We start from the raw sequence: 55,304 nt of genomic DNA on the forward strand, positions 1-55,304 counted from the left end.
CGACCCCGGCGAGCTGGAGGCCGCTCACGTGCGCACCGCGCGGGTGGAGCGCAGGATCCAGACGAACAGCGGCGAGCCGATCAGTGCCGTGACCACGCCGATCGGCAGTTCTGCCGGGGCGACGACGGTGCGGGCCACGGTGTCGGCGAGGACCAGGAAGGCCGCGCCGACCAGCAGGGAGAGCGGCAGCACGTGCCGGTAGGAGGAGCCGGCCAGGCGGCGGACGGCGTGCGGCACGATGATCCCGACGAAGCCGATCAGCCCGCTGACCGCCACGGCGCTCGCGGCGGCCAGCGCGCAGGCCGTCACCACCACCAGCCGGATCCGCCCGGGGTGCAGGCCGAGCGACCGGGCCTCCTCGTCGCCGACCGAGAGCACGTCCAGGTGGCGGCCGTGCAGCAGCACGGCGAGGGCGGAGACCGCGAGGTACGGCAGGATCTGCCAGGTCCGGTCCCAGGTGGCGGTGGAGAGCGAGCCGAGCAGCCAGGTGTAGACCTGCTGGATGGACTCGGTCGAGCGCTGCAGCACGTAGGTCTGCACAGCCGTCAGGAACATCGAGACGGCGAGCCCCGCGAGCAGCAGCGTCGCCGTGCCGGAGCCGCCCGCCGCTCCGGCCAGGTAGGAGACGGCGACCCCGGCGAGCGAGCCGACGAAGGCCGCGACCGGCACCGCCGCCGGGGAGGTGCCGCCGAGCGAGACGATCGCGACGGTCGCGCCCAGCCCGGCCCCGGCCGAGGAGCCGAGCAGCGAGGAGTCGACCAGCGGGTTGCGGAACACGCCCTGGTACCCGGCCCCGGCCAGCGCGAGCGCGCCGCCGACCAGCGCGCCGAGCACCACCCGGGGCAGCCGGATCTGGAACAGCACGGCCTGGTCCAGCTGGTCGAGCCCCGGGTCGAGGTGCACGAACGGCAGCCGGCCGAGCAGGGCGGCGGCCGTGGCGAGCGGGTCGAGGTCCGCCGCCCCGGCCATCGCGCCGACCAGCACCGCGACGGCCAGCGCGGCCACCGCGATGCCGTAGGCCCAGGCCGTGCGGCGCCGGCCGGTCAGCATGACCCGGCGGATGTCACTGGGCGGGAGCCTTCTGGACGGCCTGCGCGATCGCCGCGACCAGCTCGGGCAGGCGCGGCCCCCAGCGCGAGGCGATGTCCTCGTTCAGGGCGATGATCTGCTTGTTCTTCACGGCGGGCACGGTGGCCCAGCCCGGCCGGGCCGCGACCACCTGGGCAGTCTGGCCGCCGCTGGCCGCGCCGCTGTCGGTCAGGAAGACCAGCTGCGGCTGCGCCTGGACGATGTACTCCTGGGCGAGCTGCGGGTACCCGCCGTCGGCGGCCTTGGCGGCGGCGTCGGCGATGTTCTTCAGGCCGAACATCGAGGCGACCTGGCCGACGAAGGTGGTGGAGGTGGCCGAGTAGTACGGGTTGGCGCTGACCTCCCAGAAGTAGCTCAGGTTCGCGTGGCCCGAGCCGGCCTGCTTCACCGTGTCGGCGATCCTGGCCTTCATGTCGGTGACGGTCTTCCCGGCCTCGGCGGTGTGGCCGGTGGCCTGGCCGATCCGCTCGATCTGCTGGTAGGCGTCGTCGAGCTTGGCGGCGGCGGGCTCGATCATGACCGGCACACCGAGCTTGGTGAGGCCGGCGACCAGGCCGTTGGTGTCCTGGGAGGCGATCACCAGGTCCGGGTGGTGGGCGACGATCGCCTCGACGTTGGGGGTGAGGCCGCTCAGGGTGGTGGTCGGCACGCCGGACGGGTAGTTCGACATCGAGTCCACCGCGACGACCTGCTTGCCCGCGCCCACCGCGTACAGGTCCTCGGTCGCCGTCGGCGAGAGCGAGACGATGTGCTGCGGCTGCGCCTTGATGGTGACGGCGCCGTTGGCGGCGGTCACGGTGGCGGGGAAGGACGCGGCGGCGGAGGCCGAGGGGGAGGCGGTGCCACCCGAGCTCCCGGAGCTGCCGCAGCCGACGAGGACGGCCGTGGCCGTGAGGAGCGTGGTCGCGGCCGAGAGGGCGCGGGCGAGCGGGCTGCGCGGCCGGCGCGGGTGGGGCTGGGGCGTCATGCGCCGCTTCCTCCTGTACGGGCGGAAAGCGGCCGATCCCCCGGACGGCATGCCGACTTGGACGGACCGCCCCTTCCCACGAGGGTCGATGTCGTGGCGCGGCAGGAGGCGACCTGGCTCGGCCCCTGGCGGGACCTCACAGTTGCGGGACAGCGCCGGAGTGGCCCCGGACCTTGCGGGCTTCACCGGCTTCGCTGCCTGACACGCGGTCGGACACCTGCACGATCGTGCAGATGTCCGGCAGCGTGACACTAACACGGCGCCCGTCGGACCGCCGGGCACTCGCCGCCTACGGGGTGCGGGTGACGCCCCGGACGGCTGGGAGGGCGAGCATGGCGAGCAGGCAGAGCACGCCGAGGGCGGTGCCGGCGAGCAGGACGTGCGAGGCGCCGAAGGCGTTCGAGACCGGGCCGGAGAGGGCGCGGCCCAGCGGGATGACCAGGATCGACCCGGCCACGTCGTAGGCCGAGACCCGGCCGAGGACCTTCAGCGGGATCTGGGACTGCACGGTGGTCGACCACATGACGCCCCAGAAGGCGTAGGCGCAGCCGGCCACCGCGCCGGTGGCCAGGGTGACCGGGAGCGACCAACCGAGCGCCGGGGCCAGCGGGTTGAGCGAGAAGACCAGCATCGCGCAGGCCCCCGCGACGAGCGGTCGGCGCGGGCGCAGGCGCAGGCCGAGCAGCCCGCCGACGATCGTCCCGGCGCCGTCGGCGGAGGCGATCCAGCCGTAGCCGCTGCTGCCGTGCTGCTGGGTGAGCAGGGTCGCGCACAGGGGGATGGCCGGGCCGAAGACGAACAGGCCGTAGGCCGACCAGGCGGCGATGACGCCCCAGAGCCAGGCCCGGGAGCGGAACTCCTGCCAGCCGGTGGCCAGTCGGTGCCACATCGGGTCGTCGCTGTCGTCCCGGACGGTGGCGAGCCGCCGCAGCGGGAGCAGGCCGAGGGCGCTGACCGCGAAGGCGGCCGCGATCACCAGGAAGGAGCCGGCCACCTGCCAGGTCGCCACCAGCAGCCCGGCCAAGCCGGGGCCGAGCAGGGTGCTGACCGCTTCGGAGATCCGCAGCAGGGCGTTGGCCTGCTGGATGTCCTCGGTGATCTGCGGCACGATCCCGGCCAGGCCGGGCTGGAACATCGCGGTCGCGGCCCCGCTGAGCGCCATCAGCGCCATGATCTCCCACAGCCGCACGTGGGTGAAGGCCAGCAGCGCGGCCAGGGTCAGCATGGCCGCCATCCGCACCACGTCGGCGCCGACCATCATCACCTGGGGGGAGAAGCGGTCCGCGAGGATGCCGCCGAACAGCACGAGGAGCACGACCGGCGCCATCCAGGCGGCCAGTGCGTAGCCCACGCCGGAGGCGCCGAAGCCGGTGCCGAGCACGGCGGTGGTCAGGGAGACCATGAGCATGCCGTCGGCCAGCAGCGAGGCGCTGCGGGCGGTGAAGAACAGCCGGAAGAGGGGGGAGCGCCACGGGCTGGGCAGCGTGGCGGGGGCCGCGGGGGCGGCCGTCTCGTCAATCGTCATGGGATGGTGGCCGTTCCCGGCCGCTTCCTTCCAGGAGAGTCTGCTGTCGGTGCCACGCCTCGCCGGCCGCCGGTGGGTGCCGGACGATGACGTACCGGTGGGGTGCGAGCAGCCCCGGGTGGCCGGGGAGGGCGGCCATCAGGGCGGTGTGGGCCTCGGCGGGGGTGAGCGGTGCGGCGCCGGCGGCGATGTGGGCGGTGAGCTCGCCGTCGGCGGCGCCGACGTGCACGGGCAGCCCGCCGAGCGCCTTGGCCAGGGCCTCGGCCACGGCGGGCGGGGAGACCCAGCACTGGTCCACCGGCTGCCAACTCCCGTCCCGTACGGGCGGTTCGACCCCGGTGACCGCGGTGAGGACGTCCAGCGGGACGTCCCCTTCGGCGGCCGCCTCGAGCAGCCGGACCAGGCCGGCGAGGAAGCCTTCGGCCTCCGCCCGGGTGAACAGCGCCGGGTCGGCCCACATGCTCAGGTGCAGCAGCGGGTCGGTCTGGTAGGCGAAGGCCAGCAGCCTGGTCGGCAGGACCTGCGCCGGGCCCCAGCTCAGCTCGGCCGTCTGCTCGCCCGCCGCCCGGTCGGCCGCCGATGCCAGGGTGGCGGGGAGCTGGCTGACGTCGTTGAAGACCACGTCCCGGGCGAAGTCGCTGCCGCGCTCGAAGGTGACCCGGCCGATCATCTCCCAGAGCCGGACGGAGTCGAACTGGCTGTGCCGGTAGGCGTTCAGGGCCGCGCCCCAGGCCCGGCGGAGCAGCTCGTCGAAGGTGGGTACCCGCAGGTCGAGCTGGAGCAGCGCGTCCTGGGACAGGGCGCCGACCGCGCGGGCCAGCTTGGGGTGGAAGCGGTTGGAGGTCGGTACGGCCGCCACGCAGGAGCTCTGCCCGGCGCGGTGCGCGACCAGGGTGCACCAGGCGCCGAGCAGTACGGTGGAGGGCAGGCTGCCGGTCCGCTCGGCGGTGCGGGCCAGTGCTCGGGCGCCGCGCCCGGAGCGCAGGGTGAGCTGCGGCAGGTGCCAGTCGGTCAGCTCGGCGCGCGGCTCGGCGAACATCGCCTGCGGCCCGGTACGGATGATCCGCTCCCAGTGCCGCAGTGAGGCCGCCGACTTGCGCTGCCCGGCCGAGGTGGCCTCCTCGGCGGCGAGGTCGAGCGGGGTGAGCCCGGTGGGCGCCGGGAGTTCGTCCCCGGCGAGCAGCGCCAGCCACTCCTCGCGCAGCACGGCCAGCGCGCCGCCGTCGGTCACGGCGTGGCTGGCGGCCAGCGCGGCGAAGGCCGGCTCGCCCGCGAGGCAGAGCACCGACACCCGCAGCGGGTAGTCGCGGCCCAGCTCGAACCGCCCGGCGCGGGCCTCGCGGGCCACCGACTCGGCGTACCGCCAGGGCTCTTCGGGGAATGACTCGTGGTCCAGCACAGTGACGGTGAACTCGCCCTCGGCGGAGACGAGTTGCTCGCCCTGGGCGGGGAAGGTGGTGCGCAGCGCCTCGTGGCGCAGGGTGAGGGTGCGCAGCGCGTCGAGCACGGCGGCCAGGGTGGTGACCGGCGGCACCGGCCAGACGTCGTGGATGTTGATCTGCACGGGGTCGTCGCGCAGGATGCAGCGGATCATGTTGGCCTGGCCCATGGTGACCGGGCCCCGGCGCTCGCTGCCGCCCGTGTAGCGGATGGTGGTGATCACGAGGCCGCCGCCGCCCGGGAGTTGCCGCGCAGGGCGGCGGTGAGCGGGCCCCAGGCCTCGGTCAGCAGGGCGAAGTCCAGCTGGTCCGACCGGACTTGGTCGAGGATGCCGGAGCGCCCGGCCTCGAGCGCACGGGCGACCTCGGCGTAGCGCCCGCCGAGCCGGCGGTAGGCCGCGGCCAGCTGGTCGAGCCGGTCGGACTGCGCGGCGGGGGCCAGGCCGGTGCTCTCCCGGGTGTACCCGGCCACCGCCTCGGCGCGGACCGCCCCCTCCCCGTCGAGGAGCTCGGGGCCGGCCTCGGCGAGGCGCGCGTACACCGCCTGCCAGTAGGGCACCGCGAGCAGGTAGCGGGCCAGCCGCAGCTGGTAGGCGAGGAAGCCGGCGTCGCTGCGGCGCTCGCCGGTGTGGAAGTTGACGATGTGCCGGTTGTGCACGACGCCGGGCAGCCCGGCGTGCCGGGCGAGGTGGAGCAGGAAGTAGTCGCTGCCGATGGTGTCGGTGGCGGGCGGCAGCGGCACCCGGCCGTACAGCCGCCGGTCGAAGGCGATGTTGCACAGGTCGACCTGGGTGGGGCTGACGGCGGTGAGCATGGTCCGCTCGGCGGTGTACGGGGTGGTGCCCGCGCCGGTGAAGGCCTGCTCGATCAGGTGGTCCCGCCACAGCGGCGGGCAGTCGGGCGGCAGGGTCAGGCCGACCAGCTCGCGGTGGACGGCCGGGTCGAGCTCCTTGATCTCGGCGACGTCCACCGAGAGTTCGCCGATGAAGGAGCCGCCGACCAGGGCCACCGGCCGCTCGGACGCGGCGGGGTCGAGCTTGCTGCGGGTGACCAGCGGCGCGACCTCGGCGGCCGGGCGGCCGAGCGCCGTCAGCTCGGCGTGGATCGGGTAGACCGGTGCGCCGTCCAGGAGTTGGTAGCGGCTGTCGGAGTCGCGGCGGTGCACCGAGGTGCAGCCCAGGTGCTCGGCGAGCAGGAAGGCCCGGTCGGTGCAGGCGCCGTAGGAGATCCGGGCGGGCAGCAGCAGGTCGAGGATCCGCGGCCCGGCGGCAGCCCGCAGGACGGCGCGCTGCCCGTCCTCGTCCAGGTGGTGGACCACCACGCCGGGGGCGGGCGGCAGGGCGGCGACCGCGCGGCGGTGCTCGGCGAGCGCGGCCGGGGCGGCGGAGTCCAGGATCAGCAGGTGGACCTCGACGCCGAACCCGGCGGCGCCGTAGGCGGCTTCGGCCGCCAGCTCGGCGATGGCCGGGGCGCAGGCGCGGTTGGTGGGCAGGGTCAGGCAGACTCGGCGCACGCGGGCGCTCCGCTCTGCTGGAACGAAGGGGCGTCGTGCCAGGAGCCGAGCCCGAGCAGGCGGCTGCCGAGGGTGTCGAGGACGGCCGTCGGGTAGCGCTTGGACTCGTGCAGCACCGGGTCGCCGACCAGGGTGCGGTTCCAGCGCGGGGTGCGCAGGTGCCGCCAGGAGTCGACCCGGGACTTGCGCAGCCGCTCGTGCTCCTCCAGGGCGGGCATCATCGACAGGTACTGCACGGCCCGGACGCCGTCCTTCGAGGCGTTGCGGGCCACGCCGTGGGCCAGCAGGCCGTTCCAGATCAGCAGGTCGCCGGGGTGCAGCTCGGGGCGGACGACGGGGTACTCGGCCTGGTCCAGCGCGGGGCGCAGCGGGTCGCGGCCGGCCGGCTGGGCGGGCTTCCACTCCTCGAAGCGGCGGAACAGCTCGGGGCAGCACTGGAACCCGCCGGTCTCCGGTGTGGTCTCGTTGAGCGCGATGATGCCCTGCACCCGCTGCGGAGGCACGCCGAGGGTGGTGTCGATGTCCCAGTGCAGCTCGATGTCGAAGCCGCGCTCCTTGGGTTCGATCAGCGCCCGGTCGCGGCTGCCGACGTTGGGCGGGTTGAGGTTGAGCCGGTCGAGGGTGACCCAGAGCTCCTCGCAGTCCCAGACGTCCACGAAGGCGTCGTAGACCCGCTGGGCCTGGCGGTTGTCCCAGAGCAGCTGGTGGTGGTAGGCCTCCACGAAGCCGTAGATGTGCAGTTGCTGGTCCAGTTCGGAGCGCAGCGGGCGCTGCTCGTACCAGCTCTCCGGCCGGCCCGGGTCGAGGCCCTGGAACTCCCAGGTGAAGTCGAGCAGTTCGCGGGCTTTGGCGGCCGGGACCGCCTCGCGCACGATGACGTAGCCGTAGGTCTGCCAGTGCGCGAAGTCCGCCTCGGAGAGCACCCGCAGCGGCCGGGCTTTGGTCAGCTCCCGCAGGGTGGTCGGGGCCAGGTAGGACTCGCCGTCGGCGCTGAAGTACGGGCGGTCGGAGGCCGCCCGGTGCAGGTAGGGGCGGCGTGGGGCAGGGGATTGCATCATGTGCGGGGCTCTCTCCAGGGGGGAGTCAGGTGCGGTGGGCGGCCCGCCAAGCGTCAGGATTGGTCCAGACCAGTGCGGGTGTCAAGTATCGGCCGGGCAGCCGGGGCTGCCCTCGCGGCGGGCGGAACTGCCCGTCCGGCCTTACCGATTGGTATAGGCCATTTGGTCTAGACAATGTTTGAGAGGCTGACCTAGGGTCCGAAGGGCCAAGCGGTACGCCCAGTTCGTCCTCGGAGGGGATCAGTCTCGATGCGCACATCCGCCGCCACGGCGCTGCCACAGCTCGCTCTGCGGAGCCCCGGTGCCGGTCTGGTCCCGCTCGACCCGGCGCACACCGCCCTGCTGCGCGGCCTGGACACGCTGCTCACCGGACTGGCCGAGCAGCTCGCCGCCCCCGAGGTGACCGGCCCGCCGCTGCTGCCGGCCGAGGGGCTGGCGCGGCTGGACTACTTCCGCAACTTCCCCCATCTCGGCGTCAGTGCCGGGCAGTTCACCCCGGAGGGCTTCGACGCCCTGGCGGCCGGTGCGGCCCCTGGCGAGCAGGCCTTGCGGCCCACCGGCTACCTGCTGCCCTCGGCCACCTGCTACGGCCTGCTGCTCTCGCTGGCCGGCCAGGACGTCGGCGAGCAGGGCCTTCGGGTCTCGGCCGCCGGGCGCTGCTTCCGCAACGAGACCCACTACGACGGGCTGCGGCGGCTCTGGGGCTTCACCATGCGCGAGGTGCTCTACCTCGGCAGCAAGGACGGCGCGGTCCAGCACCTGGAGCAGGGCGCGGAGTTCGTCCTGGCACTGGCCGGGCGGCTGGGGCTGGAGCTGACCCGGGCCACGGCCGACGACCCGTTCTACGACAAGGGCGGCTCACGGGCCAGGCTGATGAAGCTCGATCCGGTCAAGCACGAGTTCAGCGCCCCCGACGGCACGGCGATCGCCTCCGTCAACCGGCACCGCAACTTCTTCGGCGAGCGCCTGGACATCCGCGCGGGCGGGCAAGGGCCGGCCTACAGCGCCTGCGTCGCCTTCGGCGTCGAGCGCTGGGTGCACGCGATGATCCTCGCCCACGGCACGGCCGAGCAGGCGCTCGAGCGCCTCAACGCGGCCTGAACACACGTCACTTCCTCTGGAGCAAGAGTCATGGAACCCATCACTGCCTGGCTGCGCGAGAAGAACCCCGGCCTGGACGGCCCGATCCGCGGCGACGAGGACCTGATCGAGGCGCGGCTGATCGACTCGATGGACTTCCTGGAGTTCATCGACCTGCTCGAGGGCCTCTCCGGCGCGGAGATCGACCTGCAGGAGGTCACCATCGACGACTTCCGCACGCTCGACCGGGTGCAGGAGAAGTTCCTCAGCGCGTGAGCACCCTGGCGGTGGTGGCCACCACGGCGGAGGTACTGGCCCGGCCGGAGCTCGGCGAACACCTGCTCGCCCGCTGGGAGCTGGACCGGCTGGCGCTGGTGCGACGGCCGGACCGGCGTGCGGACGTGCTGGCGGCCCGGCTGCTGGTGCGGCTGTGCGCGGCGCGGCTCACCGGGCAGCCGGTGGCGGAGGTGGCGCTGGCCCAGCTCTGCGAGGGGTGCGGCCGATCCGGGCACGGCCGCCCGTACCTGCCCGGCCGGCCCGGGGTGGGCATCAGTCTGAGCCACGCCGACGGAGTGGTCGCGGCCGCCGCCGGGCCCGGCCCGGTGGGCGTGGACGTCGAACCCGCCGGGCGCCGTCCCCCGCCGCCCGCCGTGCTGCGCCGCGTCCTGCCCGCGGCCGGGGCGGCCTCGGGCGCGGAGTGGCTGCGGCGGTGGGTGCGTGCCGAGGCGGAGTACAAGGCGGGCCCGGGGGAGTGGCGGCCGGAGGAGTGGACGGACGCGCCCCGGGCGGCCGTCGCGGCGGTTGCGAGCCGGGGCCCGGTGTCGGTCGTGGAGCTCGGCTCCCTCGGCTCCCTCGACTCCCCCGGCTCGCTCGGCATTTGAGCCCCGGCCCGCCGTGGCCGGTCAGACCTCGGCCACCATGAGCAGGGCCACCAGGGTGCCGTCGGCCGAGCGCCCGGCCAGGCAGGTGGCGCTCTCGGAGGAGACCGGGAAGGCGAGGACGTTGAGGCCGGTGGCCGGCTCGACCAGGAAGTCGGCCCAGGCGCGGCCCCGGCCGTCCGGGCCGGGGACGGCCAGCTCGGCCGTCACGTGGTCCTCGAAGCCCTCGGGGAGGACGTCCATCGCGGCGCTGTCCCACAGGAACGCGAGATCGGGGCCGAGCGGCTGCCAGTCCTCGATGGCGTCCTCGAACTCGGCCTCGGCGATCACCTCGGGCGCGGCCAGGGGGACGAACACCAGGCTGACGTCGGTGACCTCCTCGCCGGTCTCGCGATCCTGGCGGCGGAGGAAGCCGACGTGCACCGGGTGGGAGCCGGGCGGCACGTCGCCACAGGGGGAGAACTCCGGGGGGTTCGGGCAGCTGAACACCACCTCGGAGGTGACCCGCAGGTCACCAGCGCGCTGGTACTCCGTGGGCCGCGCCCAGTCGTACTCGATGTGCTCGTCCGCGAGCTCGCGGAGCAGGGTCTCGATCATCATGCCGCGGATCCTGGCACGGCGTACCGACAGCCGGTGACGGCGGGTCAGGGCCGGCGGCCCTGACCCGCCTGGTCAGAGCGGCAGGCACGCGCACCCCGAGCCGGCTGTGCCAGAGCTCCACCCGGCCGTCGTGCTCGACCGGGGCGGTGGCGTGCGTCCAGCCCCCTCGTCGCTGGGGGGAGAGCAGCAGGCGCTGCGGCAGCTCGATCGCGGTCTCGGTGGGCTCGGGCGGCCGGAGCCCGGAGCCGGCCGGCGAGGGCGCCGCCTCCTCGGTCAGCGCGGCGGGCACCAGGACCGGCTCGAAGCCGACCGCCCCGAGCAGCGTCGACAGGTCGTACGGCAGCTCGCCGAGCTCCGGCGGCAGCCGGAACACCAGCCGGCTGGGCCCGGCCGGCACGGTCGCCGCCGGGCCGCCCGGCCAGGTGTTGTCCCAGCACCGTTCGCGCAGCGACTGCGGCGGGTACTCCAGGACCAGCAGCGCTCCAGCACCGGCGCCGAGGCCGGGTCGGTGCGCAGCCGCAGGCCGTAGCAGGTGAGCGTGAGCGCGAGGAAGTCCTCCCGGCGCCGGACGGTGACCTGGTTTCCGCCGCATCGGCTGCCTCACGCTGACCGACAAGGCGTGACCGCTGTTCACCCGTTCGGGGGTAGCGGTGTCAAGGTGGCGTCAGGGGCGGGGCGATCGGCGTAGGCGGGGTGTCAAGGCGGGGCCGGTCAGGGGCGCGGCGGGGTGGACTGGAGCGGAGCGCGGGCCCGGTGGGGAGCCCGTACCGCGACCGGAAGGACGGCGCACGCCATGACCGACTACCTGGTGATCTCCGGCGACCCCGAGGAACGCGGGGCGCGGCCCGCCGTGGAGGCGGCGGCGCTGCGCCGGCTGCTGCGCGGCACGGTCTTCGAGCCGGCGGCGGAGCCGGAGCGGGAGCCCCAGCCGGAGCGGCCGGGCGGCCACTGCCGGTACGCGGCGTACTACGAGGACTGACCGGCGCGGCAGCCCAGCCAGGAGGACAGAGATGACCGACCTCGGAGAACATCCCGCCCGCTACGTGCCGGTGCGGACCGTCGGTGGCGCACAGGTGCTGCGGCTCTTCCGGGAGCGGGACGGGGCCAGGTGCGCGGTGGAGTTCAGCTCGGTGGCGGCGCTGCGGGCGCTGCTGGGGCCCGATCAGGAGGTGGCCGAGCTGACCGAGCGGGCGCTGCGGGAGCTCACCGTGCCGCTGGGGGTCGAACACATCGTGCTGGACCCGAAGTTGGTGGCCGCCGCGACCAAGGGCCGAAGGCCGGCGATGGCCGCGGCCGAGTAGGGGGTTACTGCGCGGGGGCCTTGACTCTCCAGCAGCGCGAGACGGCAGAGTACCGGCGTGGACAGGACGAATCTGCTGCCGATAGGCCAGTTCTCACAGGCCAGCGGCCTGCCGGTGACCGCGCTGCGGCACTACGACACCGCCGGGGTGCTCACCCCGGCCGTGGTCGACCCCGGCACCGGCTACCGCTACTACCGGCGGGACCAGTTGCGCACCGCCCAGCTCGTCCGGGCGCTGCGCCAGCTGGACATCCCGATCGAGCGGGTGCGGGAGCTGCTGGCCGTGCGGGCGGCCGGCCAGGACATCGCGACGGGCCTGCGGGCGCACCTGGCCGCCGCCGAGCGGCGGCTGGCGGTGCAGCGGAGCGTCCTCCACCAGGTACTGACCGCCGAGGGCCGAGGAGCCGGCATGACCACCCATCGCATCAGCGTGTCCCACCGCGGGCCGGTCCGGGCGCTGGCCTGCCGGGCCACCGTCGACCAGTCCGGCTTCAGCGAGTTCGTCACCCGGGGCTACCAGGAGCTGTACACCGCCGCCGGGCGGGCGCCGCTGACCCTCGCCGGGCCCGCGCTCACCCGGCTGCACGGCCCGGTCTCCGACGAGCAGGCCTCACCGGTGGAGGTCTGCCTGCCGTTCCTGGCCACCGCCGCGCAGCCCCGGGACCTGCCGGCGGGCATCGAGGTCCTCGAGATCCCGGCCGGGCTGTACGCCAGCACGGAGGTCGCGGGGGCCGAGACCACCTACCCCGAGATCCTCCCCGCCTACGACGCCCTGGCGGCCTGGATCGCCGAGCACTCCTTCACCTTCGCCGGGCCGGTGCAGGAGATCTACCGCCGCTGGTGCGGCGAGGCGGCCCACCCGGACAACCGCTTCGAACTGGCCTGGCCGATCTCCGAGGGTGCTCCCGCAGCGGAGTGATCGCCGGTACGATGACCACCCTCGCCGGGCCTGCCGTGCGGGCCACGGCGAGCGGAGGCTGAAGTGCCGCAGAGGTCAAGGTTGTTGCGGGCCCTGGGTTTTGGCGCGCGGGAGCGGCCCGTGCAGCCGAGGTCGCGGCCGCTGCGGAGTCTGGGCTTCCTGACGGAGGGTCAGCCTACCGAGGCCGCGCTGCGGCTGGTCGAGCTGGGGGAGCGGCTCGGCCTCGACACCGCCTGGGTCGGCGGCGGGGACCTCACCGTGCTGACCGAGGCCGCCCGGCGGACCGGCCGGATCACGCTCGGGGTGGCCGGCCTGCCGTCGGGGAGCCACGACGAGCTGGCCGCGCTCGACCGGCGCTGCGGGGCCCGGTTCCACCTCGGGGTCGCGGTGTCCGAGGCGGCGGTGGCGGGCCTGGACCGGCGGGTCTGGTGCGTGGCCGACGGGCCGCGCTCGGCCGGCCGGGCGGGCGAGCGCGGGCTCAACCTGCTGGCCGAAGCGGGCGACGGCCGGCTCGAGCAGATCCGGGCCTTCCGGGAACGGCACCCGGACGGCGCCTGGGCCCGGGTCTGCCAGCGGCTCGCCCTGCTCCCCACCGACTCGGCCACCGCCGCCCAGCGGGCCAGGTACGCCGCACTGTCCGGCCTGGCCGGGCCCGCGGCCGAACTGGCCGAGCGGCTACGGGCGGACGCGGCCTTCCGGGAGGTGGAGGAGATGGCCGTGGTGCTGCCGGACGGCCTGCCGGCCGAGGACCACGCCCAGCTGCTGGCAGACCTGGCCGGACGGCTCGGCCCGGCGCTCGGCTGGACGCCGGCGGTGTGACAAGGCGCCGCAGGTGTACGGTCTCGGCCTGGCGGGGGGAGAGCAGTAGCGGCAAGACCTCGCTGGGGCGGCTGCTGGCCCGGCCGGCCCGTACGGCCTCGGGCGGGTGCCTCCGGGCGGGTGCTGCGGCTGGTCCGGCGCGAGCTGCGGCTGGTCTTCCAGGGCCCGATCTCCTTGCTCAACTCCCGCTGTAGGGTGGGCGATTCAGGTGAGCGATTCGGGTGAGCGGGAGGTGCTGCGCGAGGCCGGTTCGCTGCTGGAGCGGGTCGGCCTGCCGACCGCCGCCCTGGTGCCGGCCTCGGCGGTCGCCGCCGAGCAGCGGCTATGCCGGGGTGAGCTCCTTCTCGAAGGGCAGCAGGCCGATGGTCAGCGGATCGGCCTCGATGTCGAACAGGGGGGTGTAACCGGCCGCCAAGTACAGTGACTTGGCCTCGGGCTGGCGCGGCCCGGTGGTCAGGTAGACCCGGTCGTAGCCGGCCTCGGCGGCGGCCCGCTCCAGCTCGGCGACGGTGCGGCGGGCCAGACCGCGGCGGCGGTGCGCGGAGTGGGTCCACACCCGCTTCAGCTCCGCCGTCCGCTCGTCGTAGCGGCGGAACGCGCCGCCCGCGACGGCCGCGCCGTCCTCGACCAGGAGCAGCAGCAGCCCGTCGGGCGGCGTGAGTTCATCACTCAGATCGCGCTGCATCTCCCGGCGGCCGCCCTCGCCGTACCGGTTGCCGTAGTCCTCCGTCAGCTCGCGCAGCAGCGGCTCGACCAGCGGGTCGTCGAAGTGGACGGGGCGTACGTCGAGAGGCATGGAGCTGGGCCTTTCCGAGTCGTTCCCGGGTCGCTCCCGGGTCGCTTCCGGGTCGTTCCCGGGTCAGTGGACGAGCGCGGTGGCGGGGCTGTTCAGGGCCTGGGTGAAGCCGCCGAGGGCCTCGAGCAGGCGCAGCTCGGCGGCGGGCTCGAACTCGGCGCCGCCGTCGGGCGTGCGGAGGATGTCCTGGTCGAGCAGGAAGCAGCCGGCGACCACGTGGCGGGCGCCGAGCGCCGAGAGCACCGGGCGCAGCGCGTAGTCGATCGCCAGCACGTGGGCCAGCGAGCCGCCGGTCGCCACCGGCAGCACGGCCTTCCCGGCCAGCCCGCCCTGCGGCAGCAGGTCGAGGAAGGCCTTGAGCAGCCCGGTGTAGGAGGCCTGGTAGACGGGAGTCGCGACGATGATCCCGTCCGCGGCGGCCACCTCGGCGGTGGCGGCGGCGATCTCGGGGCTGTCGAACCTCGCCCCGAGCAGGTCGGCGGCGGGCAGCTCGCGTATCGGGAGCTGCCGGGCGGTCGCACCGCTGTCGGCCAGCAGCCGCACCAGGTGGGCGGCGACCAGGCCGGTACGGGAGTTCGCGGAGGGGCTGCCGGAAAGGGCCAGGACGGAGGTCATGGAACGGCTCCTGGGGAGGAAGGAGAGCGGGCGCTGGGGGCGTGGGCCACTCACCCGAGCTCGAAGGGCTCAGGGAAGGCGACTACCGACCGGCGCGACAGCGCGCACTCGCGTGCCGTCCCAGATCGACGTGCAGGCGAGCCACCAGAATCCGAGCTCCACTCACCCCAGGAGCATGCAGCAAGCCACCCCGCCGGGTCAACGCGCCGCAGGTCACGGTGCGGGTGCCGTGGGTGCGGCGGTTGCCGGAGGCGTCGGGCGCCTCGTGCTCGTCGGCCACGGGCCGGGCCTGGTGGGAGCAGACCGCCAGGATGCCCGGAAAACCCCGTGGTCCGGGGCGGGTGGCGTTGGCAGGATGCTGGTTGATGACTGACCACACCGATCCCCTGACCCGAGCTCTCGACTCTCTCGCCGGCCTCGCTGCCGGTGACGCCTTCGGCGCCCAGTACTTCGTCCCCGAGAGCCGCGCGGTGTTCGCGGCCCAGGGACTGCCGCCCGGCCCCTGGCCGTGGACGGACGACACCGAGATGGCCTGCTCGGTGGTGGCCGTGCTCCGCGAGCACGGTGCGGCGGACCAGGATGCGTTGGCCCACTCCTTCGCCCACCGGCACGACTTCGACCGGGGATACGGCCCGGCCATGAACCGGATGCTGCGCCTGACCCGCGAGGGCGGCGACTGGCGCGAGCTGGCCGCCGGGCTGTTCGAGGGCCAGGGCTCGTACGGGAACGGCGCGGCGATGCGGGTCGCGCCGCTCGGGGCCTGGTTCGCAGGGGACGTGGCGGCCGCCGCCCGGGAGGCCGCCCGGTCGGCCGAGGTGACGCACACGCACCCCGAAGCGGTGGCCGGTGCCGTCGCGGTGGCGGTCGCGGCAGCCGTGGCGGCGGGCAGCCGGGGGCAGGAGCCGGACGTGGCGCAGTGGCTCGGCGCGGCGCTGGAGCTGACCCCGGCCGGGCGGGTGCGCGGCGGCGTGGCCGAGGCCTTGGAGCTGACGTCGCAGCGGGACCCGGAGTACGCCGGGCACCGGCTCGGCAACGGGCGGCGGACCAGTGCGGTGGACACCGTGCCGTTCACGCTGTGGTGCGCGGCAACGCACCCGGACGACCTCGAGGGCGCGCTGCGGGCCTGCGCCGCGGCGGGCGGGGACGTGGATACCACCTGCGCGATCGTCGGCGGGATCCTGGCCGCCCGGCTCGGCGCCGGGGCGGTCCCGGGGCGGTGGAAGCAGCTGGTCGAAGCCCTGCCGGAGTGGGTCGGCAGGTAGCGGGATTTATTGTCAGCGATCTTCGCAACTGCCGCGTACCGTGATGAACCTCCCCAAGAGGGAAGGAGGTTGATCTCTGATGGGGTTTTTCAAGGACACACCGCCGCAGGTGCATCCGGACTTCACCCAGCTGCGGTTCATGTCGGCCGGTCAGCCGTCGTGGTGGAAGCAGCACCGGCACCAGGTGCTGGCCGTGGCCGGTCTGCTGGGGGGCTTCTGGCTGGCGTCGCACCACGGTGCGACGCCCGCGCAGAGCACCCCGGCGCCGGTGGCGTCGAGCACCGCCGGAGCGCGGTAGCAGGTCAGGACAGGAGCTGGTGGAACTCCTCGGCCAGGGCGAGGTATTCGGGGCCGGTCCGGGCCGAGAGGTGCAGGTCGAGCAGGGGCTCGGCGCCGAGGGCGGTGGCGGCCGCGAGCAGGTAGTCGGCGAGCTGGCGGGGGGTGCCGCGGTGCGGCACCTGCTCGGCGGGCACGGGCGCCGCCGTCACCACCGGGTTGATCCGCAGGATCAGCCGCAGGGCGGCGGTGTCCCGGCCGGCCTCGGCGGCGTAGCGGCGGACGGCGCCCCACAGGTCGGTGAGGGCCGGCAACGGAAGTCCGGCGCCGAGCCAGCCGTCCGCCCGGCGTCCGACCCGGGCCAGCGCGCCGGGGCTGAACCCGCCGAGCAGCACCGGCGGCCCCGGCCGCTGCACCGGCTTCAGCCCGACCACCGCGCCTGGAACCGACCAGAGCGCGCCCTCGAACTCCACCTCGGGCCCGTCCGCCCACAGGTGCGCGAGCAGGTCGAGGGTCTCGTCGAGGCGCGCGCCCTGCCCGCGCCACGGCACGCCGAGCGCCTGGTACTCGTCCTTCGACCAGCCGAGGCCCAGCCCCACGTCTAGGCGCCCGCCGCTCACGTGGTCCAGGCTGGTCAGCGTGCGGGCCAGCAGCGCGGGCGGCTGCCAGAGCGCGTTGAGGGTCGAAGTGCCCAGGCGCGCCCGGCTCGTCGCGGTGGCCGCGACGGTGAGCACGGTCAGCGGGTCGAGGAAGGTCCGGTGCTCGGGCGGCGGGGTGCCGTCCCGGCCGGGGTAGCGGCTCTGCGGATCGGTGGCGACCAGCAGGCGGTCACCGACCCAGAGACTGTGGTAGCCGAGCTGTTCGGCGGTGGCGGCGACCCGGGCGGAGAGCGCCGGGTCGGCGAGCGGTCCGTACTGCGGGAGAGCGAGTCCGAGGTGCATGCCGAACAGCCTGCTGCAGGGTGATCAACAACCGATGAACGCCCACCGGACGGCGGCGAGGAGTGTGAGCCCCGTCTCGGTCAGGGGGAGGACTCGCAGGTGGGAGGGGGTGCGAGTGGCGCAGGTCAGGGCCCTGCGTGCAAGATCAGGGGAGCCGCTGGCTAGCATGTCGGGTAAACCCTCAGCTCGAAAGATGGACTTGTGACTGTCAACGACGACGTGTTCACGGACTGGATGAACCGCGAGGAGATCGCGGAGGCGATGATTCCGATCATCGGCCGGCTGAACCGGGAGAAGGACGTCACCGTCCTGCTGCACAGCCGCTCCCTGGTGAACAAGTCGGTGGTGAGCATCCTCAAGACCCACCGCTTCGCCCGCCAGATCGCCGGTGAGGAGCTCTCGGTCACCGAGACCTTCCCCTTCCTCCAGGCCCTGACCGAGCTCGACCTCGGCCCCTCCCAGATCGACCTCGGCATGCTCGCCGCGACCTACCGGGCCGACAGCCGCGGCCTGTCGGTCGCCGAGTTCACCGCCGAGGCGCTGACCGGCGCGACCGGCGAGAACAAGGTCGAGCGTGCGAAGTCCCGCGACGTGGTCCTCTACGGCTTCGGCCGGATCGGCCGCCTGGTCGCCCGCCTGCTGATCGAGAAGTCCGGCTCGGGCAACGGCCTGCGCCTGAAGGCCATCGTGGTCCGCAACAGCGGCGGCGACGACCTGGTCAAGCGCGCCTCGCTGCTGCGCCGCGACTCGATCCACGGCCAGTTCCAGGGCACCATCACGGTGGACGAGGCGAACAGCACCATCGTCGCCAACGGCAACGCGATCAAGGTCATCTACTCCGACGACCCGACCAAGGTCGACTACACGGAGTACGGCATCGAGGATGCCATCCTGATCGACAACACCGGCCGCTGGCGTGACCGCGAGGGCCTGTCCAAGCACCTGCGCCCCGGCATCGCCAAGGTCGTGCTGACCGCCCCGGGCAAGGGCGACGTGCCGAACATCGTGCACGGCGTGAACCACGACTCGGTGAAGCCGGACGAGCAGATCATCTCCTGCGCCTCCTGCACCACCAACGCGATCGTCCCGCCGCTGAAGGCGATGGAGGACAAGTACGGCGTGCTCCGCGGCCACGTGGAGACGGTGCACTCGTTCACCAACGACCAGAACCTGCTGGACAACTACCACAAGGCCGACCGCCGTGGCCGTTCGGCCCCGCTGAACATGGTCATCACCGAGACCGGTGCCGCCTCGGCCGTCGCCAAGGCCCTGCCGGACCTCAAGGCGAAGATCACCGGCAGCTCGATCCGCGTCCCCGTGCCGGACGTCTCGATCGCCATCCTCAACCTGCAGCTGAAGCAGGAGACCTCTCGCGAGGAGGTGCTCGACTACCTCCGCGAGGTGTCGCTGACCTCGCCGCTGAAGCGCCAGATCGACTTCATCGACTCGCCCGACGCCGTCTCCAGCGACTTCATCGGCTCGCGCCACGCCTCCATCGTGGACGCCGGCGCGACCAAGGTCGAGGGTGACAACGCGATCCTCTACCTGTGGTACGACAACGAGTTCGGCTACTCGTGCCAGGTGATCCGGGTCGTGCAGCACGTCTCCGGCGTGGAGTACCCGACCTACCCGCTCCCGGTGGTCTGACCAGCCGGCAGTTGATTTTCCGCGAGGCGGTGCCCGGGCGCGTGCGAAGCCCGGTCACCGCCTCGCGGCGTTCCCGGAGCTGGGCCGGCGGGGTGAACCCCGGTGGACGTTCGGGCGCGTCGGCACTCGCGGGCGGGCTCCCGGCCGCTGGACTACTGCTCGGCCGCCGCGGTACCCGGCCGGGGGCCCTTGGGAAGTCTGGGAGTGCCCGTGAAGACCGTCCGCCGCCGTCGGCTGCTGCTCGGCGCCGTTGCCCTGTCGGCCGTGCTGGCGGGTGGTGCCGGGCTGCGCGCCTGGTGGGCGCCGCCGCCGAGCCGGCCGGTCACCCAGGAAGAGGCGGCCCGGCTGGCGCTGTCGCGGCTGACCACCTTCGAGGCGAGCCCGGTGGCCGTCGAGCTCGCGGTGCCCGGGGCCGGGGCGGTCACCCGGGTGCACGGGGTGGTGGACTTCCGGCAGCGCCGTGCGGTCGGCCGGTACGAGAGCGGTGAGGGCGGCGGGCTGGTCGCCTGGGACGCGGCCGGTCTGGGCGTGGCACCGGACGAAGGGCGCGCCCCCTCGGCCGACAGCCTCACCGTCACCACCGGCCGGATGCCGCCCCCGGCCTGGTCCCCGCGCGCCTACACCACCGACCCCTTCGACCTGGCGCTGCGGGTCACCATGGCGCTCGCCGCCGACCGGCCGGACAACGCCCAGCTGCTCGCCCAGTCGGGGGCCCGCTGGCTGCGGGAGGAGACGGTGGACGGCCGGCCGTACAGCGTGTTCGCCGGCCCGCTGCCGCGCGGCAGCGAGCCGGGCAGCGCCCACCTGACGTACTGGGTGGACGGGGACGGCCTGCTGCGCCGGGTCCGGGTGGAGGTGCCGGGGCTGGCGCAGCCGCTCACCCTCGACCTGACGGCGCGGCAGGTGGCCGAGCAGGTGCCCGGCACACCGTGGGCTCAGAGCCCGGCCGGGCCGTCCGGACCGGCGGGCAGGGGGTAGGCGGCCTGGTCCACCGGGCCCGGGAGGCCGACCGCCGGGGCGGCCGGAGCGGTGGCCGGGTCGGGCAGGCCCGGGCGCGGCGGGGCGGCGGGCAGCTCGCGGAAGGAGACGCCGGGGGGCACGGCGACGGCGGGCCCGGCGGTGGGGACGGTCAGACAGCTCTCCGGCGCGGCCGGGTCGACGAAGCAGTTGCCGGTGCCCGCCGGGGCGGCCAGCGCGGTGTCGGCGCCGTTGGCCGCGAAGGCGTTGCCCAGCAGCCGGTTGTCCTTCGCCGGGTGCCCCTGCACGTCGGTGACCAGGATGCCGACCGCCGGGTGGCCCGAGATCAGGTTGCGGGTCACCAGGTTGCCCGTGCCGCCGCCGATGCCCAGGCCGATGCCGAAGCCGCCGTCGGCCTGCTCGGGGGTGGCCGGCTCGGCGTTGTCGGCGATCACGTTGCCCGCGAGCACGGCGCCGTGCTGCGGGGTGAGCGCCTCCACGTCGTTGGAGTTGACCGTCACGCCGACCCGGTTGTGTCGGGCCCGGTTGCCCAGCAGGTACAGGCGCTCCGAGGCGTTGGTGACCTCGATGCCCACCGCGTTGTGCTCGGCCTCGTTGGCCCGCACCACGGTGTCGCAGGGGCGGCACTGCCCGACGTAGATGCCCGAGTCCGCCTGGCCCGAGGTGTAGCTGTGCTCGATCACCCCCGCCCGGGCGTCGAACGCGTAGATGCCGTACAGCGCGTTGTCGTACGCGGTGACGTAGGAGGCCCGGAAGCCTTCCAGCGGCGGGAACTTCACCGTGTCCAGCGGGTCGTACCCGGCCCCGCCGCCCGCACCGCGCCCCTGCAGCCGCTCCTCGGTGACCCCGGTGAACAGCACCCCGTTGGCCAGCTGGCGACGGACCGTCAGGTTCTCCACCACCGACTGGGCGCCGGTCACGGTGATGCCGTTCGCCCGGCGGAACTCGCCGTCGATCACCACCCCCTGACGGTCCGTGCCGCGCAGCACCACGCGCGGGGTACGGACCGTCACGCTCTCCCGGTACACACCCGGATGGACCAGCACCAGGTCACCCGGACGGGCGGAGTCCACGGCCCGCTGGATTGACCCGTACGAGCCCGGGACCTGCAGCACCGCGCCGGCGCCGGTCGGGGCCCGGTCGGCGGAGCTGCCCCCGCCGCCGCAGGCAGCCACCGGGCTGGTGAGCACGCTGACCAGCAGCAACACCCCGAGTGGATGGGCCCGGCGGAGCAGCCGGGCCAGGGGGCCGGGGGCGCCCCGGCGGGGAGGACGGACGACTCGCATAGCCCCCTGTGTACCGGCTTCAATCACCTCCGTGCAGCCACCCACCTCGACCCCCCGCCGCGCCCTCCTCGGCGCCGCCGCAGCCCTGGCCGCCGCGGCGGCGTTCCGGCGGCCCGCCAGGCCCGCACCCGCCGCAGCGGATGCCGCCGGGCCCTCGGCGGACGCCGCCGGGGTCTCGGCGGGGACGCACCCGTACGCGGGGGCCGGGGCGGCGCTGCGGCACCCGGGGCTGGTGCTGCCGCAGCTGCCGCACCTGCTTCTCCTCGCCTACGACACGCCCGGGGCGGCGGCGGAGCTGCGGGAGGTGTGCGAGCGGTGGAGCGCCGTGCTCGACCGGGAGCGGACCGCCCTGACGGCCACCCTCGGGATCGGCCCGGCGGCGGCCGGGCGGCTGGGGCTCGTCACCCCGGTGCCCTTCGCCGACCTGCCGCCGCTGCCCGGTGACCGGCTCGACCCGGCGCTCGGCGGCGGAGACGTGCTGCTGCAGCTGACCGGCGCCTGCGCGCAGCGGCTCGACGCGCTGGCAGCGGCGCTGGAGGTGCCCGGCCTGGTGCCGCGCTGGCGGCGGCACGGGTACGTCCCGGCCGGGCCGGCCGGGCAGACGCCGCGCAACCTGTTCGGCTTCAAGGACGGCTCCGCCAACCCCGGGCCCGCCGAGGGCCAGTGGATCTGGCTGCCCTCCGGGCCCTGCGCGGGCGGCAGCTTCCTGGTGCACCGGCGGATCGCGATGGACACCACCGCCTTCGCCGCCCTGCCGCCGGAGCGGCAGGAGGCCGTGGTCGGCCGCCGCCGCACCGACGGCAGCCCGCTCGGCGGCACCCGCGAGCACGAGGACCCCGACCTCTACGCCAAGACACCCGAGGGCCGCTACCTCATCCCCGCCACCGCCCACATCCGGCTCACCAACTCCCGGCTGGACGGCGGCGCCCGGATGCTGCGCCGCGGCTACACCTACACCGACGGCCCCGGCGAGCAGGGGCTGCTGTTCTGTGCCTACCTGCGCGACCCGGCCCTGTTCGTCCGGGTCCAGGAACGCCTCGCCCAGCGCGACGCCCTCACCCCCTTCGTGGAGCACCGGGCCTCGGGCGTCTACTACCTCCCGCCGCCGGGCCCGCCGGGCACCGCGCTGGGCGCGAGCCTGTTCGGCCCGGCGCGGTACCTGTGAGGGCCGCGGATTCGGCGAGAAAGGTCTGGAACATGCGAACGAAGCGTGTCCGTGCACTTGCGGTGGGAGCGCTCACCACCCTCGGCCTGCTGGCCGGCGGCGGGCAGCCCGCCGGGGCCGCCGCCCCGTACCCGGTGAACTACCACTTCGCCACCGGCTTCGTACTGGGCTTCCTCAGCCCGGACCAGGCGCCGCCGGGGGCCGACGACCGGTCCTGCCGCCCGAGTGCCGCGCACCCGGACCCGGTGGTCCTGGTGCACGGCACCTTCGAGAACAGGCACGACAACTGGGCCGGGGCCGCGCCGCTGCTGGCCGACAACGGCTACTGCGTCTACACCTTCAACTACGGTGGCGCGCCCGGCTTCCCGGTCCAGGGCACCGGGCACGTGGCGGCGTCCGCCAGGCAGTTGGCCGCGTTCGTGGACCAGGTGCTGGCGGCGACCGGCGCCGCCAGGGCCGACCTGGTGGGCCACTCGCAGGGTGGCATGATGCCGCGCTACTACCTGAAGTACCTCGGCGGCGCGGCGAAGGTCGCCAGACTGGTCGGCATCGCGCCGAGCAACAACGGCACCACCATCGACGGAATCACCGAACTCGCCCGGCAGCTGGACCTGTTGGAGCCCGCCAACGCGGTGCTCGACGCGGCCTGCCCGGCCTGCGTCGAGCAGGAGCAGGGATCGCCGTTCCTCACCGACCTCAACGCGGGCGGCGAGACCCTGCCGGGCGTCGACTACACCGTGATCGCCAGCCGCTTCGACGAGGTGGTCACCCCGTACACCAATGCCTTCCTGCCGGCCGGTCCGCACGTCACCGACCTCACCGTGCAGGACCAGTGCGCGCTGGACGCGAGCGACCACCTGGAGATCGCCGCCGACCCGGTCGCCCTCACCGACATGCTCAACGCGCTCGACCCGGCGCACCCGCGGCCGGTGCCGTGCGAGGTGGTGCTCCCGGTGACCGGCCCGCTGCTCTGAGCGCGGCCGGGCGTCGATGAGCACCGAACGGCCGCATCCGGCGCTCGTACTCCGCGAACGCCCGCCGGTGGTCGGCGCCCGCCGGCGCGCAGGGCGCCGCTCCTGGACGGCATCGCCCTGATCGTCGACGGCGCACCGTCAGGGTGAGCGTCGGGCCTGCTCGGTCACGGCTTCGTAGTGGCCGGTGACGATCCGGGCGATGTTGTCGACCGACTCGCGGGTGCCGGGCTCGGCGGGGTCGTCGAGGTAGTCGGAGTGCGAGGCGAACGATCCCGGCGGCCCGTCCGCGACCCGGAAGCGCCTCGCGCCGAAGGCCTCGCCCGCCGGGTCGGCCCCGAAGTACAGCTGCCCTCGGTCGTCGGCCACCGCGTGGAAGAGGGCGGTGCCGAGCGGGCCGCCGATCACCCGGGCGGCGCCGTCGCCCGTGGAGGGCAGGTGGCTGACGGGGTCGTTCTCCGCGTCGCCGACCCACACGTGGCCCGGGGCGGTGGTGAACCGCGAGACGCTGTCCGCGCCGGTGCCCGGGCTGCCGACCAGCACCAGCTCGTCCGCCGCGATCCCGCCCGGGAGTTGGGCCGCCAGCCCGACGGTGGTCGAGCCGTAACTGTGGCCGAGCGCCGTCACGTGCGCGGGCTGCGGCCCTTGGTGGCCCGCGCGCAGCCCGGCGAGGAACCGGGCGTACGCGGGCGCCCCGTGCTCCGCGCGGACGTCGCTCAGCACCTCGGCCGGGCGCAGGTCGCGCTTGGCGAGCCGGTCCAGACCCGGCGGCGGGTCGTAGCCCAGCCAGACCAGCGAGGCGGTCGGGCTGCCCGGATCGGTGCGCTGCGCGGCCTGCCAGAGGTGGTACGCCCGGTCGGCGTCGCGCCCGCCGATCGCGGCGAGGGTGGTGCCGAGCCCCGGCACGTACGCGCTGACGTGCCGGGCGGTGTCCGGATCGCCCCAGGAGAGCACCGCGCGGCCCTGGCCTTCGTCCCCCACGGCGAGCAGCAGAGCGGGCGGCCGGCTGCCCGCACAGTCGGCCAACCTCCGCTCCAGGGCCAGGAATCCGTCCAGCTTCGCCTGCTCGTCGGGCGAACGGCGGGAGCGCCTCCGGTAGTCGGCGATCAGGTGGGTGAGGTTGGCGCGGTTGGCCTGGTCGCGGGCGGCGGCGGGCAGGCCGTCGAGCGGGCCGAGCAGCTCGGGGTGGGTGCGCAGCAGCCGTTGCTGCTCCACGGTGGTGAGCGAGGCCCACCAGGTGTGCACGTCGGCGGGCGCGGCGTCCGGCCCCGGGACGGCGCGGCGCAGCAGGTCCGGGGTGGCGGAGGAGACGGCGAGCCGGTCGGTGGCGGTCTGCTGGAGGGTGAGGCCGGCGGTGCCCTGGTGCGCGTTGGCGGTGTAGTGCCGCAGCTGGTCGGCGGTGGCCTGGTCGGCCTCCGCCGCCTCGGCCAGGGCGGCGCCGATCACCTCGGCCAGGCTCTGCACGGTGGCGCGCACATCCGGGTCGTGGCGGTCCGCCGCGGTGTGCGCCGGCGCGGTGACCGTGCCGTCCGGGCCGACCTCGAGCCCGGCCGTGGCGGCTTCGGCCAGGGCCTGCTGCAGGCGGGACTGGGCGAGCAGCAGCGCGTCCGCCGCGTTCCGCAGCACCTGCCCGATCATGCCCAACTCGCCTTCCGCAGCCCGCAGTCGTGCGGTGGTGGTGCCGATCGAGCGGGCCGCGTTGGTGCCCGCCGCACCCTGCCAGCCGGAGGCCTGCACGCGGGTGTCCACCGAGCTGTGCCAGGTGTCCGCGTGCTCGGCGAAGGAGCGGTACAGCGTGTCGCAGGCTTCGGCGAGCGGGTAGAGCGTGGTGAAGTCGCTGTCCCGGAGGGTGGCGAGGTCGAGCTGCGACACGGTGGCCCCCTCTCCTCAGGGCCCGCCGACCGCGGCGAACCGGGCGGCGGCCTGGCTGTCGCCGGCCCGGTAGACGGCGGCCGTCTGTGCCAAGTTGCGCCCGCCACGGTCGAGTTCACCGGCCAGGCCGGTCAGCAGCGACTGCCAGGCCTGGATGCAGCTGCCGACCGCCTCGCCGCTGCGGCAGGCCCGGAGTGCCGTGGCCGCCAACTCGGCCGGGCTCGAGAGGCTTTGGAGCTCCGCGAGGATCTGCGCGGCGAGGCCGCGTGCCGCCGAGGCCGCCCCCAGCAGTTCCTCGGGCTGCACCCGGAAGCCCTCAACTCCGCCTTGCCGGGCCTCGATCGGCATCGCTGGCCCTCCGTCCGGTCGCTGTCTGTGATCGGCACAGTAGTGGAACGACCGGTGCCGTCTGTCCCGTGGCCGGTCTGACATGAGCGATTCATCCGGAGGAGTGATCGAGAGTGTAAGCCGGCTGACAGCGGGGAAGGGTGGTGCCCTGCGGGGTCGGCTACCGACCGGCGCCGCACGGTAGCGCTGAGTGGGGGAAGCAATGAAGAGAGCGAGCCGGGTCTTACGCCCGATCGCCGCAACCGCCCTGTCGGGCGCGCTCCTGCTCTCCTGGCCGGCCGGGGCGGTGGCCGACCAGGTACGGGACGGCCAGTGGGCGAACAAGGCGTTCGACCTGCCGAAGGTCTGGTCGGTGTCCCGGGGCGACGGGGTGACGGTCGCCGTGATCGACGACGGCGTGGACGCCACGCAGGCGGACTTGGCGGGCCAGGTGCTGCCCGGCTACGACCCGGACGGCCAGGGGCGGGACCACCGCCCGGGGGCCGATTCGCACGGCACCCAGATGGCGAGTCTCATCGCAGGTCACGGGCATGGCCCGGGTGGCAAGGAGGGCGTGGTGGGGCTGGCGCCCGGGGCCAGGATCCTCCCGCTGTTCAAGGAGAAGGGCGGGGCGGACGCGATGCCGGAGGACATCCGGTGGGCGGTCGACCACGGCGCGAAGGTCGTCAACATCTCGCAGGGCCTGCCCGATCAGACCGCTCCGGACCTCCCGGCGGCCGTGGCCTACGCGGCCGCGCACGATGTCCTGGTGGTGGCCAGTGCGGGTAACTCGGGGCGGTCGGTGGCCAGCCCGGCCAACGAGCCGGGGGTGCTCGCGGTCGGGGCGGTCGACCAGAGTCTGGCGGTCTGGAGCAAATCCAATTTCGGCCCCGAGCTCCTGCTGACGGCACCCGGCGTGGGTGTGGTCGCGGCCGGGAACGGGTCGAAGTACGAAATCGAGCAGGGCACCTCCGGCGCGGCCGCCTATGTCTCGGCGGCGGCCGCACTGGTCCGCGCGAAATTCCCCGACCTGACCGCCGGCCAGGTGGCGAACCGCCTGGTCCGGACGGCTCTGGTGCCGAGCGGCCTGGTGGGGGCGAGCCTGCCGGACAGTCATTACGGATACGGAATCGTCCGGCCGTACCAGGCCTTGACCCAGGAGGTCGGGACGGGCACCGGCCGGGGCCCGCTCGCGCCGCTGCGGGAGAGCGGCACGCCCGGGCCGGCGGCTGCCGTCGCGCAGCCGCCCCGCACCGGGCCCGGCCGGGGCCTGCCGGTGGTGGCGGTGGCGGTCGGCGCGGCGGTGGTGGCGGTGGTGGCGCTGCTGGTGGTCGCGCTCGCCGTCGGCCGCCGCAGCCGGCGCCCCGCGCCGCCCGCCCCGGCGTGGCAGCCGGCGGGAGCGCCCTACGGCCCGCCGCCGGTGGCGCCGCAGCAGGGGCACCCCGACCAGCCGTGGCAGGGAGGTGGGGCCCCGTACCGCTGATGGTTCTGCCCGTCGCCGGGCGACGGGCCCGACAACTGCCGAAGCCAGGGGGGTCGACGTGTCCGACGGGTACCAGGTCAACACAGACGAGTTGGAGGCGGTGGCACAGCGCCTCAGAGGGATCCAGCAGAACCTCGGCCGGTCCGGGACGACCAGCCGGTACGACACGGTGGTGGCCCGGCGGGACTTCGGGGGTGACTTCCACGAGGCGGACGCGCTGGCCTCGGCCCACGACCGCATGCAGCAGTTCCTCGCCGAGGTCATCGCCGAACTGGACGGCCTGATCGACGACTTCGGCGCCAAGACCCGGACGGTGAGCAGCTCGTACCGGGCCCGCGAGGAGGACGGCGCCGCGGCGATGGGCGGCCAGCAGGGGAGCCTGGCCTGAGATGGCGCAGACACTGCGGACGGCCTTCGACCAGTACGACCTCGTCCCGCTCCAGAACATGCTGCGGGACTCCGATCCGGGCCGGCTGAGCACGGTGAGCGGGCACTGGACGACGGTGCACCAGGACGTGGTCCAGGCGGCCGAGGAGCTCGGGCAGGCGGTCGGTCACGCCCTGCAGAGCTGGCGCGGCGCGGCGGCCGAGAGCTTCGCCGACCGGGGCGAGCGGCTGCGGACCAGGCTGGCGAACACCGCCGAGTACGCCCGGTCCGCCTCGGACGCCATGGGTGCGGCGGGGACGGCCCTGAAGGCGGCGAAGGCGGTCATGGGGACGATCAGCGTGCCCAGCGGCTGGGAGCGCGGCTGGAAGCTGACCAGGGACGGGTTCAACCGCTCGGACGAGGAGTTCAGGGCGGACCTGGCCAAGGGCGTGGACCGCATCACCGCGCTCGACCGGCACTACGACTCGATGTCCGCCACGGAGATAGCGCACCAGCACGCGATCAGCACCATGGAGCACCTGGCGCCGCACTACCTGGAGGCGGCCGCGCACCTGGAAGTCCCGGACAGCTACGCGGGCTACCAGGACTACCCGCCACCGCCGCCCAACCCGACCCCGGCCGGCGGGATCCCGGTGCGGCCGATGCCCCGGCTGCGCACGCCGGACGCCGCGGGCCCGGCCCGGGCGGACGGCCATGGCAGCGACGGGCGGGCCGGCGGGGCCGGGCTCCCGCCGACGCCGTCCGGCAGCGGCGGGCCGGGCGCCGCCGGCCCGGTGAGCACCGGGCTCGACGGCTGGGCACCGCCCGCCGGAGGGCCCGTGGTGGTGGGCGCGCCCGATGGCGGCGGGGCCGTGCCGGGCGGCGGAGCCGGCGGCGGCCCGGCCGGCGGCGGGTTCACCGGCCTGGTCGGACCGGCCGCAGGCGGCGGAACGGCCACGGCGGGCGGCCCGGGCGGAGCCTGGCAGACCGGCGCCGGCACGGGCCGCGGCGGTGCCCAGGCGGCCGGGGCGGGCCGCGGCGGCGCAGCGCAGGGTTCCGCCCGCGCCCGGGCCTTCACGGCCGGTGGCACCGGCCTGGGCCGGAACCGCCCGGGGAGCGCCGGCGGGCCGGGCCTCCCCGCCGGCTCCACTGCCAAGTCGGGGCGCAAGAAGGACCGGAAGCAGCGCCCGGACTACCTGGTCGAGGACCAGGAGACCTGGCGCGGCACCGAGCAGCAGGCCAACCCACCCGTGGTCGAGTAGCCGCGGGCCGCGCTCAGGCCGTGGCGCGGCGGACCCGGTACCGCCAGTGGGTGAGGGAGCGGACGACGGTCTCGGCGCCGGTCGGGTTGGCGCTGTGGACGAAGACGGTGCCGATGTCGAAGGGGCGGCCGTGGAAGGCCGCCTCCTCGAGCAGGGTCACCACCGGGAGGATGCTGTCCTCGCCGCCGAGGTCGTGGTCGAGCCAGAGCTCGTCGATGAAGCGGCCCCGGTGCTCCTCCAGGAGCTGGATGCCCGCACGGCTGGTACGGGCGATCCGGGTGGCCCGGGGGAGCGGGCGGAGGTCGTCGATGCCGAGGATGACCGGCGCGGCGGTCACCGGTCGGCCTGCTCCGCGCGGGACTTGATGTCGGCCAGGTTGGCGGCCATCGCGGTGCGCAGGTCGTTCAGGCGGAAGTCGAGGATGTACTCCTCCTTGTCCGGCCAGCGCTCGATCGCCGTGGTGACGCCGCTGTTGCCCGGGCCGATCCGGACGGACTGGCGCAGGCGGACGCCGTCGGCCTCGGGGGCGAGGTCGAAGCGCCAGGTGGCGAGGGCGGCGGCCGGATCCTGGGTGGGGGCGCCGTAGCGGCCGTCCTCGTCGGTGACGGCCCAGGCGAAGGCGCTGAGTTCGGCGAGCTCGACCACGTGGGAGACGGTGCGCCAGTCGCCCAGCAGCTCGCTCCGGTTGTGGCCCTCGAAGCGGGCGCCCAGGGCGGGGCCCTCGGCGCCGTCCAGCCAGGTGACGCGGTGGAGCTCGGGGCTGAGCCGGATCGGCAGCTCGATGTCGGTCACCAGCTGCCAGACCCGCTCGGCGGAGGCGTTGATCAGGGTGTCACAGTGCGTGCTCGGACCATCGGTGAATCGCATGTCTTCCCCCCTCGATGCCGGTGGGCCTCGGTGCCCCCCGGCGACGCTCACGATCATAGGTCGGCCGGTGCTGCGCGCGGCCATCGGGGCGGGGCGAGAATGGGGGTGGCGAGAGGACCGTGCGTGGTCGGATTTCCGTTCGTGGGGCGGGGGGAGCTGCTGGCCGAGCTCGACGCGGCGGCGGCGCAGGCCCTGGCCGGGCGGGGGGCGTTGCTGGCGCTGACCGGCCCGGCGGGCGTGGGGAAGACCCGCGCGGCGGAGGAGGCCGCCCGGCGCGCGGAGGGCCTGCGGCTGCTCTGGGTGCGGTGCGCGCCGGACGGGGTGGGCGTGGCGCTGGAGCCGTGGTCGGTGGTGACGCGCGAGCTGGCGGTCGGCGGCGCGGCGGGCGGGCGCCTGCTGCGGGGCTCGGCGGAGCTGCGGGCGCTGGTGGCCGGGCACGGCGACGGGCAGTCGCTGGACCGGCAGGCCGCCCGGCTGCGGCTGAGCGGCGACCTCGTCCGGCTGGTCCGGGCCGCCGCCGAGGCGGAGCCGCTGCTGCTGGTGCTGGACGACCTGCACGAGGCCGATGCCTCCTCGGTGGAGCTGCTCCTGGCGCTGGCGGCCGGGACGCGGGCGGCCAGGGTGCTGCTGCTGGCGACGGCCCGGGACGACCCCGGTGCCTGGCGCGGCCGGGAGGACGGCCGGGCGGCGCTGCTGCGGGCCGCCCGGTGCCTGCCGGTCGGGCCGCTCGGCGAGACGGAGGTGGCCGAACTGCTGGGGGCCGCCGCCGGGAGCCGCCCCGAGGCGGAGGCCGTCCGGGAGCTGCTCGGCCGGACCGGGGGCGAGGCACTGTTCGTGACCGAGCTGCTGCGCCACCCCGGGCCGGGCCCGCTGCCCGAGACGGTGGCGGCGGCGGTCGGGGCGCGGACGGCGCGGCTGCCCGCCGGGTGCGGGCACCTGCTCGGGGCGGCCGCGGTGCTGGGGACGCGGTTCCGGCTGGACGTGCTGGCCGAGCTGGCGCAGGTGCCGCTGGGCGCCCTGCGGGCCGAGCTCGGCGAGGCGGTGGACGCCGGACTGCTCGCCATGGTGGAGCCCGGGGCCGGTGCGTTCCGGCACGACCTGCTGCGCGAGGCCGTGTACCAGGGGCTCGGCCCGGTGCGGCGGGCCGTCTGGCACGACCGGGCGGGGGCGGTGCTGGCGCGGTACGCGGAGCGCGGGCGGGGTGTCGGCCCGGCCCAGGCCGCGCACCACCTGCTGCTCGCGGGGCCCGAACGGACCGCGGAGGCCGCCGAGTTCGCCCGGCGGGCCGGCGCCTCGGCGGCCGGGCTGCTCGCGTACGAGGACGCCGCGCAGTGGTACGGGCGGGCGGTAGCGGCGCTCGACGGCACCGGGCCGGTGGCGCAGGTACGGCTCGAACTGGCGGCGGCGCTGCTCGGGGCCGGGCAGCGGGAGCGGGCCCGGGCGGAGAGCCTGCGGGCCGCGCAGGACGCCCGGCGCGACGGCAGGCCGGACTTGCTGGCCCGCGCGGCCCTCGGCCTGGGCGCCGGGCCGACCGGCTTCGAGGTGGACCTGCTCGACCGGGCGCAGCTGGACCTGCTGGCCGAGGCCCGGGCGGCACTGAGCGAGGCCACGCCGGACGGGCCGGCCCTGCTGGCGGCCGTGACGGCCCGGCTGTCGGTGGCGGGGAGCCTGCTGGAGTCGGACCAGGAGCGGCGGGCGCAGGCCGAGGAGGCGGTGCGGCTGGCCCGGGCCGCAGGGGACGCCGCGACGCTGGCGTACGCGCTCTCGGCGCTCTGTGACGCGCGGGCCGGCCCGGCGGACTGCGAACGGCGGCGGGAGTGGGCCGAGGAGATCGTCCGGCTGGCCCGGTCGCTGCCCGAGCCCTCGCTCGAACTCCTCGGCCGCAGGCTGCGGTTGGTGGCCCTCATGGAGCTCGGCGAGGCGGCGGAGGCGGATCGGGAGGTGCTGGCCTACGGCGCGACGGAGCATGCGCTGCGTCAGCCGCTCTACTCCTGGTACGTGCCGCTCTGGCAGGGCATGCGGGCGCTGCTCGAGGGCCGGTTCGCCGACTGCGAGCGCCGCCTCGCCGAGGTGGCCGAGCTCGGGCGGCGGGCGGGCAGCGGCAATGCCGAGCTGCTCGGCTCGACCCAGCGGTGGTGCCTGCTGGCGGAGTTGGAGGATCCGGAGCGGATCGCCGAGCTGATGGCGGGCCTGCCGCCGCTGGCCGAGCTGCCCGGGGTGTGGCCCAAGGTGTCGCAGGCCCTGGTCTCGGCCCAGCTCGGCGAGCGCGACCAGGCCGTGGCGCAACTCCTGGCCGCGGCACCGCTGTTGCCCGGCGCGCCGCAGGACAGCGAGTGGCTGCCGATGCTGGCCCAGGCCGTCGAGACCCTGGCGCTCACCGAGGCGGCGGGGGAGGAGGCGGCGGCGCTGGCCCGGCAACTGCGCGAGTGGCTCGCGCCGTACCAGGAGCTGTACGTCGTGGAGGGCATCGGCGCGGCGGTGCGCGGCCCGGTGAGCCGGTATCTCGCCCTGCTCGCGCAGGTGTCGGGCGAGCCGGAGACGGCGCGGGGCCAGTTCGCGGCGGCGCTCGCGGCCGCCCGGGCGATCGGCGCGAGCCGGCTGGCCGAGCGGATCGCCCGGGAGGCCGGCCGGGAGCAGCCCCGGAGCCCGGACCGCGGGGTGTTCCGGCGTGAGGGCCCGCTGTGGCGGCTCGGGTACGCGGGGGCCGAGGTGGTGCTGCCGGACAGCAAGGGCCTGCGGGACCTCGCGGTGCTGCTGGCCCGCCCCGGCGTGCCCGTCCCCGCCGTCGAGCTGGCGGCCTCGAAGGGGCCGGCGGCGCCGGCCGGGGAGTACGGAGAGCTCCACCGGCCCGGCGACACCGGCGAGTTGCTGGACGCCACCGCCCGCACCGCGTACCGCCGCCGCCTGCAGGAGCTCGAGCTCGAGGAGACCGAGGCCGACCAGGCCGGGGACACCGAACGGTCGGCCCGGATCGCCGTCGAGCGGGACGCCCTGGTGGGGCAGCTGTCGGCCGCGTACGGGCTCGGCGGCCGGGTGCGGCGCACCGGCTCACCGGCCGAGCGGGCCCGCACGGCCGTCACCGCCCGGGTACGCTCCGCGATCGACCGCATCGCCCACGCCCACCCCCCGCTCGGCCGCCACCTGGCCAACGCCGTGCACACCGGCACCGTCTGCGAGTACCGCCCGGAACAGCCGGTGGCCTGGAACTAGGGCCTCTCTTTCGGATCACGCCGGGCGGCCGCCGCCGGGGCACGCACCTCGCCGGCTTCTCCTCAGTCGCCGATGCTCCGCATGGACTCCCTCGTCGGCGCCGCCGATGCACGCACCCCAACGACGCCCGCTGTCCGACGTGACCCGAAAGAGAGGCCCTGGCCGTCGCACATCGTGCGACCCGATCGCACGCCTGTGAGGTGAAGGACCGCAGGAACCGATCGAGGAGGTCGTCATGCCCCGCAGCTCCAAGGCCGAGGCGCCGCTCACCCTGGACGAGCCGGTGATCGAAGGCCGCTACGCCGAACTGGACGGGTACACCGTCGGTTTCGAGAGCCACAAGGCGGACATGGACCCGGGCGCGCTGTTCGCCGGCCTGCCCGGTGACCGCTGCCAGAGCCCGCACTGGGGGATGGTGCTGGCCGGCAAGGTGGTGTTCCGCTACCCGGACCACGACGAGGTCTACCAGGCCGGGGACGCCTACTACGGTGCGCCCGGCCACCTGCCGCTGATCTTCGCGGGCACCGAACTGGTCGAGTTCAGCCCGACCCAGGCGCTGGAGGCGACCATGGCCGTGGTCGGCCGCAACCTGGACGCGATGAAGGCGGCGGCCGCCGCCGAGGGGAGCTGAACGGCGATGACCACCACCGCGCTCAGGACGGGGACGGAGCAGCTGGCGGCCCGGTTCGTCGAGTACCTGGAGACCGGCACCCCGCCCGAGGGCCTGTTCCACCCCGAGGTGTTCTGCGACCTCACCCTGCCCCAGTGGCGGCTGCAGGCCGAGGGCCGGCCCGGCGCGCTCGCCCTGCGCCGGGCAGGCCACCCGACGCCCGGCACGGTGCCCCGGCACCGGCTGGACACCACTGCCACCGGCTTCGTCATCGAGGTGGAGGAACGCTGGCACCAAGGCGGCCAGGACTGGTACTGCCGCGAACTGATCCGGGCGGACCTCCGGGACGGCCTGATCGGCCAACTCTCGGTCTACTGCACCGGCGACTGGGACGCCGAGCAGCAGCGCCGCCACGCGGCCGAGGTGCCGCTGCTGCGGCCGTGAACCCTAATTCGGTTGTCCCGCTCCCTCGGCGGCTGTTAGCAAGGGGCCATGATCCGAGGGAGCAGGGCCGCGCTGCGGGCGCGGCACGAGAGTGACGTACCGATCCTGCAGGCCGAGCTGTTCGACGACGTGCCGACCCGCTCGGCGGCGGACAGCCGGCCCTGGCAGCCGGTTTCACCGGGCGCCGGTGACTCCCCGTACGCGGTGAGGGCGCGCTCGCCGGAGGCGGCCTTCTTCTCGGTGGTCGAGCTGGCCTCGGGGGAGCTGGCGGGGGAGGCGGTGCTCTGGGGCGTCGACCAGCACAACCGGCTGGCCCACCTCGGGCTGGCGATCCGGCCCGGGTACCGGGGCCGGGGGCTGGCCAAGGAGGCCGTCACGCTGCTCTGCCACTACGGGTTCACCGTCCGCGGCCTGCATCGGCTGCAGCTGGAGACACTGGCCGAGAACCTGCCGATGCTGGGTGCCGCGACCGCCGCCGGCTTCGTGCGGGAGGGCCTGCTGCGCCGCAACGCCTGGGTCTACGGCTCCTTTCGGGACGAGGTGGTCCTCGGCCTGCTCGCCGAGGAGTGGACCGACCCGCTGGTGGGCTGAACGCGGAGAGGCCCTCCCCCGACGGATCGGGGGAGGGCCTCCTGGCCTGCTACTTCGCCGGGGTGATCTCGACGGCCGCGAAGCTCCACCGGTCACCGGTGGGCGCCGAGACGCCCAGGGTGGCGGCGGTGCCGGCGGCCGGCACCGGGTCGGTCAGGCGCTGGACCCAGGAGGTGTCGTGCACCCGGGTGTCCAGGTTCTGGGTCACCAGGGTCTGCCCGGTCAGCGGGGTCTGGGCCGCCGCGCGGCTCCAGTCGTGGCCGACCGCCCAGAGCTGGCTGTTCGCCCGGGTGGTGGTCAGGCCCGCCGCGGGCGAGCCGCCCACCGCCGAGCCGCCGGCGCTCGCGCCGACGGCCGAGGCGGCGCCGGTGTAGGCGACCACCGTGATCGCGCCGTCCCAGCGGGTGTACGCCAGCGACGCGGAGACGGTGAGACCGCTGACCGGTCCGTCCGCCCAGGCCTGCCAGACCTCGGCGGTGCCGTTGCCCTTGGCGTTGCCGCGCGCGGCAGGCGTCCAGGTCAGCCCGCCGCCGGTCACCGAGGTGACCTGCTGGAGCGAGCCGACCGGGCCGTCGGCCGAGACGTAGGCGAGCAGCAGCTCGTGCCCGCCCTTGGTGGTCAGCGGCGGCGCGGTGACGGGGCCGTCGGAGACCTCCTCGACGCCGTTGACCGAGGTGTCCACCGCGACGGTGGCGGTGGGCGTCGGCGCGCCGACGGTGACCTTCAGCGCGCAGTCCGCCGTGTTCCCGGCCGCGTCGGCGCCCTGGTAGCCGAGCGTGTACGTGCGGCCGGCGCTCGCCCGCAGCTGCCCGGTGGCGGCCGCGGTGCCCGGGGTGAAGCCGGGGGTGTCCGAGGGGTCGAGCGGCTGGTCGGCGGTGACCGAGCGCAGGGTGAACCCGGCTGGTCCGGAGAGCGCGTCGTCCACCTGGACGGTGGCCGTCACCGGCACCAACTGTCCGTCACCCGGGGTGAGTTCGGTCGGTGTGACGGCGCAGGCGACGGTCGGCGCGGTGGCGTCGATCTGGATCCCGGCCGCCGGTGACGAGCCCTCGCCCACGCCGGTGTTCTGGGCGCCGGAGCCGTCGGTGGCGCCGCAGAGCACCAGGTGTTGGCCGTCTCCCGTGACGGTCAGGCTGCGGTTCGCGCTGCCGTCGGCGTTCACGGTGAGCGGGCCCTCGGTCAGACCACCGGCCCCGTCGTTGCAGTCGACGGCGGTGATGCCGGACGGGTCGGTCGCGGTGACACGGCCGACCACCGGGGACTGCGTGGAGTTGAAGATCCCGGACTGCGCGTCGGGGGCGGTCGGGAAGCTCACCTGGACAGCGGGCGGGGCGTTGTCGCCGCCCGGGGCGGCGTTGGTGATCGCGGTGATCGCCGCCAGCAGGGCCTGGCCGACCCCGCCCGCGTTGCTGTCGAAGGCCTGGCCGCCGGTGCCCTTGGCCAGGTTGGTCAGGAACGCGGTGGCGTCGCTGTCGTAGCCGACCAGCACCGGGTAGATCGAGGCCGGGTCGACGGCGTTGGCGGCGGCGATCACCGAGGCGGAGGTGAGGCCGCTGTGCGCCTCGGGCTCGTGGCCGGCAGCGTCACCCATCACGATGATCGCCTTGTTGACGCCGTCCCGCCAGGGGAACTCCACCGAGCGCTGGACGCCCGAGAGCACGTCCTCGGGGATGTCGCAGCCGCCGTCCACCTTGCCCGCCAGCGAACCGAGCGCACTCGTGATGTCGGCCCGCTTGGTGGAGAACGGCAGGTCGGTGACGGCGTCGTAGTCCGGCGGGCAGCCGGGATCCTCGCTGTCCACGTCCTTGTAGTCGACCAGGCCGATCCGGTAGTCCGTCAGCCGCGGGTTGGGGCCGCGCCCGGAGAGCTGGTCGAGCACGTTGTTGGCGTTGGCGATGGCGGAGTAGATGTACCAGTACATGCTGCCGGTGGTGTCGATCGCGAAGACCACGTCCACCTTGGGCACGTCCTGGGTGAGCGCCATGACCATCCGGCCGCCGAGCTCGGCGCCGTAGGTGCCGAGCAGGCGGTTGCGGAAGTCGGACCACTGGCGGCGGGTCTCGGCGATGGCCCCGCTCACCGCGTTCTGCTCGTTGTGGCCGACCCGGCCGCGGGCGGTCTGCGGGTCGGTGGCGACGCCGCTGCTCGGGTCGATCGCCGCCTCGTCCTTGTTGAGGCAAAGGTGGGTGATCCGGGTCTTCCCGGGGCACCTGTCGAGCCCGGGGCCGCCGAAGTAGCCGGTGGTGAGGTCGGCGGGCACCGCCGCGGAGGAGGTGCCGGCCAGGTCGAGCAGCGGGCTGGGGCCGGAGAGGCCGAGGCCGGGCGGGTTGGTGATGCTCACCTTGGCCGGGTCGACCGGATCGTCCGTCCAGTTGCTGTGCGAGTAGAAGTCCTGGGCGCCGTGCAGCGCCCGGCCCAGGCCCTCGAGCGCGTTGCACTTGGCCCGGCCGCTGACGCCGAAGGTGTAGGTGCAGTCCTTGTGGAGGTCGACCTCCTTGCCGATCAGCTCGCCGTCGGAGTCCATCAGGCCGGCGGCGGCCACGATGCCCTCGGAGAACCGGCTGCGCAGGTGGGCGATGCAGGCGTTCAGCTGTGCGGTGGCCTGGGCGCGGCTCTGCGGGTAGCCCGGGGCGTTGAGGTAGTCGGCGTCGTCGCAGTGCGCCACCGAGCTGAGGAACTCGTCGTTGTCCGGCGCGCCGACAGCGCCGAAGGTGCCGTTGTGCCCGGCGAGTTGGTCGATCGAGTGCGGCTCGAAGCAGCTGCCGTCCGACTTGACGCCGGGGGCGCAGGCGAGCGCCGCCCGGGTGATGCGCTCGTGCTCGGAGCGCTGCCCCATCCCGTTGATGGTGCCGAAGGCGCTGGCTTTCGGAGCGGCCGCGAGCATCGGCAGCAGCAGGGCGCCGAGCAGGCCGAGCACGGCCAGCAGAGCGGTGTACCGGCCCCTGCCGTGCCGATTATCTGACGGTCCGTCAGATAAGAAGGCGTGCGAAGCCAAGGTCATGGAACCCCCCAGGGTGTGTCCGTGGTGGTGCACGGGCCCCCGACCGTGCGTGTGACCGACGGTACTGAGGTGGTGACTTGATCGGAAGAGGAATGTGCGCTTGATGTGCAGACGCAGGCTGCCGTTGTTCGGGATTTATGTTCAACGGGTGGGCCCCGGGCCCGAACAAGCCCCGTGCGCTAGAAATCGGAACGGTCCGCGGGTCGAACACCGCCCTGGAGGGGAGCTGCGCCGGATGACGACGCTGCACATCGGGAACAACCGTACCGAGGAGATGGTCGGCGACCTCACCGGGATGCCGCCGCTGGAGCAGGCGTTCGCCGGGTGCGGCGCCCAGCGGATGCTCTGGTTCGCGGCCGACGGGGACGTGCTGGTGCTGCCCTGGGAGCCGGAGCCGCACTACCTCGCGTACGTCACCGGGCTGACCGGCACCGACCCGGCGAGCCTGACCGTGGTGGTGCCGCCGGAGCCCGGCGGGGTGCTCACCACGGCCCGGCTGGTGGACGAGCGGTTCCGCGCCGAGCTGCGCGCCGCGCTGGCGGGCCGCACCGTCGAGCGGGTGCTGGCCATCGCGCCGAACGGCATCATCGCCGATCTGGCCGCCGACCTCGGGGTCGAAGGCGCCCTGCCCGGCGCGGAGTTCGCCGCGCAGGGCGGGCTCGCCCTGGTGAACAGCAAAGCCGTCTTCCGGGCGCTGGCCGCCGGGGCCGGGGTGCCGATCGCGCCGGGAACGGTGGCGGGCGGCCGGGCCGAGGCGGCCCGCGCCGTGCACGGGCTGCTCGAGCGCGGGCAGAGCGTGATGCTCAAGGTCGAGTACCAGGGCGGCGGGTTCGGCAACGAGATCCTGCACCGGGCCGAGGAGGTCACCCCGGCGGGCGCGCAGCGGGCGGTACGGCTGGCCGACCGCGCGGCGGTCGAGGAGTACCTGGCCGACCGGTGGGCCTGGCTGACCGGCGGCCGGCACCAACGCGTGGTGGTGGAGCGCTACTTCGACGGGGCGGTGCCGCTCTACGCCGAGTACGCCGTCACCGGCGACCGGGTCGAGCTGCACGGCTGCGGGGAGATGGTGATGGACCCGGTGGTGATCGGCGAGATCACCCCGCCGGCCACCCCGGACGGCGCGGTGATGGCCGAACTGCTGCACCACTCGGCCCGGTTGGCCGAATCCCTGCGGGTGCTCGGCTACCGGGGCACGGTCAGCGCGGACGCCTTCCTCACCCCCAAGGGCGAGCTGTACTTCAGCGAGACCAACGGGCGCCTGACCGGCTCGACCCACCTGCACGACGCCCTGTTCGCCCGCCTGGTCGGCCCCGAACTGCGCGGCTCGCGCACCATCCTGGAGCTGGCCGGGCTGGCCGTGCCGTCCTTCCCCGAGGCGGTGGCGGCGGTCCGCGAGGCGGGGCTGGCCTTCGACCCGGTGGCCCGCACCGGGGTGGTGTTCAGCTGCGACTTCGCGGCGGCGGACGGCACGGTGATGTACTGCGTGATCGCCGAGGACGCAGGCCGGGCCCGGCTGGTCGAGCGGCGGCTGACGGCCCTCTTCGCCGGAGGGGGAGCATAGTGCGCGCGGCGGTGCTGGCACGCTACGGCGGGCCGGAGGAGTTCGCCGTCCGGGAGCTGCCCGAGCCGGTGGCCGGTCCCGGGCAGTGCCTGGTGGACGTCACGCTGGCCGGGCTCAACTTCGTCGACCTGGAGTGGCGGCAGGGCGAGTACGGCCCGCCGCCGCTGCCCGCCGTGCTCGGCGTCGACGTGGTCGGGCGCCGCCGCGGGGACGGGCGCCGGGTGGTGGCGCTGCTGCGCCGCGGTGGCGGCTACGCCGAAGTGGCCTGCGCCGAGGAGGCGTTCACCGTCGAGGTGCCGGACGGGCTGGGCGACGAGCAGGCGCTGGCACTGCTCGAGCAGGGCGCGACGGCGCTCGGCGCGCTGGAGCTGATCGGCCGCCCCCGGCCGGGTGAGGTGGTCGCGGTGACGGCGGCGGCCGGCGGGGTGGGCCACCTGGCCGTCCAGCTGGCCCGGGAGCTGGGGGCCGGCCGGGTGGTGGGGCTGGCCTCCACCGCGGCCAAGCGGGAGTTCGTCCGCTCGCTGGGCGCCGAGGTGGCCCTCGACCCGGCCGATCCGGATTTGGCGGAGCGGCTCGCGGAGCAGCGGATCGGGCTGTTCGTGGACTCGGTCGGCGGCGCCGTGCTGCGGGCCGGGCTGGCGGCGCTGGAGCCGTTCGGGCGGCTGCTGAGCGTGGGCGCGCGGGCAGACGCCCCGGAAGACGCCTTCTCGGTGGACGAGTTGGCAGGCCGGTCGGCCGGGGTGCTGGCCTTCTGGCTGCAGCACGTGCTGGCCGACCGGGCGCTGTTCGAGCGGATCGCCGGGCGCCTGTTCGAGTTGGCGCTGGAGAAGCGCCTGGTGGCGCACGTCGACCGCACCGCCCCGCTCGCGCGGGTCGGTGCGGCGCACCGGGCCCTGGCCGCGCGGGCGACGAAGGGCAAGGTGCTGGTCGACGTACGGGCCTGAACGAGCCTCAGTAGCCGGTCAGTTCGTCCAGGCCGTGGCCGCGCAGCGGCACCAGGAAGCTCCGCTCGAAGACCAGCACCACCTCGCCGGTCTGCTTGGTGCCGGTGGTGCGGGAGGTGATGATGCCCTGGCCGGGGCGGCTCTTGGAGAGCCGCTTGGCCAGGGTCCGGCTCTGGGCGTAGAGGGTGTCACCGGTGAAGACCGGGTGGGTGAGGCGGATGGAGTCCCAGCCGAGGTTGGCGATGGTGCGTCCGCTGGTCGAGCGGGCGGTCATGCCGCCGACGATGCTGAGGGTGACCAGGCTGGAGACGATCGGCCGCCCCCAGGGGGTGTGCTCGCTGTAGGCGGCGTCGATGTGCAGCGGGGCGTCGTTCATGCTCAGCATGCTCATCAGCACGTTGTCGAGCTCGGTGACGGTGCGGCCGGGCCGGTGCTCGACCACGTCGCCGACGGTGAACTCCTCGTAGTAGCGGCCCACCACCTCGCGGTAGTGGTGCTCGCCGAGCTGCCGGTAGCCCAGGGGCCCCTCCATGCTCAGGCCCCTTCGCGACGGGCCGGCAGGTCGGCGGTGAGCTCCTTGACGTGCGCGGCGAAGCGGGTGATCAGCGCCTCGTCCATGTCGGCGCGCATCATCAGCCGCAGCCCGGCCTCGCCCTTGGGCACGATCGGGAAGAACACCGCCGAGCTGTAGAAGCCGCGCTCGAAGAGCTGGGCGGAGAGCTTGACGGCGTGCTCGGCGTCGCCCACGTCCACCCGCCGCACCGGCAGGCCGTTGCCCGCGAAGGTGGTCGGCAGCAGCTCGTCGAAGAGATCGATGTTGCGGCGCAACCGCTCCTGCAGATCGGCCAGTTCGGGTGAGCGGTGGATGGCGGCACTGGCCAGCGAGGCGCCGACCAGCGGCAGCGCCATGTTCTGCGACCAGCCCACCGGGCCGGCGTGCCGGTGCAGGAACTCGAACTGCGCGCGGCTGCCCAGCATCGCCACCCCGCCGCCGGTGCCGAAGCCCTTGCCGAGGCTGGCGACCACCACGGTCAGCGGGTTGGCCCGCAGCCGGGAGCGGACGAAGCCCTCGCCGCGCTCGCCCATGATGGAGAGCGAGTGGGAGTCGTCGATGTAGAGGAACAGGCCGTAGCGGTCCTGCAGTTCGAGCAGCCCGTCGAGCGCGGCCGCGCCGCCCATCGAGTACGCGCCGTCGGCCACGTACGCGACCCGGGGGTACTTGCGGCAGACGTCCTCCAGGTAGTTCAGGTCGTTGTGCGGGCAGTTGAGCACCAGCGACTCGTCGGCGCAGATCGGCTTCACGTACGCCATGCAGAAGTGGCAGAACCGGTCGAAGACCATCACCCGGGGCCGCCCCTCGCCGCCCAGGTGGCCGGAGGCGACCAGCGGGAGGAGGCCGGCCGTGAGCGAGGTGCAGGAGGCACCGGGCAGGATGTGGGAGCCGAACAGCTCGCCCAGCTCCTCCTCCAGTCGGACGATCAGGTTGTGCCGGATCCGGGTGGTGGAGGTGACCAGCCAGGTGGAGCGGGATTCGGTGAGGGCGTCCACCGCCCCGGCCAGCACCGAGGGGTGGTTGTTGAGGCCGAGGTAGGCGCAGGAGACCATGTTGGCGAACTCGTGCCCGGTCTCCCGGACGGTCAGCCGGTTGTTCGACTCGGAGTCGACCTTGATGCCGATCAGGCCGTGCCCGGCGGCGGCCTGCCAGGCCGGGTCGGCCACGGCGAGCATCGCCTCGGCGTTGCGGTGCCGGCGCGGGCCGAGCACCGGGTCGGCGTCCTGCTGGCTCATGCGGGGTCCTTCCTCACTGTTCGGGGGTCGGGCCGTACTCGTCGACCAGCCGGCGGGAGGCCTCGAAGAACGGCATGCCGACCATCACGCCGTCCACCACGGTCACCGAGCAGCCGCTCTCGCGCCCGGCGGCGACCACCCGGCGGGCGCGCGCGAGCAGCTCCGGGCCGGGGGTGAACGCCTGGTTGATCAGCGGGAGTTGGCTCGGGTGGATGGCGATCTTGCCGCTGAAGCCCAGCTCCCGGGCCTGCGCCGCCTCGCGCCGCAGTCCCTCGAGGTCGGCCACCTCGAAGAGTGGGGAGTCCATCGCCTCCAGCCCGGCCGACCGGGCCGCGCAGACGAGCCGGGAGCGGGCGTAGGCGAGCGCCTCCCAGGAGAGCCCGGCGCCGACCGCGAAGGCGTAGTCGGCGGAGCCGAACACCAGGCCGCGCAGCCGCCGGCCCGCGGCGGCGAGTTCATGGGCCCGCTCGATGCCGGCCGGGGTCTCCAGCACGGCGAGGAACTCGGTGTCCGGGCAGTCGGCGGCCAGCGCCCCGGCGGCGATCTCCACGTCCCGGGCGGACTCGGCCATCGGGATCAGGACCAAGTCCGGCTTGACCCGGTAGCGGGTGAGGGCCAGCAGGTCGCGCAGGCCCTCCGGCCCGGCCAGCGAGTTGATCCGTACGGCGCTGCGGACCAGTTTGGCGGAGGGCAGCGCGAAGAACTCCTCGGCGAGGCGGCGGGCCTCCTCCTTGCGGGCGGGCGGGACGGAGTCCTCCAGGTCGACCATGGCGATGTCGGCGCCGGCCTGGTGGCTCTTGCTGTACCGCTCCACCGCCGTGGCGGGGGTGGAGAGCAGGGAACGGCAGTACCGGGTGAACCTCATGGCGCGCTCCGGGGTGAGCGAAGGCTGCGGGCCCCGGTTCTATCCCACCGGCATTGTTCGGCGCCGAGCGGCTGCACATTGAACACCAACTCGGAACAACCCGGACCGTCCGGCGATTGTTTGCCACCAATCTCGCGGCGCATGATGAATCCGGGGGGCGTGAGGAAGCACGGGGGAGTGTGACGAACCATCAGGAGCGCGGGCGGCCGACGGCTGCCCGGGCCCCGCCAGCGACCACCTCGACCACTTCGACGGACGAAGGGGACTGCCGTGCCGCGTCGGGAGACTCCACTGGCCCCGGGCGACGAACCGCTGCTGCACTTCGCCGCCGACCTGCGGGCCCTGCGGGACCGGGCGGGCACGCCGCCCTACCGGCAGCTCGCGTTACGGGCGCACTGCTCGGCCGCCAGCCTCTCGGTCGCGGCCGGCGGGCGGCGGTTGCCGAGCCTGGCCGTCACCCTGGCCTACGTGCAGGCCTGCGGCGGCGACGTGCCCCAGTGGCGCCAGCGCTGGCAGCTGCTGGCCGCCGAACTGGCCGCCGAGAGCGCCGCCCGGCGCCGGGCCCAGGACCTCGGCCGGGAGCCCTACCCCGGCCCGGCCGCCTTCGAGGTGGCCGACGCCGCCCGGTTCTTCGGGCGTGAGGCCCTGGTGGAGCGGCTGGCGGCCCTGGTCGCCGAGCGGCGGCTGGTGGTGGTCGGCGGCCCCTCCGGCGCGGGCAAGTCCTCGCTGGTCCGGGCCGGGCTGCTGGCCCGCCTCGGCGCGGGGCCGACCCCGCGGGCCTGGGCGGTGCTCACCCCGGGGGACCGTCCGACCGAGGAGTTGGGGCCCGCGCTGGCCCGGCTCGGGCGCCGGGCCGCGGAGCTGGGCGACCACGATCCGGTGCTGGTGGTGGACCAGGCGGAGGAGCTGACCACCCGCTGCCGGGACGCCGCCGAGCGGCGCCGGTTCCTGGACGCGCTGGCCGCCGCGGTCACCGGTGACTGCCGGATCGTCCTGGTACTGCGGGCCGACCAGGAGTGGCTGTTCGCCACCCACCCCGGGCTGGCCGCCGCCGGGCGCGGGGCCAGGCTGACCGTCGAGCGCCCGGCCCCCGAGGAGCTGCGGCGGGCGATCGGCGAGCCCGCGCTGCGGGCCGGCTGCACCGTGGAGGGCTCGCTGCTCGCCGTGCTCATCTCCACCGCCGCCCGGCAGCCGGGCGCGCTGCCGCTGCTCTCCGCGGCCCTGCTGGAGACCTGGCGGCGGCGCAGCGGCAATGCCCTCACCCTGGCGGGCTTCCAGGCCACCGGTGGCTTCGAGGGGGCGCTGGCCCGGCTGGCCGAGGAGCTGTACGGCGGGCTGCCGGAGGCGGACCGGGAGCGGGCCCGCGCCCTCTTCCTGCGGCTGAGCTGGGGCGAGGGCGGCGCGGCGGCGGAGGCCGAAGGCGGGCCGGTCGCGCGCGCGGAGTTCGCCGACCCCGGCGTCCCGGAACTGCTCGAGCGGCTGGCCCGCGCCCGGCTGGTGGTGCTGGACCGGGGCACCGTGGAGCTGGCCCACCACGGCCTGCCCGCCGCCTGGCCCCGGCTGCGCGGCTGGCTGGCCGACGGGCGCCGCAGCGCCGCCGACGGCCGCCGCCTGACCGAGGCGGCCCGCCGCTGGCTGGCCGCCGGGCGGGATCCGGAACTCCTCTACCGGGGCGAGCGGTTGACCGAGGCCTGGCGCCAGGTCCGGGCCGAGGAGCTGACCCCCGGCAGTGTCGAGCGGTCCTTCCTGGCCGCCGGTATCCGCGCCGCCCACGCCGCCCGGCGGCGGGCCCGCCGGCAGAGCCTGGCCGTCGCCACCCTCGCCGCCGCGGGCGGCGCCCTGCTCACCCTGGCCGGCGGCCACACCGTCCGGCGGGCCTGGCGGAGTTGAGCCTTGGTCGAGCCCGGCGGCGGCCCGCTGAACAACCCGCAGGGCCGGTGACCAGGGCTGATCACCCTCCTTGCGGGCCGCTCCGGGCGGCCGGTAGCTTGGCCGTCGCCCCGGGCCGCCGGAGATCGTCAACCCTCCTGATCAGCGCCGGAGTTGCCGCCCATCACCCACGTCTCACCAGTCGCGTCCGTCCCGAGGGGGAGCCATGCCTGCTGCGGTCAGCCCGGTGCACAGCTGGGACGAGTTCACCACCCTGCGCGAGGTGGTGGTCGGCTCCGCGCTCGGGGCCCGGCTGCCCGCGCAGTCCGACCCCTCCGCCTGGCTCTCCTGCTTCCCGGCCACCGCCCGGGCGGAGCTGGCCGGCATCCCCACCGGCCGGTACGACGCCCGGGTGATCGAGGAGACCGAGGAGGACCTGGCGGCGCTGGCCGAGACCCTGACCGGCCTCGGCGTCACCGTCCACCGCCCCGAACCCGTCGACCACGCCGCCGAGTTCGCCACCCCGCTGTGGCAGGCCGAGGGCGGCTTCCACTCCTACTGCCCGCGCGACCTCACCCTGGTGGTCGGCGAGACCGTGATCGAGGTGGCCAGCCCGATGCGGGCCCGCTACTTCGAGGTCTTCGGCCTGCGCGGCCTCTTCCAGCGCTACCTGGAGCAGGGCGCCCGCTGGGTCTGCGCGCCCAGGCCCCGGCTCACCGACGAGCTCTTCGAGTACGACGCCGAGGGCCTGCCGCTGCTCGGCGAGAGCGAACCGGTCTTCGACGCCGCCAACGTGCTGCGCCTGGGCCGGGACGTCTTCTACCAGGTCTCCCGCAGTGGCAACGAACTCGGCCTGCGCTGGCTGGAATCCACCCTCGGCCTGCTCGGCGGCGTGCGGCTGCACCCGCTGCGCGAGGTCTACGGCTACACCCACATCGACAGCACCATCGCGCTGCTGCGCCCCGGCCTGGCCCTGCTCAACCCGGACCGGATCAGCCCCGACCGGGTGCCCGAGCCGCTGCGGGGCTGGGACATCCTCTGGTGCCCGCCCGCCGAGGCCCCCGCCACCCGGCCCGCCCACACCCTCAGCGAGTCCTGGATCAGCATGAACCTGCTGATGGTCACCCCCGAACTCGCCGTCGTCGAGGCCGGCCAGCTCGGCCTGGTCAAGCAACTGGAGCACGCCGGCATCACCGTCCTCCCGCACCGCCTGCGCCACTCCCGCGCCCTCGGCGGCGGCTTCCACTGCGTCACCCTCGACATCCGCCGCGACGGCGGCCCCGAGGACTACCTCTCCTAGGATCCCCGTCAGGGCCGGTCCGGCCCTACTCCCGTGCCCCCGCGGCCTCGATCGACCGCCCGCGGGTGGTGCGCCAGGCGGCGAGCACGGCCGCCGTCACCGCGACCGCGGCGCACAGGCCCACCGCCTGGGCGACCGGTCCCCACGGGACGGTGGCCGCGAAGTGGCCCACCAGGCGGTGCAGCGCGGTGGCCTGGGTGGCCGCGACCGCCGCGCCGGCCACGGCGGCGAGCAGGGTGCCCACCAGCACGGCCAGCAGGGACTCCGCGGCGATCAGCCGCAGCGTCTGGGCCCTGGTCGCCCCGGCGAGGCCCAGCGCCGCCAGTTCGCGCCGCCGGCCGGCCGCGGCCATGACCAGGGTGTTGGCCACCGAGAGCAGCGAGTAGCCGACCGAGATCCCCAGCACCACCACGGCGGCGTTGCGCGACTGCGCGCGCTGCTTGGCCGCCGACCGGTCGAAGTAGCGGTCGGCCGGTCCGACCTCGGCGTTCAGGCCGCCGAGCGCCGTGCGGGCCGCCTCGGCGTCCGCGGGCGTGCCGAGCCAGGCCAGCGCGGGCAGTCCGCCCGCCGCGTGCGCCGCCGAGAGGTAGGTGTCGTCGCCGCCCAGACCGGTCCGGACCACCGCCGCGATGCGCAGAGCGGTCCGTGACCCGTCCGGGAGCCGGCCGGTGACGGTCTGCCCGGGGGACAGGTCGTCACTGCGGGCGGTGTGCTCGTCCACCACCAGGAAGTCGTCGCCGAGCCCGGTCAGCGAGCCCGCGACCACGGTCGGCGTCAGCACCGAGCCGAGCGCGTCGGGCCGGACGGCCTGCCCGCTGAGCGAGTCCAGGACGGTGCCGTCGGCGCCGCTGATCTCCAGCCGGGTGGGGGTGACCGTGGTGGCCCGCAGGTTCGCGAGCGCGGCGGCCGTCGGGCGGTCCAGCAGTCCGCCGCCGGGCAGCACCACGGCGGCGGCCCGGGTGTGGCTGCGCGCCAGATCGGCCCGGGCCGCGTCCCCGGCGCCCTGCATGATCGTCATGGCCGCGACCAGCCCCACGGCCACCACCACGGGGGTGACCGTGGCGGCGGTCCGGCGCCTGGCGTTGAGCGTGTTCTGGCGGACGATCAGCGGGCCGGCGCCGAGCCGGGCCAGCGGCCAGGTGGCCAACCGGGCGGCGGGCCGCAGCAGCACCGGCGCGAGCAGGGCGAGGCCGCCGACGAAGAGCAGCGGCACGGCGCCGTACTTGCGGGCGTTCACCGCGTACTCGGGCGAGCTCGCGGTGATCGTCCAGCCGGTGGCGACGGCGCCGGCCAGCAGGCCCAGGGCCAGCACCCAGCGCAGCGGTGTCATCGCCCGGGTGTTCGCGGCGGAGTCCCGCAGCGCCGCGACCGGGCGCACCCGGGCGGCCCGGGCGGCCACGGCGGCGGCGCCCGACAGCGCGGCGGCGACGCCGAGCAGGGCGGCGAGCAGCAGCGCGAGCGGATCGACGCCGACGTCGAACCACTCGGGCGCGACGCCGTGGCCGACCATCCACCCGCACAGCACTCCGCCGCCCGCCACCCCGAGCAGCGACCCGACCAGCGACCCGGCCGCGCCGACCAGGCCGGCCTCGGCCAGCACCAGACCGGCGACCTGACGCGGGGTGGCCCCGGTCAGCCGGAGCAGCGCCAGCTCGCGTCCGCGCTGCTCGACGGAGAAGGCGAAGGTCGCGATCACGATGAAGACCGCGACCGAGACCGCGATCCCACTGGTGGTGGCGGCCATGGCCTGCGCGTTCATCAGCTGGTCCGCGCCGCCGGACGGGTCGGGGTCGGCCTGGCGGCGGTCCGGCCCGGTGAGCAGCAGCACGCCGTCGGCCGTCGGCAGGGCGGTGGCCGGGCCGGTGGCCGCCAGTGCGTTCACCGGCGGCGAGATCCGGGCGGCGGCGGCGTCGGTGAAGAAGGCCGCGTGCTCGAACCAGCGCTGCTCGGTGGCGCCGACCACGGTGTAGGCGGAGCGTCCGGCCGCGGTCGCGAGTTCGATCCGCCGGCCGACCAGCTCGGCGCCGCCGGTCAGCACGATCTCGTCGTCCGCCGCCGGGGCCCGGCCGGCCGTCAGGTGGTACGGCGTCAGGGCGGCCGAGGACCAGCCGTGGCCGACCCCGTCGGCGGGCCCGCCCGGGCGGCGGGCGGGAAAGGTGCGGTCGGCGACGGCCCCGGCCGGCGCCCCGCCGGCTACGGCGGGAGGCAGCCCGGCGGGGAGCCGGGCCGCCTCGCCGCGCGCGTCGGCGGGCACCGCCACGGCGGTGGCGGCCGCGAACCGCTGGGGCGCGGGGTACGGCGTGCCGGCGGTCGCTGCCAGCACGAGCGACATCATCGAGATCAGCCCGGTGCCCAGGGCGAGGGCGGCGAAGACGCCGATGAAGGCGGTCCAGCGGCTGCGCAGGTTGGCCAGGGCCAGGTTCAGCACGCGGCGGCCTCCGCGAAGTCGCCCGGGCCCGCACCGGCGGGTCCGTCCTCGGCCGGTTCCAGCGCGGCCATCCTGGCGGCGACGGCCTCGACCGTCGGGTCCGCCAGCTCGTCCACCACCCGGCCGTCGGCCAGGAAGACCACCCGCCCGGCGTACGAGGCGGCCACCGGGTCGTGGGTCACCATGATGATGGTCTGGCCGTGCTCGGCGACGATCCGGCGCAGCAGCGCCAGCACCTCCCGGGAGGTGCGGGAGTCCAGCGCCCCGGTCGGCTCGTCGGCGAAGAGCACCTGGGGGCGGGTCACCAGGGCGCGGGCGATGGCCACGCGCTGCTGCTGGCCGCCGGAGAGCTCGCTGGGCAGGTGTGCCGCGCGCTCGGCCAGGCCCAGTTCGGCCAGGACCCGGTCGACCTCGGCGGGCCGGGCCGGCTTCTTCGCCAGCTGGAGCGGGAGCTCGACGTTCTGCCGGGCGGTCAGCGTGGGCAGCAGGTTGAAGGACTGGAAGACGAAGCCGATCCGCTCCCGGCGGAGCCTGGTCAGCGCCGTCTCCGACATGCCGCGCGGGTCCACCCCGGCGAGGCGGACCAGGCCCTCGTCCACCTGGTCGAGCCCCGCCGCGCACTGGAGCAGGGTCGACTTCCCGGAGCCGGACGGCCCCATCACCGCGGTGAAGGAGCCGGCCGGGAACTCCAGGGTCACCCCGTCCAGTGCCGCGACCCGGCTCTCGCCGCTGCCGTACACCCGCCGGACTCCGGTCAGCGCGACGACCGCACTGTCTTGCACCATGCTGAACTGCCCCCGAGCTGAATGATCATTGAATCGGGGGACAGTAGTACCAGCTGTCACCCCGTCCGACGACCGAATTCGGGCACCCGCCATCGGCCCGGCCGGACCGGGCGCCGGCCACCGGTCTCAGAGTTCCCGGAGTTCGCGGCGGGTGAAGGCGTAGCCGAAGGCGGTGAGCAGGGACAGGCCGGTGGCGAGGAAGACGCCGCGGGGGCCGAAGGCGGCGACGGCGGCGCCGACGGCGAGGACGGAGAGGGGGAAGACGGCCAGGCCGCAGAAGGTGACGGCGGCCATCACGCGGGCGAGGAGTCCGGGCGGGGTGCCGTGCTGGATGCCGGTGACGATCAGGACGTTGGTGACGGTGCTGGCGGCGCCGGCCAGGGCGAGGGCGGCGAGTGCGCCGGGCAGGCCGGTGAACGGCACCAGGCTCACGGCCAGGCCCATCAGCAGGCCGCAGGAGAGGGCCGTGCGCCCGGGGGAGCGCAGGTCGGGGAGGCCGGCCACCAGCAGGGCGCCGAGGAGCGCGCCGCCGGTGAAGGCGGCCAGCAGGGCGCCCAGGCCGACGGCCCCGGCGGCGAAGTCGTGGGTGGCCAGGGTGGGGAGGGCCACCCTGGTCATCCCGCCCATGGTGAGGTTGGCCACCGTGGTGACGGCCAGCACCCCGCGCAGCAGCCGTGATTCGCGCAGCAGCGCGCGGAAGTTCCTTGGCACGCCGGCGCGTTCGGCGACGTTCTGGGCCGGCGCGGCGAAGCTGCCCCGGCCGATCATGAGCAGGGTGACGGCGGAGACCGCGAAGGTGAGGGCGTCCACCACGAGGGCCGGGGATGGGGACAGCCAGGCCACCAGGAGACCGGCCGCGCCGGGGCCGGCCAGCCCGGTGGTGAAGGTGACCATCCGGCTGAGTGCGTTGCCCTGCTGGAGGTCCTCGGCCGGCAGCAGCCGGGGTGTGACGGCCCAGGAGGCGGGCAGGAAGAGCCCCGCGCCCAGGCCGGTCAGGCAGCCGATCGCCGTGACCAGCGGGGTGTCGGCCCGGTGGGTGGCCGCGGCCAGCGCGAGGGCCGCGGTGGCGGCCAGCCGGCCGAGGTCGGCGCCGAGCATCACCCGCCAGGCGCCCCACCGGTCGGCGAGCATCCCGCCGAGCGGCGTGGCGAGCAGCCGGGCACCCCCGTAGGCGGCGACCACCAGGCTCAACTGCCGGGGCCCGCCGCCGAAGGAGTACACCAGCAGCGGCAGCGCCACCACCTGGAAGGCGTTGCCGAACTCCGACGTCCCCTGCCCGATGACCAGCAGCCGGTACCCGCGCACCCGCAGCGGCCGCAGGCTGACCCTCGGCGCGGTGACTTTACTGGCCACGGAGGCTCACCGGGAGGGACTCCAGGCCGCGCAGCATGATGGTGGTGCGCCAGGGCAGGGTGGCCTCGTCGGCGGCGAGCTCGATCCGGCCGAAGCGGCTCAGCAGACCGGTGAGGGCGATCTCGCCCTCCAGCTTGCCGAGGAAGGTGCCCAGGCAGCGGTGCAGGCCCTGGCCGAAGGCGAGGTGGCCGGGGTCGTCGCGGTCGAGCCGGAGCCGGTCGGGGTCGGTGAACCGGTCCGGGTCGCGGTTGGCGGCGCCGAGCGAGAGCAGGACGAGTTCGCCGGCCGGGACCTCCACCCCGCTGACGTCCACGTCCTGGGTGGTGAACCGCATGGTGGCCATGCTCACCGGGGACTCGTAACGCAGCAGCTCCTCCACGGCCATCGGCATCCGCGCCGCCAGGTCGGCGCGCAGCCAGTCGAGTTGGTCGGGGTGGTGGATCAGCGCGAGGGTCGCGGTGCCGAGCATGTTGACGGTGGTCTCGTGGCCGCCGATCAGCAGGAGGAAGACCATCGAGAAGACCTCCTGCTCGGTGAGCTCCCCGGCCTCGCAGGCCTGCACCAGGTCGGTCAGGATGTCCTCGCGCGGCCGCTGCCGCCGCTCGGCCATCAGGGTGCGCAGGTAGGCCTGCATCTCGGCGGTGGCCTCGTCGAAGGACATCGCGCCGCCGTGGGTGAGGATCGCGGTCGACCAGGTGCGGTAGGAGTGCAGGTCCTCGGGCGGGAAGCCGAGCAGCTCGCAGATGATCATGATGGGCAGCGGGAAGGCGAAGTCCGTGACCAGGTCGACCACTTCGCGCTCGCGCAGCCCGTCGAGCAGGCCGCCGGCGATCCGCTCGACCAGTGGCCGCATCAGCTCGACCCGCTTGCGGGTGAACACCCCCTGGATCATCCGGCGCAGCCGGGTGTGGTCCGGCGGGTCGCTGTTGAGCATGTGCACCACGTCGGAGCCGAGCGCGAGGCCGCCGCCGCGCTCGTTGGCGATGCCCTGGCTGCGCCGGACGTCCTGCCCGAAGCCGGGGTCGGTGAGCGCGGCCCGGACGTCGTGGTAGCGGGTGATCATCCAGACCGGCAGCCCGGAACCGTACTCCACGATCGAGACCGGCGAAGCGGCCCGGATCCGGGCGAGGGTCGGGTACGGGTCGCGGATGAACGCGGACATCCGGGCGTGGGCGTCGTCCACGGGGGCGGTGGTCATGGCTGGGCTGCTCCTCGCAGGTGTCAGACGGTCAGTGACGGGAAGGGCCAGCGCCGGACGGCCAGCGGCAACCACCAGACCAGTCCGGCCTGTTCGGCGACCAGCCCGGCCTCGGTGAAGTCCCGCAGTGCGGCGGCGGGCAGCTCGGCGGCGGGCACACCCGGGGTGAGCGCCGCGATGGCGGCCAGGTGTTCGGTCTCGTCCACCGTGTACAGCTCCAGCCTGCCGCCCCGCCGGTCCCGGACCTCGGCGAACCCGGGGCCCCGCCGGTGCACGCACTTGTTGGGGAAGTAGGCGGCCCGCCACTGTCCGGCCACCTCGGCCGGCTGCCCGTGCACCCGGGTGGGCGGGTAGAAGTGGTGGAAGAGCCGCCGGGTCACGCAGCCGTCCGGGCAGTGGGCCTCCCAGAGCACGGCCAACCCGCGGGCGGTGGCCTCCCGGAGCAGCAGCAGGGCCCGCAGGTCGGCGCCGGAGGCGTCCGCGCAGAGCCGCACCGGCTCGGGGAGCCGTACGCAGCGCGCCCCTCGGCGGTGCCAGTCGGCCACGGCCGCGCCCGCCGGGCCCGTCACGGTGTGCACGCCGAGGGCGGTGCCGGGCAGGGCCCGGACGGCCGGGTCGTAGTCCAGCCACAGCTCGACCGCCAGGGGGTCAGCCGACCGCGAGGGCATCCGAAACCTCCCCGAGGGTGGAGCCGTGCCGGTGCTCCAGCCGCATCAGCACCTGGTTGTCCGCCTCCACCGCGACCTGGAGGTAGCTCGCGCCGTCGTGGAAGAGCAGGCCCAGCTCGCGCCAGCGCGCCAGCAGCGGCTCGACCACCGCCGCCCCGCCCGGTGTCCGGGCCGCCAGTACGGCGGGTGTGCGTGGCTGGTCGAGCAGCCGGTACAGGGCCAGTTCGGCCGGGTCGGTGAGCTCCAGGTGCCGCCAGTCGTACGCCGGGCGGGAGTTGAGCAGGGTGATGCGGTCCCCGCTGTCGCGCAGGCTGAGCCGGCTGTCGGGGTACGCCAGCCGCCAGGCCGCCACCGCCGCGCTGAGCTCGGCGCCCAAGGGGGCGCCGATGCCGCGCTCGGGGGCGCTGAACACGTAGGCGATGTCCGCCAGTTCGGATTCCGGCAGCCGGTAGGTGGCCCGGTACTGGTACGCGGGCCTGGTCAGGTCGAAGCCCAGCTCGGGCTTGCTGAAGTAGGGGCTGAACCGCTCGATGGCGATCCGGCCCGCGCCGAGCGGCGGGTCCAGGTGGTGCAGCAGCGGCAACTGCGCCAGGACGGCCGTGTAGTCGGCGGGCTGCTCGCCGGGGAAGCCGTAGAGGTAGTTCCAGGTGACGGAGACGCCGGCGCTCTGCGCGTCCCTCAGGGCACGGACGTTCTGGCAGCCCGTCACGCCCTTGTCCATGATCTTCAGGACTCGGCTGCTCAGGCTCTCGATGCCCGGCTGCACCTGCACCGCGCCCGCCTCGCCGAGAAGTTGGAAGTGGTGGCGGCGCAGGTTGGCCTTGATCTCGAAGTGCAGCCGCAGGTCCACCGGCAGTTCGGCGAGCGAAGCCAGCACGGTGCCGAAGTAGCCCATGTCGAGGATGTTGTCGACCAGGTGCACGTCGAGCAGCTGGTGGCGCTCGACCAGGGCCAGCAGTTCGGCGAGGAAGGCCTCGGGCGGCTTGGCCCGGAACTCCATCGAGGAGCCGTTCAGCCCGCAGAAGGTGCAGTGGTGCTTCTCGCCCCACCAGCAGCCGCGCGAGCCCTCGAGCACGAGGTGCGGCTCCACCCAGCCGGCCGCCACCGAGGCGTCCAGCCGCTCGAAGTACCCCTCGTAGCACGGCGGGAGGATCGCGGCGGGCGGCAGCGGCCGGGTGCTCATCGGGTTGGCCCGTGGAGCCCCGGCGGGGTCGCGCCAGCACAGACCCGGCACGGCGGAGAGGTCGGTTTCGCCCGCCGCGAGCAGGTCGAGCAGGGCGGGGAAGGCGGCCTCGCCCTCGCCGCGCACGACGTGGTCGAGGAAGGGGAAGTTGCGGTGCAGCGCCGCTCCTTGCGGCCCGTCGCAGTTGGCCCCGCCGAGGACGGTGCGCACCTGCGGGCAGGCCTGCTTGAGGCGCCGGGCCGCGGCCAGGCTCGCGGCGTTCTGCTGGAAGGTGGAGGAGAAGCCGACCAGGTCGGGCGGATCGGCGGCCAGTTCGGCGACCAGGTGGTCGAGGAAGGCGGGCACGGCCGCGCGCATCCGCCGCACCAGCTCGATCTCCGCCGCGCTCGCGCCGTTGGCGGCCAGGAAGCCGAAGTACTCCGCGAAGTCCGCCGGGACGGTCCCGGGTTCGGCCTCCTCCTCGTACAGCGCACCGGCGAACGCCCAGTCGCCCGCGCCCTGGAAGTAGGAGCGCTCGGCGAAGTAGGAGTAGTCGTCGAGGGTCAGGCCGGTGGCGGCGGCCGCCCAGTCGGCGAAGTCGAGGTTGGCGTAGCGCACTTCGACCTGGTGGCCGGCCCGGGTGGCGGCGGTGTGCAGGATGCCGAGGGCCAGCGAGGGCAGGTCGAGGGCGCCCCACGGCATGTGCAGCAGAACGATCCGCATGGTGGGAGGATCCAAATCTGGGGGGCCGGGCGCCGCTCCGGGGCGATTGCGGCGCCCCGGAGCGGCACTGGATCACTTGGCCTTGGGGGCCTTGGGCGAGCCCTTCAGGGCCGGCTGCACCGGGGTGGCCTTGGTGATGTCGAAGGCGAAGTTGTCGCCGACGATCACCGCACCGCGGTCACGCTCCGGAGCGCTGATCGGGTCGTTGGACACGCTGCGTCGCTTCATGGGAGTACACCTCCTCTCCTGGCTGGTCGGGCTCCTCGGCGCGGGCCGCGCCGAGGGGATCAGGGGCTGCGCCACACCCGGCGGGCGAAGCGCAGTTGGGCGGCCAGCACCGAGGCGTGGTCGCCGGCCCGGCGGCTGCGGTGGCCGCCGTCGACCCAGACCAGCTCGTGCGGGGCGCCGACGCCGCCGAGCGCGCGGGCGTAGCGCTCGACCTGCTCGGCCGGGCAGCGCTCGTCGGTGCGGGAGGCGACCAGGAGCACGGGCGCGCGGACCCGCTCGACGTAGGTGAGCGGGCTGGCCCGGCGGTAGCGCTCGGGCACCTGCTCGGGGGTGCCGCCGAACAGCTGCCGGTCGGTGGCGCGCAGCGCCGGGGTGGTGGCGCGGTAGGCGGCCGGGTAGTCGGCGATCGGGTGCACGGCCATGCCGAGCGACCAGAGGTCGGGGTGCAGGCCGAGCGCCAGGAGGGTCAGGTAGCCGCCCCAGGAGATCCCGCACAGCCCGGTCCGCCCGGCCTCGGCCACCCCCTCGGCGACCAGCGCGGCCCGGACCGCCGCCAGGTCCTCCGCCTGGGCGAGCCCGACCCGGTGGCCCCAGTCGTGCTGCCAGCGGGCGCCGTAGCCGGTGGAGCCGCGGTAGTTGGTGCGCACCACGGCGTGGCCGGCCCGCACCAGGGTGTCCACCGTCGGGTCGTAGGAGTCCCGGTCGTGGGTGGCCGGGCCGCCGTGCACCAGGAAGAGGGTGGGCCAGGGGCCGGGACCGTCGGGGGTGGCGAGGAAGCTGTGGACGCGCCCGTACGGCCGCTCCGTCCACCGCTCGGTGCGCCGCACCCCGCCGGGGCGGTGCGGAGCCGGGTCGGCGGGCGGGCCGCCCGGCCGGAAGGCGAGGGTGCGCGGCGGCACCGCCTCGCGGCTCCACAGACAGTGCAGGGTGCCGTCGGGGGCGCAGGAGAGGTCGTGCACGGTGCCGCCGGGCAGGGGGACGGGCTCGGGCGGCGGGCCGTCGAGCTCGGCCCGGAGCAGCCGGCTGCGGCCCGCGTGCTCGTGCTGGACCAGCACGCCCCGGCCGCCGCCGTACCAGCCGACGGTGATCTCGGACGCGAAGCCGAGTCCGGGGTGGTGCCGCAGGCCCCGGCCGGGCCGCCAGGTGGCGACGCCGTAGTGCTCGCCCCGCGCGGTGACGAGGAGCAGTTCGCCGGTCTCGGGGTGGAACTCGATCGGCCACAGCCGCAGGCCGGGGCCGCCGGGCAGGGTGAGCGGCTCGCCCGCGGGGTCGGCG

The 55,304-nt window shown here is 75.0% G+C and carries 52 protein-coding genes (1 of these 52 only partly in view); 24 read left to right on the forward strand and 28 right to left on the reverse strand.

The window, feature by feature from the left end; genetic code table 11:
• Positions 1–24: 24 nt before the first annotated feature.
• The 6 genes from ABT095_RS18500 to ABT095_RS18525 form a co-directional block, all read right to left on the reverse strand.
• Complete coding sequence (locus tag ABT095_RS18500) at positions 25–1,050, reverse strand: FecCD family ABC transporter permease (protein WP_350530492.1); 1,026 nt, start codon at positions 1,048–1,050, stop codon at positions 25–27.
• A 13-nt stretch (positions 1,051–1,063) separates the two neighbouring features.
• Positions 1,064–2,056, reverse strand: a complete 993-nt coding sequence (locus ABT095_RS18505) for an ABC transporter substrate-binding protein (protein WP_350530493.1) — start codon at positions 2,054–2,056, stop codon at positions 1,064–1,066.
• 289 nt (positions 2,057–2,345) lie between these two features.
• On the reverse strand, positions 2,346–3,581 hold the full coding sequence (locus tag ABT095_RS18510; RefSeq protein WP_350530494.1) for an MFS transporter: 1,236 nt from the start codon (positions 3,579–3,581) through the stop codon (positions 2,346–2,348).
• Positions 3,571–5,190 (reverse strand): condensation domain-containing protein, encoded by a 1,620-nt coding sequence (locus tag ABT095_RS18515; RefSeq protein WP_350530550.1) that lies wholly within the window; start codon positions 5,188–5,190, stop codon positions 3,571–3,573. Before ABT095_RS18515 ends, ABT095_RS18510 begins: the two co-directional genes overlap by 11 nt.
• Positions 5,191–5,240: 50 nt before the next feature.
• On the reverse strand, positions 5,241–6,533 hold the full coding sequence (locus ABT095_RS18520; RefSeq protein WP_350530495.1) for a DUF6271 family protein: 1,293 nt from the start codon (positions 6,531–6,533) through the stop codon (positions 5,241–5,243).
• Positions 6,515–7,588 (reverse strand): phytanoyl-CoA dioxygenase family protein, encoded by a 1,074-nt coding sequence (locus ABT095_RS18525; RefSeq protein ID WP_350530551.1) that lies wholly within the window; start codon positions 7,586–7,588, stop codon positions 6,515–6,517. The genes ABT095_RS18520 and ABT095_RS18525 overlap by 19 nt, the downstream gene beginning before the upstream one ends.
• A 252-nt stretch (positions 7,589–7,840) precedes the next feature.
• On the opposite strand from ABT095_RS18525, the gene ABT095_RS18530 reads away from it, so the two are divergent.
• Genes ABT095_RS18530 through ABT095_RS18540 form a run of 3 tightly spaced genes read left to right on the forward strand, consistent with a single transcriptional unit; the run spans position 7,841 to position 9,552 of the window.
• On the forward strand, positions 7,841–8,692 hold the full coding sequence (locus ABT095_RS18530; protein WP_350530496.1) for a class-II aminoacyl-tRNA synthetase family protein: 852 nt from the start codon (positions 7,841–7,843) through the stop codon (positions 8,690–8,692).
• 30 nt (positions 8,693–8,722) lie between these two features.
• The gene (locus tag ABT095_RS18535) at positions 8,723–8,947 is read left to right on the forward strand and encodes an acyl carrier protein (protein WP_350530497.1); all 225 of its coding nucleotides are present in this window, start codon (positions 8,723–8,725) and stop codon (positions 8,945–8,947) included.
• A complete protein-coding gene (locus ABT095_RS18540; RefSeq protein WP_350530498.1) occupies positions 8,944–9,552 on the forward strand; it encodes a 4'-phosphopantetheinyl transferase family protein in 609 nt (202 codons plus the stop codon). The genes ABT095_RS18535 and ABT095_RS18540 overlap by 4 nt, the downstream gene beginning before the upstream one ends.
• A gap of 21 nt (positions 9,553–9,573) precedes the next feature.
• On the opposite strand, the gene ABT095_RS18545 is transcribed toward ABT095_RS18540, so the two are convergent.
• Positions 9,574–10,149, reverse strand: a complete 576-nt coding sequence (locus tag ABT095_RS18545) for a hypothetical protein (RefSeq protein WP_350530499.1) — start codon at positions 10,147–10,149, stop codon at positions 9,574–9,576.
• A complete protein-coding gene (locus tag ABT095_RS18550; protein ID WP_350530500.1) occupies positions 10,061–10,546 on the reverse strand; it encodes a hypothetical protein in 486 nt (161 codons plus the stop codon). Before ABT095_RS18550 ends, ABT095_RS18545 begins: the two co-directional genes overlap by 89 nt.
• Positions 10,547–10,942: 396 nt before the next feature.
• Between ABT095_RS18550 and ABT095_RS18555 the strand changes: the two genes are divergently transcribed.
• The 4 genes from ABT095_RS18555 to ABT095_RS18570 all read left to right on the forward strand — a co-directional run bounded on the left by ABT095_RS18555 (position 10,943) and on the right by ABT095_RS18570 (position 13,187).
• Positions 10,943–11,128: a hypothetical protein gene (locus ABT095_RS18555; protein WP_350530501.1), complete on the forward strand. Its 186-nt coding sequence runs from the start codon at positions 10,943–10,945 to the stop codon at positions 11,126–11,128.
• 31 nt (positions 11,129–11,159) lie between these two features.
• Positions 11,160–11,450, forward strand: coding sequence for an SAV_915 family protein (locus ABT095_RS18560; protein WP_350530502.1), 291 nt, complete (start codon positions 11,160–11,162; stop codon positions 11,448–11,450).
• 57 nt (positions 11,451–11,507) lie between these two features.
• Complete coding sequence (locus ABT095_RS18565) at positions 11,508–12,368, forward strand: MerR family transcriptional regulator (protein WP_350530503.1); 861 nt, start codon at positions 11,508–11,510, stop codon at positions 12,366–12,368.
• A 120-nt stretch (positions 12,369–12,488) separates the two neighbouring features.
• Positions 12,489–13,187 carry a hypothetical protein gene (locus tag ABT095_RS18570; RefSeq protein WP_350530504.1) on the forward strand — a complete coding sequence of 233 codons (699 nt, stop codon included), beginning with the start codon at positions 12,489–12,491 and terminating at the stop codon, positions 13,185–13,187.
• A gap of 322 nt (positions 13,188–13,509) precedes the next feature.
• Here the strand turns inward: ABT095_RS18570 and ABT095_RS18575 are convergent, their stop codons facing one another.
• Positions 13,510–13,983 carry a GNAT family N-acetyltransferase gene (locus ABT095_RS18575; RefSeq protein WP_350530505.1) on the reverse strand — a complete coding sequence of 158 codons (474 nt, stop codon included), beginning with the start codon at positions 13,981–13,983 and terminating at the stop codon, positions 13,510–13,512.
• A gap of 63 nt (positions 13,984–14,046) precedes the next feature.
• On the reverse strand, positions 14,047–14,598 hold the full coding sequence (gene ssuE, locus ABT095_RS18580) for an NADPH-dependent FMN reductase (RefSeq protein ID WP_350530506.1): 552 nt from the start codon (positions 14,596–14,598) through the stop codon (positions 14,047–14,049).
• 365 nt (positions 14,599–14,963) lie between these two features.
• Here ssuE and ABT095_RS18585 point away from each other — a divergent pair, with 365 nt between their 5' ends.
• Both ABT095_RS18585 and ABT095_RS18590 read left to right on the forward strand, forming a co-directional pair.
• Positions 14,964–15,860, forward strand: a complete 897-nt coding sequence (locus ABT095_RS18585; protein ID WP_350530507.1) for an ADP-ribosylglycohydrolase family protein — start codon at positions 14,964–14,966, stop codon at positions 15,858–15,860.
• A gap of 79 nt (positions 15,861–15,939) precedes the next feature.
• Positions 15,940–16,158: a hypothetical protein gene (locus ABT095_RS18590; protein ID WP_350530508.1), complete on the forward strand. Its 219-nt coding sequence runs from the start codon at positions 15,940–15,942 to the stop codon at positions 16,156–16,158.
• A gap of 4 nt (positions 16,159–16,162) precedes the next feature.
• On the opposite strand, the gene ABT095_RS18595 is transcribed toward ABT095_RS18590, so the two are convergent.
• Entirely contained in the window at positions 16,163–17,077 is a 915-nt protein-coding gene (locus tag ABT095_RS18595) for a TIGR03619 family F420-dependent LLM class oxidoreductase (RefSeq protein WP_350530509.1), read from the reverse strand.
• Between the two features lie 201 nt (positions 17,078–17,278).
• Between ABT095_RS18595 and ABT095_RS18600 the strand changes: the two genes are divergently transcribed.
• Together ABT095_RS18600 and ABT095_RS18605 are read left to right on the forward strand one after the other, a co-directional pair.
• Entirely contained in the window at positions 17,279–18,724 is a 1,446-nt protein-coding gene (locus ABT095_RS18600; protein ID WP_350530510.1) for a glyceraldehyde-3-phosphate dehydrogenase, read from the forward strand.
• A gap of 210 nt (positions 18,725–18,934) precedes the next feature.
• Complete coding sequence (locus tag ABT095_RS18605) at positions 18,935–19,702, forward strand: hypothetical protein (RefSeq protein WP_350530511.1); 768 nt, start codon at positions 18,935–18,937, stop codon at positions 19,700–19,702.
• Here ABT095_RS18605 and ABT095_RS18610 read toward each other — a convergent pair.
• Entirely contained in the window at positions 19,660–20,988 is a 1,329-nt protein-coding gene (locus ABT095_RS18610) for a right-handed parallel beta-helix repeat-containing protein (RefSeq protein WP_350530512.1), read from the reverse strand. The two genes, ABT095_RS18605 and ABT095_RS18610, sit on opposite strands and share 43 nt — an antisense overlap.
• Positions 20,989–21,019: 31 nt before the next feature.
• Between ABT095_RS18610 and ABT095_RS18615 the strand changes: the two genes are divergently transcribed.
• Complete coding sequence (locus tag ABT095_RS18615; RefSeq protein ID WP_350530513.1) at positions 21,020–22,153, forward strand: Dyp-type peroxidase; 1,134 nt, start codon at positions 21,020–21,022, stop codon at positions 22,151–22,153.
• Between the two features lie 32 nt (positions 22,154–22,185).
• Positions 22,186–23,127 (forward strand): esterase/lipase family protein, encoded by a 942-nt coding sequence (locus ABT095_RS18620; RefSeq protein WP_350530514.1) that lies wholly within the window; start codon positions 22,186–22,188, stop codon positions 23,125–23,127.
• Between the two features lie 138 nt (positions 23,128–23,265).
• Here ABT095_RS18620 and ABT095_RS18625 read toward each other — a convergent pair whose 3' ends face one another.
• Both ABT095_RS18625 and ABT095_RS18630 read right to left on the reverse strand, forming a co-directional pair.
• Positions 23,266–24,996 (reverse strand): alpha/beta hydrolase, encoded by a 1,731-nt coding sequence (locus ABT095_RS18625; protein WP_350530515.1) that lies wholly within the window; start codon positions 24,994–24,996, stop codon positions 23,266–23,268.
• A 15-nt stretch (positions 24,997–25,011) separates the two neighbouring features.
• Entirely contained in the window at positions 25,012–25,344 is a 333-nt protein-coding gene (locus tag ABT095_RS18630) for a hypothetical protein (protein WP_350530516.1), read from the reverse strand.
• A gap of 202 nt (positions 25,345–25,546) precedes the next feature.
• Here ABT095_RS18630 and ABT095_RS18635 point away from each other — a divergent pair, with 202 nt between their 5' ends.
• From ABT095_RS18635 to ABT095_RS18645, 3 genes are read left to right on the forward strand one after another with little or no spacing between them, the layout of a single operon-like run.
• On the forward strand, positions 25,547–26,806 hold the full coding sequence (locus tag ABT095_RS18635; RefSeq protein ID WP_350530517.1) for a S8 family serine peptidase: 1,260 nt from the start codon (positions 25,547–25,549) through the stop codon (positions 26,804–26,806).
• A gap of 58 nt (positions 26,807–26,864) precedes the next feature.
• Entirely contained in the window at positions 26,865–27,194 is a 330-nt protein-coding gene (locus tag ABT095_RS18640; RefSeq protein ID WP_350530518.1) for a hypothetical protein, read from the forward strand.
• 1 nt (position 27,195) lies between these two features.
• Positions 27,196–28,434 carry a WXG100 family type VII secretion target gene (locus tag ABT095_RS18645; RefSeq protein WP_350530519.1) on the forward strand — a complete coding sequence of 413 codons (1,239 nt, stop codon included), beginning with the start codon at positions 27,196–27,198 and terminating at the stop codon, positions 28,432–28,434.
• A 13-nt stretch (positions 28,435–28,447) separates the two neighbouring features.
• Here ABT095_RS18645 and ABT095_RS18650 read toward each other — a convergent pair whose 3' ends face one another.
• Both ABT095_RS18650 and ABT095_RS18655 read right to left on the reverse strand, forming a co-directional pair.
• Entirely contained in the window at positions 28,448–28,771 is a 324-nt protein-coding gene (locus ABT095_RS18650; RefSeq protein ID WP_350530520.1) for a cyclic-phosphate processing receiver domain-containing protein, read from the reverse strand.
• A complete protein-coding gene (locus ABT095_RS18655) occupies positions 28,768–29,301 on the reverse strand; it encodes an SRPBCC family protein (protein WP_350530521.1) in 534 nt (177 codons plus the stop codon). The genes ABT095_RS18650 and ABT095_RS18655 overlap by 4 nt, the downstream gene beginning before the upstream one ends.
• 123 nt (positions 29,302–29,424) lie before the next feature.
• On the opposite strand from ABT095_RS18655, the gene ABT095_RS18660 reads away from it, so the two are divergent.
• From ABT095_RS18660 to ABT095_RS18675, 4 genes are all read left to right on the forward strand, one after another.
• A complete protein-coding gene (locus ABT095_RS18660; protein ID WP_350530522.1) occupies positions 29,425–32,511 on the forward strand; it encodes an ATP-binding protein in 3,087 nt (1,028 codons plus the stop codon).
• 235 nt (positions 32,512–32,746) lie between these two features.
• Positions 32,747–33,142 (forward strand): cupin domain-containing protein, encoded by a 396-nt coding sequence (locus ABT095_RS18665; protein WP_350530523.1) that lies wholly within the window; start codon positions 32,747–32,749, stop codon positions 33,140–33,142.
• 6 nt (positions 33,143–33,148) lie between these two features.
• Positions 33,149–33,565: a hypothetical protein gene (locus ABT095_RS18670; RefSeq protein WP_350530524.1), complete on the forward strand. Its 417-nt coding sequence runs from the start codon at positions 33,149–33,151 to the stop codon at positions 33,563–33,565.
• A 48-nt stretch (positions 33,566–33,613) separates the two neighbouring features.
• Positions 33,614–34,156 (forward strand): GNAT family N-acetyltransferase, encoded by a 543-nt coding sequence (locus tag ABT095_RS18675; protein WP_350530525.1) that lies wholly within the window; start codon positions 33,614–33,616, stop codon positions 34,154–34,156.
• Between the two features lie 49 nt (positions 34,157–34,205).
• Here ABT095_RS18675 and ABT095_RS18680 read toward each other — a convergent pair whose 3' ends face one another.
• Positions 34,206–37,157, reverse strand: coding sequence for a vWA domain-containing protein (locus ABT095_RS18680; protein WP_350530526.1), 2,952 nt, complete (start codon positions 37,155–37,157; stop codon positions 34,206–34,208).
• A gap of 235 nt (positions 37,158–37,392) precedes the next feature.
• On the opposite strand from ABT095_RS18680, the gene ABT095_RS18685 reads away from it, so the two are divergent.
• Both ABT095_RS18685 and ABT095_RS18690 read left to right on the forward strand, forming a co-directional pair.
• Entirely contained in the window at positions 37,393–38,718 is a 1,326-nt protein-coding gene (locus tag ABT095_RS18685; RefSeq protein WP_350530527.1) for a preATP grasp domain-containing protein, read from the forward strand.
• Positions 38,719–38,729: 11 nt separating this feature from the next.
• A complete protein-coding gene (locus ABT095_RS18690) occupies positions 38,730–39,662 on the forward strand; it encodes a quinone oxidoreductase family protein (RefSeq protein ID WP_350530528.1) in 933 nt (310 codons plus the stop codon).
• A gap of 7 nt (positions 39,663–39,669) precedes the next feature.
• On the opposite strand, the gene ABT095_RS18695 is transcribed toward ABT095_RS18690, so the two are convergent.
• From ABT095_RS18695 to ABT095_RS18705, 3 genes are read right to left on the reverse strand one after another with little or no spacing between them, the layout of a single operon-like run.
• On the reverse strand, positions 39,670–40,194 hold the full coding sequence (locus ABT095_RS18695) for a MaoC family dehydratase (protein ID WP_502884920.1): 525 nt from the start codon (positions 40,192–40,194) through the stop codon (positions 39,670–39,672).
• A gap of 2 nt (positions 40,195–40,196) precedes the next feature.
• Positions 40,197–41,450, reverse strand: a complete 1,254-nt coding sequence (locus ABT095_RS18700; protein ID WP_350530529.1) for an aminotransferase class I/II-fold pyridoxal phosphate-dependent enzyme — start codon at positions 41,448–41,450, stop codon at positions 40,197–40,199.
• A 13-nt stretch (positions 41,451–41,463) separates the two neighbouring features.
• Positions 41,464–42,315, reverse strand: a complete 852-nt coding sequence (locus ABT095_RS18705) for an HpcH/HpaI aldolase/citrate lyase family protein (RefSeq protein WP_350530530.1) — start codon at positions 42,313–42,315, stop codon at positions 41,464–41,466.
• A 270-nt stretch (positions 42,316–42,585) separates the two neighbouring features.
• Here ABT095_RS18705 and ABT095_RS18710 point away from each other — a divergent pair, with 270 nt between their 5' ends.
• Together ABT095_RS18710 and ABT095_RS18715 are read left to right on the forward strand one after the other, a co-directional pair.
• On the forward strand, positions 42,586–44,205 hold the full coding sequence (locus ABT095_RS18710) for an nSTAND1 domain-containing NTPase (protein ID WP_350530531.1): 1,620 nt from the start codon (positions 42,586–42,588) through the stop codon (positions 44,203–44,205).
• Between the two features lie 205 nt (positions 44,206–44,410).
• A complete protein-coding gene (locus ABT095_RS18715) occupies positions 44,411–45,484 on the forward strand; it encodes an inosamine-phosphate amidinotransferase 1 (RefSeq protein WP_350530532.1) in 1,074 nt (357 codons plus the stop codon).
• A gap of 25 nt (positions 45,485–45,509) precedes the next feature.
• Here ABT095_RS18715 and ABT095_RS18720 read toward each other — a convergent pair whose 3' ends face one another.
• From ABT095_RS18720 to ABT095_RS18755, 8 genes are all read right to left on the reverse strand, one after another.
• On the reverse strand, positions 45,510–47,912 hold the full coding sequence (locus tag ABT095_RS18720) for an FtsX-like permease family protein (RefSeq protein ID WP_350530533.1): 2,403 nt from the start codon (positions 47,910–47,912) through the stop codon (positions 45,510–45,512).
• Complete coding sequence (locus ABT095_RS18725) at positions 47,906–48,697, reverse strand: ABC transporter ATP-binding protein (RefSeq protein WP_350530534.1); 792 nt, start codon at positions 48,695–48,697, stop codon at positions 47,906–47,908. The genes ABT095_RS18720 and ABT095_RS18725 overlap by 7 nt, the downstream gene beginning before the upstream one ends.
• 126 nt (positions 48,698–48,823) lie before the next feature.
• Positions 48,824–50,050 (reverse strand): MFS transporter, encoded by a 1,227-nt coding sequence (locus tag ABT095_RS18730; RefSeq protein ID WP_350530535.1) that lies wholly within the window; start codon positions 50,048–50,050, stop codon positions 48,824–48,826.
• Entirely contained in the window at positions 50,040–51,248 is a 1,209-nt protein-coding gene (locus ABT095_RS18735) for a cytochrome P450 family protein (protein ID WP_350530536.1), read from the reverse strand. The genes ABT095_RS18730 and ABT095_RS18735 overlap by 11 nt, the downstream gene beginning before the upstream one ends.
• A gap of 23 nt (positions 51,249–51,271) precedes the next feature.
• Positions 51,272–51,916 (reverse strand): DUF5825 family protein, encoded by a 645-nt coding sequence (locus ABT095_RS18740; RefSeq protein WP_350530537.1) that lies wholly within the window; start codon positions 51,914–51,916, stop codon positions 51,272–51,274.
• A complete protein-coding gene (locus ABT095_RS18745; protein ID WP_350530538.1) occupies positions 51,897–53,801 on the reverse strand; it encodes a RiPP maturation radical SAM C-methyltransferase in 1,905 nt (634 codons plus the stop codon). The genes ABT095_RS18740 and ABT095_RS18745 overlap by 20 nt, the downstream gene beginning before the upstream one ends.
• Positions 53,802–53,873: 72 nt before the next feature.
• The gene (locus ABT095_RS18750) at positions 53,874–54,029 is read right to left on the reverse strand and encodes a hypothetical protein (protein ID WP_350530539.1); all 156 of its coding nucleotides are present in this window, start codon (positions 54,027–54,029) and stop codon (positions 53,874–53,876) included.
• 59 nt (positions 54,030–54,088) lie between these two features.
• Positions 54,089–55,304, reverse strand: the 3' portion of a protein-coding gene (locus ABT095_RS18755; protein WP_350530540.1) for an alpha/beta hydrolase family protein. Its footprint extends 503 nt past the window's final position; the window shows 1,216 of its 1,719 coding nt (coding positions 504–1,719); its start codon lies beyond the right edge, outside the window — the gene reads right to left on this strand; the stop codon is at positions 54,089–54,091.

It is taken from the genome of Kitasatospora sp. NPDC002227 (genome assembly GCF_040296285.1).
Taxonomy (GTDB): Bacteria; Actinomycetota; Actinomycetes; order Streptomycetales; family Streptomycetaceae; genus Kitasatospora.

What these genes read in the sequence shown, in the direction of transcription:
- ABT095_RS18500 (WP_350530492.1), bottom strand. Translation starts at nt 1,050, where the DNA reads ATGCTGACCGGCCGGCGCCGCACGGCCTGGGCCTACGGCATCGCGGTG.
- ABT095_RS18505 (WP_350530493.1), bottom strand. Translation starts at nt 2,056, where the DNA reads ATGACGCCCCAGCCCCACCCGCGCCGGCCGCGCAGCCCGCTCGCCCGC.
- ABT095_RS18510 (WP_350530494.1), bottom strand. Translation starts at nt 3,581, where the DNA reads ATGACGATTGACGAGACGGCCGCCCCCGCGGCCCCCGCCACGCTGCCC.
- ABT095_RS18515 (WP_350530550.1), bottom strand. Translation starts at nt 5,190, where the DNA reads ATGGGCCAGGCCAACATGATCCGCTGCATCCTGCGCGACGACCCCGTG.
- ABT095_RS18525 (WP_350530551.1), bottom strand. Translation starts at nt 7,588, where the DNA reads ATGCAATCCCCTGCCCCACGCCGCCCCTACCTGCACCGGGCGGCCTCC.
- ABT095_RS18530 (WP_350530496.1), top strand. Translation starts at nt 7,841, where the DNA reads ATGCGCACATCCGCCGCCACGGCGCTGCCACAGCTCGCTCTGCGGAGC.
- ABT095_RS18535 (WP_350530497.1), top strand. Translation starts at nt 8,723, where the DNA reads ATGGAACCCATCACTGCCTGGCTGCGCGAGAAGAACCCCGGCCTGGAC.
- ABT095_RS18545 (WP_350530499.1), bottom strand. Translation starts at nt 10,149, where the DNA reads ATGATGATCGAGACCCTGCTCCGCGAGCTCGCGGACGAGCACATCGAG.
- ABT095_RS18555 (WP_350530501.1), top strand. Translation starts at nt 10,943, where the DNA reads ATGACCGACTACCTGGTGATCTCCGGCGACCCCGAGGAACGCGGGGCG.
- ABT095_RS18560 (WP_350530502.1), top strand. Translation starts at nt 11,160, where the DNA reads ATGACCGACCTCGGAGAACATCCCGCCCGCTACGTGCCGGTGCGGACC.
- ABT095_RS18575 (WP_350530505.1), bottom strand. Translation starts at nt 13,983, where the DNA reads ATGCCTCTCGACGTACGCCCCGTCCACTTCGACGACCCGCTGGTCGAG.
- ssuE (WP_350530506.1), bottom strand. Translation starts at nt 14,598, where the DNA reads ATGACCTCCGTCCTGGCCCTTTCCGGCAGCCCCTCCGCGAACTCCCGT.
- ABT095_RS18585 (WP_350530507.1), top strand. Translation starts at nt 14,964, where the DNA reads ATGACTGACCACACCGATCCCCTGACCCGAGCTCTCGACTCTCTCGCC.
- ABT095_RS18590 (WP_350530508.1), top strand. Translation starts at nt 15,940, where the DNA reads ATGGGGTTTTTCAAGGACACACCGCCGCAGGTGCATCCGGACTTCACC.
- ABT095_RS18595 (WP_350530509.1), bottom strand. Translation starts at nt 17,077, where the DNA reads ATGCACCTCGGACTCGCTCTCCCGCAGTACGGACCGCTCGCCGACCCG.
- ABT095_RS18610 (WP_350530512.1), bottom strand. Translation starts at nt 20,988, where the DNA reads ATGCGAGTCGTCCGTCCTCCCCGCCGGGGCGCCCCCGGCCCCCTGGCC.
- ABT095_RS18620 (WP_350530514.1), top strand. Translation starts at nt 22,186, where the DNA reads ATGCGAACGAAGCGTGTCCGTGCACTTGCGGTGGGAGCGCTCACCACC.
- ABT095_RS18630 (WP_350530516.1), bottom strand. Translation starts at nt 25,344, where the DNA reads ATGCCGATCGAGGCCCGGCAAGGCGGAGTTGAGGGCTTCCGGGTGCAG.
- ABT095_RS18635 (WP_350530517.1), top strand. Translation starts at nt 25,547, where the DNA reads ATGAAGAGAGCGAGCCGGGTCTTACGCCCGATCGCCGCAACCGCCCTG.
- ABT095_RS18645 (WP_350530519.1), top strand. Translation starts at nt 27,196, where the DNA reads ATGGCGCAGACACTGCGGACGGCCTTCGACCAGTACGACCTCGTCCCG.
- ABT095_RS18655 (WP_350530521.1), bottom strand. Translation starts at nt 29,301, where the DNA reads ATGCGATTCACCGATGGTCCGAGCACGCACTGTGACACCCTGATCAAC.
- ABT095_RS18665 (WP_350530523.1), top strand. Translation starts at nt 32,747, where the DNA reads ATGCCCCGCAGCTCCAAGGCCGAGGCGCCGCTCACCCTGGACGAGCCG.
- ABT095_RS18670 (WP_350530524.1), top strand. Translation starts at nt 33,149, where the DNA reads ATGACCACCACCGCGCTCAGGACGGGGACGGAGCAGCTGGCGGCCCGG.
- ABT095_RS18675 (WP_350530525.1), top strand. Translation starts at nt 33,614, where the DNA reads ATGATCCGAGGGAGCAGGGCCGCGCTGCGGGCGCGGCACGAGAGTGAC.
- ABT095_RS18680 (WP_350530526.1), bottom strand. Translation starts at nt 37,157, where the DNA reads ATGACCTTGGCTTCGCACGCCTTCTTATCTGACGGACCGTCAGATAAT.
- ABT095_RS18685 (WP_350530527.1), top strand. Translation starts at nt 37,393, where the DNA reads ATGACGACGCTGCACATCGGGAACAACCGTACCGAGGAGATGGTCGGC.
- ABT095_RS18695 (WP_502884920.1), bottom strand. Translation starts at nt 40,194, where the DNA reads ATGGAGGGGCCCCTGGGCTACCGGCAGCTCGGCGAGCACCACTACCGC.
- ABT095_RS18700 (WP_350530529.1), bottom strand. Translation starts at nt 41,450, where the DNA reads ATGAGCCAGCAGGACGCCGACCCGGTGCTCGGCCCGCGCCGGCACCGC.
- ABT095_RS18705 (WP_350530530.1), bottom strand. Translation starts at nt 42,315, where the DNA reads ATGAGGTTCACCCGGTACTGCCGTTCCCTGCTCTCCACCCCCGCCACG.
- ABT095_RS18715 (WP_350530532.1), top strand. Translation starts at nt 44,411, where the DNA reads ATGCCTGCTGCGGTCAGCCCGGTGCACAGCTGGGACGAGTTCACCACC.
- ABT095_RS18725 (WP_350530534.1), bottom strand. Translation starts at nt 48,697, where the DNA reads ATGGTGCAAGACAGTGCGGTCGTCGCGCTGACCGGAGTCCGGCGGGTG.
- ABT095_RS18735 (WP_350530536.1), bottom strand. Translation starts at nt 51,248, where the DNA reads ATGACCACCGCCCCCGTGGACGACGCCCACGCCCGGATGTCCGCGTTC.
- ABT095_RS18740 (WP_350530537.1), bottom strand. Translation starts at nt 51,916, where the DNA reads ATGCCCTCGCGGTCGGCTGACCCCCTGGCGGTCGAGCTGTGGCTGGAC.
- ABT095_RS18745 (WP_350530538.1), bottom strand. Translation starts at nt 53,801, where the DNA reads ATGCGGATCGTTCTGCTGCACATGCCGTGGGGCGCCCTCGACCTGCCC.
- ABT095_RS18750 (WP_350530539.1), bottom strand. Translation starts at nt 54,029, where the DNA reads ATGAAGCGACGCAGCGTGTCCAACGACCCGATCAGCGCTCCGGAGCGT.